Below are 57,021 nucleotides of genomic sequence, written 5' to 3'. Positions count from 1 at the left end.
TGACAATATAATCAATAATGTTGAAATAATATTGTCTCAAGAGAATGAAAGTAATTGGTGGGGTAACAATATTGCCGCTTTAGAACAAAGGCTGCAAGTTAATTCATTAACGAATAACAATAAAAGATTTCAGAACTTGATTTCTAATGACGGAAATTACTTTGATCAGCAAGTTTTTCTAGGTCCTACTTCATCCCAAAAAATACTTAGCGACTGGAAACCTTGGAAGCTTCTCCAGGCAGTAATAGGTCACTCACTCAAGCAAAATATTAAAAGCATAGCCATCTCTATAGGGGCATCAAAAGATGACATAGAACAGACAATTAATTTTCATGCAAAGCTTTTACTAGGTTGATTTATATTTTTTGCATAATGGAATCGCGGTTCCCATAAGAGTATTCTCACATAATCTTAGAATGCCTTTGATAGCAAAGATAATGGTGATAGACAAAATGATGGGGAAATTTAACACCCTGGTATTTCAAGAGATAAGCTTTTTATAAGTCAATAAATTAGGGCTATATGGACAGCAGTATCAGAGTGTCTGAGAAAGCCATCTAGAACTTCGCGAATAAAGTTTATATTTGGAAGTATGTTTATATATAAAGATTCTGGAGGAGCTCAGCCATAGAAAATAGTCAAGAAAGAAACACTATGGTTTTAAGACCTGGGCTTGAGGGAGTCCCTGTCACCCAATCATCCATTTGTCAGATTAATGGGAACGAAGGGCATCTGAGATATCGAGGGTATGCAATTGATGAGCTGGCCGCAAGAAGTAGCTTTCTGGAAACGACTTATCTACTGATTTGGGGGAATCTTCCAAACCCCGATGAATTAAGAAATTTCGAAAAGGAAGTCCAAATGCACCGTCGACTTAGTTTTCGAGTCCGAGACATGATGAAATGTTTCCCGGAGTCTGGACATCCTATGGATGCATTGCAATCCAGTGCCGCTTCATTAGGTCTTTTTTATTCACGACGCGCTATTGATGATCCTCAATATGTATATGACGCAGTAGTGAGATTAATCGCAAAAATACCAACAATGGTTGCAGCTTTTCAATTGATTCGAAAGGGTCAAGACCCAATACAGCCAAGAGATAATTTGCCTTACTCTTCTAATTTCTTATATATGCTTACTGAGCAAGAACCAGACCCTCTTGCTGCCAGAGTATTAGACCGCTGTTTAATCTTGCATGCTGAACATAGTCTTAATGCCAGTACTTTCAGCGCGCGCGTTACGGCAAGCACTCTGACAGATCCCTATGCAGTAATAGCTTCAGCAGTAGGGACACTAGCTGGTCCTTTACATGGAGGCGCTAATGAAGATGTGATAGCGATGCTAGAAGAAATCAAAACTCCTGACCAAGCAGGACCATATTTAGACAATGCGATAAAAAATAAAAGCAAGATAATGGGTTTTGGCCATCGTGAGTACAAAGTAAAAGACCCCCGAGCCACTCTTTTGCAAGAATTCGCAGAAGAATTATTTGCGAGATTTGGTAAAGACGAAATGTACGATGTGGCCAAAGCAGTTGAAGCAGAAGCAACTACTCGTTTAGGTCCCAAAGGTATATTTCCAAACGTTGACTTTTACTCAGGTCTTGTTTACAGAAAATTGGGAATTCCCAAAGATCTTTTTACCCCTATCTTTGCCATCTCAAGAGTTGCAGGATGGTTGGCTCATTGGCGCGAACAACTAAGTGCCAATCGGATATTTAGACCTACTCAAATATATACAGGGGAGGAAAAGCGAACGTGGATCCCTTTAGACGAAAGGTCGAATAATTAATACGACTAAATTAAATCTCAGTACCTACGAGAAATGTTCACTACCCTTGGAATAGTTCTAGGAACTGTATTGAATACAGAATTGGATCTTGAAGTTGGGTTCAACAGCATCCTTCAAGGGTTTGGACTATCCAAAGAACTTGCTCATATCCTGTGGTTACCACTGCCAATGCTTTTGGTATTGACGGCAGCATTGATAGGAGTATTGGTAACGGTTTGGCTAGAAAGAAAGATTTCCGCAGCAGCGCAACAAAGAATTGGTCCAGAATATGCGGGAGCATTGGGCATTCTCCAGCCAATGGCAGATGGCCTGAAACTACTAGTTAAAGAAGATGTAATACCAGCAAAAGCCGATAGTTTATTATTTACATTGGGTCCAATATTAGTATTAGTTCCAGTAATACTTTCTTGGCTGATTATTCCATTTGGGCAAAACTTGCTGATTAGCAATGTTGGGATAGGTATTTTTTTATGGATAGCTCTAAGTAGTATTCAACCAATTGGTTTATTAATGAGCGGATATGCATCAAATAATAAATACTCTTTATTGGGAGGATTAAGAGCTGCCGCTCAATCAATAAGTTATGAGATCCCTCTGGCTCTATCAGTATTAGCAGTTGTAATGATGAGTAATTCCCTAAGCACTATTGACATAGTTAATCAACAAAATAGTTTTGGCTTTCTAAGTTGGAATATATGGAGGCAACCTATCGGATTTTTAATTTTTTGGATATGCGCACTCGCAGAATGTGAAAGATTACCTTTTGATCTACCAGAAGCCGAGGAAGAGCTAGTAGCCGGATATCAAACAGAATATGCGGGTATGAAATTCGCTCTTTTTTATCTTGGCAGTTATATAAATCTCGTATTATCAGCATTGCTAGTATCAGTGCTCTATCTAGGAGGCTGGGGCTTCCCAATCCCTGTCGAATGGGTAGCTAAATTCCTTGGTCAAAATATCGACGCACCTTTAATACAAGTTTTTACAGGTTCCATAGGAATAGTAATGACAATACTAAAGACATATTTATTGGTTTTCTTGGCAATACTTCTTAGATGGACTACTCCTCGAGTACGTATTGATCAATTGTTAGATCTTGGCTGGAAATTCTTACTTCCAATTGGTTTAGTCAATTTGCTTGTGACTGCAGGACTGAAACTTGCATTCCCTATAGCCTTTGGCGGCTAATAATGCTTGTTTAAGCAATAATACCTATGATGAATTTGAAAGAGCTTGTAAAATTTAAACATGCCTTCTTGGTGCAAACATAGTTGAGAATCAAATGGCTGGGTTCTTTCAACAAGTAACTGAATACACCCGCAATGCAATCAGTGCGGGCAAGTACCTCTTACAAGGTCTAGCGGTTACTTTTGACCACATGGGTCGCAGACCGATAACAGTTCAATACCCTTACGAGAAATTAATTCCATCAGAGCGGTACAGAGGAAGAATTCATTATGAATTTGATAAATGCATTGCATGTGAAGTTTGCGTCCGAGTCTGCCCAATCAATCTCCCAGTAGTTGACTGGGTAATGAATAAAGAAACCAAGAAAAAAGAGCTTAGAAATTATTCCATTGACTTTGGAGTATGTATCTTTTGTGGAAATTGTGTTGAATATTGTCCAACAAATTGTCTTTCAATGACTGAAGAGTATGAACTAGCAGCATTTGATAGACATAGCTTGAACTTTGATAACGTTGCATTAGGCAGGTTGCCTACAAGTGTTACTACAGATCCATCAGTTAAGTCTTTGCGAGAATTTGCATATCTACCTGAAAAAGTTTTTGATCCTCATGAAGTTTTGCCCACAGAGCCTCGAGCAGGCAAACTACCCGAAGAGGTCTTAGATTGGATGAAAGCTGAAACAACAGATAAGAAAGTAATGGAATCTAGTTCTAATAATTTCAAGGAAGGAGATAAACCTTAATGTCAATATCAACTAGCACAGAGCAAATATGTTTTCTCATCCTTGGATTAATAGTAATTGGAGGATCCTTAGGGGTTGTATTGCTCAATAACATTGTTTACTCTGCATTCTTACTTGGAGGGGTATTTATGGGCGTAGCTGGATTATATCTTTTATTAAATGCCAGCTTCGTAGCTGCAGCACAAATCCTTGTTTACGTTGGGGCTGTAAATGTTTTAATACTTTTTGCAATCATGTTGGTAAATAAAAAAGAAGAATTAAAACCAATCAAAGCATTAAGAACTAGAAAAATTCTTTCTGCTGGAGTATGCACAGGTTTATTAATACTTTTATTTCGTGTTGATATAACAACTCCATGGATCTTCCCTGGACCAAATTCCATCGGTGAATTATCTACTGAAAGGATAGGGGAACATCTTTTCACTGACTATCTATTACCTTTTGAACTTGCTTCAGTTCTATTATTAATGGCAATGATAGGAGCTATAGTTTTGGCAAGAAGAGATGTTTTAATAAGTGATATAGGCACTGGAGATTCTGTTAATCAAAGCCTCATTGAAAAGTCAAACGAGCAAATCTTACTTGATCAATCATCTGAATAAATGTTTACTTCTGATTCGATTCCATTACAAGATTATCTAATTATTGCCTCAGTACTTTTTTGCATAGGAGTTTGGGGACTTATAAATAGTAGAAATGCAGTCAGAGTTTTAATGAGCATTGAACTAATGCTCAATGCAGTAAATATTAATCTTATGGCTTTCTCAGCATATATCGATGGGAATCTGATAAGAGGCCAAGTTTTTACAGTTTTTGTTATCACTGTTGCAGCCGCAGAAGCCGCAGTTGGTCTTGCAATCCTAATCTCTCTATATCGTAATAGAACCACTGTTGATATGGAGAGTTTTAACTTATTAAAATGGTAATAAATTAAGATTATGAATCTTAATTTAGTTTGGATAATTTATAAGGCAAAAAGTAAGAATGCCTTAGAAGAATCATTGCTTTGCTTTGAAAAGCTTCATTCTAAAGGAATAGAAGTAATTAAGTTTGAAAGTGGCATTGACACAAATCAATTAAAAGCAATATCTACGTCGAAACCCAAGTTGCCTGACTTAGCTATTGTGCTTGGGGGTGATGGAACAGTACTTGGTGCAGCTAGACATCTAGCAATCCATCAAATACCTATCTTAAGTTTTAATGTTGGAGGTAACCTTGGATTCCTTACTCATGATAAATCACTATTAAATAATGACGAAGTATGGGAAAGGGTTAGAGAGGACCAGTTCGCAATTGAAAGAAGAATGATGCTTCAAGCGAACCTTAGCAACTCAGATAAAAGCAATAAATATAAAGGAGGAAAAAATTATTGGGCTTTAAATGATTTTTATTTTCGCTCTTACCATGATGAAACCTCTCCGACATGTTCTCTAGAGCTTCTTATAGACGATGAAGCAGTCGATCGATATAAAGGTGATGGACTAATTATTTCTTCCCCTACAGGGTCCACTGCTTATGCAATGGCAACTGGCGGGCCAATCCTTCATCCTGGAATTGAAGCAATAGTTGTTAGTGCAATATGTCCTATGAGTCTGTCTAGTCGGCCAATAGTTGTACCATCAGGTTCAAAACTAACCATTAAGCCAATAGGAGATCTAAGCCGCCGAGTAAAACTATGGCAAGACGGAGTGAGTAGTGAATTGATTCAACCTGGAGATCAATGCTTAATTCAAAAAGCTAGGCATCACGCACAAATGTTAATACTGGATCAAAGTCCTTCTTATTACAGAACTCTTACTCAAAAGCTTCATTGGGCAGGTAGTTTGTCAAATCAAAATAATTTTTTCTAGACAACAAATAAATGTCCATTGAAACGGAAAGAAGGTTTCTTGTTAAGAATAAAGAATGGCAAGTATTGATAAAAAAATGCATAAAAATTCGCCAAGGCTACCTGTCAACTGATTTTCAAGAGTGGATTACAAGAATCAGGATTATTAACAATCAAAGATCTTATATAACGATAAAAAATTCTAAGGGGGGAATGCAAAGTCATGAATTTGAATACAAGATTCCTATTCACGATGCTGAATCAATTTGGCATTTACTCAACTACAAGCTCATCAAGCAGAGATATCTTCTTGATCTCAATCCAGGCTCTTGGGTAGTTGATTGCTTTAAAAATGAAAACTCGCCTTTAGTTATTGCTGAAGTCGAATTAGAAGCGCCTGAATTGGATGTAATGATTCCAGATTGGTGTGGCAAAGAATTGACCGGGCAAAAGCAATGGAGTAATGCTGCCCTCGCAAAATTTCCTTTATCTAAATGGCCTCAAGAGGATCGCAAAAAATTGGCAGATTTGTAAAAAAGAGCAAAAGTACTTTAGATTGTCTTTATATTTCAAGTCGAGTAATTATCGGCCATCAATCAGCAAAAGCTGAGGAGAGTCGGAATTGTTTGGTTTATATGACATCGACGGTATTCTTCGCGTCTCATGCAATGACATAGAGGCTTGTATTGCATATGCAGAGCTCCTTGATCTTCGAAAAGATGAATATTCCTTAATGGACCTACCAGAATCCAATATTAAAGAAACTTCTAAGAATCGTTGGCTTAGGGATCGTCCTCGTCAGGCAAAGAACAACAATTAAAGCCATCTCGACAAATTTTCCCATGATCCATAGCCCAATTTAAAAGAGCTACCCGATTCTTAGACCCTGTTTTAGTAAACATATTGCTCACATGGTTATCTACCGTTCTTTTACTAATAGTCAGCCTTTGAGCTATCTCTTGATTTGTTAAGCCATCAGCAACTAAGTCAATAATCTCCATCTCTCTAGCTGAGAGTGACATTTGACCTGAATTAGCGAAATCCCCTGAAAACATGCCCTCCCTACAAACTCATTTAATTCATATTACGCAAACTAGGCTGTTTGATAAGCGATAGTAATTATCTCATTAGAAAACAATTGGATTCTGTTCTTCAATATGCCCTCGAATCCGAAGGCGCAGCAATTACAGCTGAGATAATGCCCCCTCGAGGTGGGGACCCATCACATGCCATTGCAATGGCTTCCAAACTTTCCGACAGGGTTCATGCCCTCAACGTGACAGATGGGAGTAGAGCAATTATGCGAATGAGCAGTCTTGCTGTTTGTAAATTACTTTTAGAGGCAAACCTGGAACCAGTACTTCAAATAGCATGTAGAGATAAGAACAGAATCGGTTTACAAGCGGAAATACTTGGAGCGCATGCTCTTGGTATTAAAAACGTGCTTTGTCTTACTGGAGATCCTGTCAAAGCTGGTGATCAACCAAATGCTAGGCCTGTTCATGACTTCGAATCCGTACAACTACTAAAGCAAGTTGCTGCATTAAATAGAGGAGAAGATCCTGTGCAAGGGCAATTACCTAATGGAAGAACTGCATTATTTGCAGGTGCAGCAGCTGACCCCAACTGTAAGAATCTCAATAGCCTGCTCAAAAGACTGGAAAGAAAAAAGCTTGCTGGAGCGCAATTCTTACAGACTCAAATGGTTATGAACTCAAGAGTGTTAGAACGTTTCTCCAAAGAAATTGCAGACCCTCTTGAATTCCCTGTCCTGGCAGGAGTTTTCTTATTGAAATCTGCAAAAAATGCTGCATTTATCAACAAAGTCGTACCAGGTGCATGTATACCCAATTCAATTCTTGCAAGATTAGACAATGCTCATGAGCCAATAAAAGAAGGAATCACAATCGCAGCGGAGCAAGTGAAAAGTTTCTTAGGGATAACGAAAGGAGTTCATATAATGGCTATAAGAGCAGAACATTTGATCCCGCAAATCCTTGATCAAGCCAATGTCAAGAAATTGAACCAATAAGGTCTGTTCCTAGAAGCTCAGCCATAGCCTTTTGCTGCGGAGAGGGCTCTCCTAAGTCTTGCCTTCTAGCATCAGTAATTAGCCAATCTAGCGCTGCTTCTTGCAAATCAAAATGATCGCCATTTTTATCTACGCAATATCGGCCAAAAACTAGTTTTTCTACCAACTGAACTCCTGAGCCAATACGTGAATAATCAAAAATAATTGAATTATCAATAGTAGCTCCTTCGCAAATACAACAACTAGGTCCAATCATTGAAGGTCCAATAATGGTTACACCATCTTCAATTCTTGTCATGCCGCCTACATAAATAGGGCCATCAACTTTTATCTTGTCCCAATTTGCGGCAACATTAAGTCCAGTAAAAACTCCAGGCCTCACTTCCTTACCTGGGATATCCACTTGGCGAACGTCTCCCAAGAGGACACTCCTAATAGCTCTCCAATAATCTGGTACCTTCCCAATATCAACCCACTCAAAGTCCATTGGCAAAGCATAGAAAGGAGCCTCCATTTCAACTAACTTAGGGAAGAGATCCGAACCAATATCAAACGGTTTATTTGAGGGAATATGTTTAAAAATCTCAGGTTCAAAGAGATATATGCCTGTATTAATAGTCTCACTTAATGCATTGTCTAAGGATGGTTTTTCTTGGAATGCTTTAACTCGATCATTTTCATCAGTCACCACTACCCCATAACTGCTGACTTGTTCTTTAGGAACTCTCTTAGTGATCAAAGTTGCTAAGGCTCCTTTCTCCTTATGCCGTCTAACTGCCTGGGTAAGGTCTAAATCAATAAGCGCATCGCCACATAAAACAACAAAAGTATCATCAAAAAATTCCTGGAAATCTTGAATTTTTTTTAACCCGCCAGCAGAGCCTAGAGCATCTCCAATTAACTCTCCATCTTCTATACGTCCTTCAAAGCTATAAGCAATCTCAACTCCAAACCTCTGTCCATCTCTAAAATAATTCTCAATCTCTTCAGCCAAATGTGAAACATTGACCATGACTTCTGTAAAACCATGCTCCTTAAGAAGTTCCAACAGAAATTCCATAACGGGTTTCTGAAGAATTGGAATCATTGGCTTTGGAATCACATGAGTGATTGGCTGTACTCGTGTTCCTTTGCCTGCAGCCAAGATCATCGCCTTCATAGGCGTTTTAGGTCCCTCATTAACTAAGACAAAATAGACTGATATTTACACCTACTACTAAGCCGCGGCCGGAGCAACAGCTGTCACGTCAAATGTTTTCAGAGGTAGTTGAGCAATAGTTCCAGGTGCGAGAATCCTTTTAAGCTTTAGCTTGCCAAATAAAGAATTGTCTTGTTGAAGCTCAACTTTGCCCTGAGAACATAAAAATAACAATGCCCAAAAAACGCCAACGCGATCAGAATCTAATTCCTGACTAGCTATACCTTTCCATAGTTCGACCAAGAATTCAAAATCTACCCAATTAAGAGCTTCTTCACAACTATTCAAAAAAACCCCCAATGCAGCAGTTGTCTCTGGAAGTTTTTCGCGATGTGCCAGTGAGCTGACTTGTTGAATTATTTGTTTATCACTAAATCTCTTTTCCCGTCTTTTCCTTCGAATATTTAATTCATCAGATTCTATTGTTTCTGCAATGGCTTCCAATTGCTCAATTAATTCTGCTAAAGAGATTGATCGTCGCAGTGGAGGGGGCGCAACTGGTCGTCTATATAAATGTCGTTCAGGATATCTGGGAAGATCTAATTTAGGATCAATCCATTCTTGGTCAGCAAAACTACCATCATCCATATCGTCGAAATCAGATTCTGGAGGGAAAGTTTCCGATTCCAGAATTTCAGCTTTCAAGCCAACTAAGACAGAAGCAGCAAGAAATGCCTCACTACTATCTGATAAATCTTTTTCAAAGGTACCCCCCCTATAGGCTATTGAAGAAGAAATATTTCTTGGACTTTGTATCTTCTGCCTTAATTGATCTAAAAAACCATCAATCACTGGAATTACATCAACATCCCAAGGGTCAATTTCACCTTTCTCTACAGCATCTTGTATTAGGCGAATGGCAAGCCTTGCGCCTGACTGTGGTGCTGTTTTTAATCCGTCAATCGGCAAAGACTAGATGACTCTTAGAGAAAGTTAACGAGAGAAGGAAGTATGCGCCATACAAACTTTAAAGAACCAATTATTTATGCGGCATCTTTATCTATCTCTAATTCCTTCTCGCCAGAAAAACTCATAAAGGGCAAAAGATTATTTTGCTTTGCCTTTAGACGGTTGTAGTCCAACTCCAATTCCTTAATTCGATTCTTGGTATCTTCCAACTCACGAATTTCATCACCTCGTAATTTGTCACTCCAACCAGCAAAAAGCCATGCTCCGCAAGCACCTAGGCCAGAAGCAATTAATACCAATGCTGCTATAGGCAGGGACCCTGAAACACCAGGAGCAATATTTACAGTCGCTGCAGAAGTATTTTCAAGGGTGAAATAAACCATCAAAAGAGCCAAAACAAACATCACGGCAAAATTGATTGCTTTCAAGTTGATCTTTTGCATTACAAAGAAATTACACAATAGAAAATTAATAAATGGATTATTGAAATGCAATAAGCAAGGATTAAAAAAATTAGAAGTTTTCTGTCAGCTTTTCCTTACTTTATAAGGAGTCAAACTTGGCGTAGAGCTAGTTATTAATGACAAGTTCTTATTTGAAGAAATAGTTTCTGATGGTTTAAGCATTTGTTCAATAGCAATCTTATCTCTTTCAACCAAACCATCTATAGAAGCTATATAAGTCTCAGTCATAATCCTTGGATATAAACCTATCCCAATGATCGGGACAAGCAGACTACCTATTACATAAATCTCTCTAGGTTCTGCATCAACTAATTCCCTATTAGAAAGAAACTCAACATTCTCTTTGCCAAAAAATATCTCTCGAAGCATTGATAATAAATAAATTGGAGTCAGAATAACTCCAATAGCAGCAAGGCCTGCAATCACAATCCTAAAAGGAAGTGTATAAACTTCATCGGTTACAAAACCTGTAAATACCATTAATTCAGAAACAAAGCCACTCATGCCTGGTAATGCCAAAGAAGCCAATGAACATGTAGTCCAAAGAGCAAACATAATGCGCATTTTTTGGCCAACCCCTCCCATTTCATTGAGTTGCAGAGTTCTTGTTCTGTCATAAGTAGCTCCGACTAAGAAGAACAAGCTTGCACCAATTAAGCCATGGCTAACCATCTGCAACATTGCTCCGCTTGTTCCCAGCGAGCTAAAGCTACCTATGCCTATAAGAACAAATCCCATATGACTAATAGAGCTATAAGCAATTTTTCGTTTCAGGTTCCTTTGCGCAAAAGATGTCAGCGCTGCATAAATAATATTTACCACCCCAAGCACAATTAACAAAGGGGCAAATTGTGCATGTGCTGCAGGGAGCAATTGTGCATTAAACCTTAAAAGGGCATATCCACCCATCTTCAACAAAATACCTGCCAAAAGCATATGAACAGGAGCTGTTGCTTCTCCATGTGCATCAGGCAACCAAGTATGCAAAGGCACTACAGGAAGTTTCACCCCAAAAGCAATTAGTAAGCCCCCATAACACAACAATTGAAATCCTGTACCGAAATCTTGATTGGCGAGATGAGTAAATTCAAAGTTTGGCGTTCCTCCTCCAAAGAAACCCATTGCCAAAGCGGCAAGAAGAATAAAAAGCGAACTACCAGCTGTATAAATAATGAATTTTGTAGCCGCATATTGTCTTTTCTTTCCTCCCCAAATAGCTAGCAAAAGATAAACAGGCAAGAGTTCAAGCTCCCATGCCAAAAAGAAAAGCAGCATATCTTGCACAGCAAATACTGCTATCTGACCTCCATCCATTGCCAAGATGAGGAAGAAAAACAATTTAGGTTTAAAGCTGACAGGCCATGCTGCAAGTACAGCTAATGCAGTAATAAAGCTAGTCAGAAGTATTAGAGGCATGGAGAGTCCATCTGCTCCTACAGCCCATGTGAGACCTAAATCAGGAAGCCAAGACACCCTTTCTGCCAACTGCAAACCTTCCTGGGATGGGTCATATCCTTTTAAGTAAGCACCTACAGTTATTAAAAAAGTTACTAACGCAATCCCTAATGCATACCATCGAACTGTTTTCCCATCTCCTTTATCAGGAATAAATGGAACAACTAATGAACCAAATATTGGGAAAAGAATAGAAAGACTTAACCAAGGAAAATCTGCCTCAATTGGTTCTGGAACAGTTCCAGAAAAAGTTGCCAAAATTGAAATTGGCGTACATTCAAACACTGCTTAAATCTTCACCACTTTTTGGAGTGTAGAAATACTTAGAGACATCGCATCCAATCGATAGGGGATGACACACACAACTAACAAATTTAAGCAAGTTAAGTACCCAATACTCCAAAAAGAGCTACTAGTGCTATTACTCCTCCAAAGACAATGAGTGCATAAAACTGTGCTCTGCCAGTCTCAAAATATTTCAATCCTTCTCCGCTTCCTAAAGTTAAAAGCCCAGTTAAATTAACAACTCCATCAACAACCTTGGCATCCACCTCTAAAACTTCACGAGCTAATTTTCTGCTCCCACGAACAAAAATCCTTTCATTAATATCATCTAAATACCACTTGTTCGATAAAAAAGCATTAATTGCTGGGTATCTCTGTGCAATGTTTGTAGCTAAATCGATTCGCTTCAAGAAATAAGCAAAAACTGCCAAGGAAATCCCAGCGATTGAAATGGCAACAGACCCTAAGGCTAGAGGAAGGAATTCCCCCCAACTAAAATTAGTTGCCATCTCAATTGCCTCTGTTGGATCAAGTAATTTTGCAAAACTGCTATTCCATGGAGTACCTAAAAAGCCAATAATCACAGAAGGCACAGCTAAAACAACTAATGGCACTGTCATTGGCCAAGCGGATTCGTGAATTGAACCAGAATGATGATCTTCTTGCTCTTCATTATCTTTTCCTGCAAGAACTAATAACTCCTCTTGAAGCTCTACATTATCTCCCCTAAAGCTACCCTCAAATGTAAGGAAATACAGCCTAAACATATAAAAGGCTGTCATCCCAGCAGTTAGGAAGCCAATTCCCCAAAGGATTGGGAATGTATTAAACGCCTCTCCAAGTATTTCATCTTTACTCCAGAAACCAGCCAAAGGAGGAATTCCACTAATCGCAACACATCCAATCAAAAAAGTCATTGAAGTAATAGGCATCTTTTTGCGTAAACCACCCATTAGTCTCATATCTTGAGCAAGAATCGGTTCATGCCCTACTACTTCTTCCATTGCATGAATCACCGAACCTGATCCCAAGAAAAGCATTGCCTTAAAGAAAGCATGCGTGACCAAATGGAACATCCCCGCAATGGGCGCACCACAACCCATTGCAAGCATCATGTAACCAAGCTGAGAAACAGTGCTATACGCTAAACCCTTCTTTAAATCCATCTGGGTCAAAGCAATTGAAGCCCCTAAAAAGCATGTAATTGTTCCAAAAATGGCTATTAATAGTCCAATAAAAGGGAATTGGCTATACAGAGGCTCAAGTCTCGCGACAAGAAACACCCCAGCTGCAACCATGGTCGCGGCATGAATTAATGCTGAGATAGGTGTTGGCCCTTCCATGGCATCTGGCAACCAAACATGCAATGGAAATTGAGCAGATTTAGCCATAGGGCCCATAAAGACTAAGAAACAAAGCAATAAGGCCGCCCATACAGGTACATTGCCAGAAGCAGTTGCATCAGCCAGACCTGTAGCTATCCCATCAAAATCAAAACTTCCCGTAGCCCAAAACAGTCCAAGAATCCCAAGTAAAAGTCCAAAATCACCAACTCTATTTACAACAAAAGCTTTTTGAGCCGCATGAGCTGCACCATCTCTGTCATACCAGAACCCAACTAAAAGATATGAGCACATTCCAACTAATTCCCAAAAAACATATATTTCAAGCAAGTTTGGACTAATTATTAAGCCCAGCATTGAGCTACTAAATAATGCCAAATAGGTGAAAAATCTCACATATCCTTTGTCATGAGCCATATACCCATGGGAATAAATCATTACCAAAAGGGCAATTGTGGTAACCAAAGACAGCATTACCGCAGCCAAAGGGTCGACTACATACCCCATTGGCAAACTGAAGTCTCCAGCACTAGCCCATATAAAAAGATGCTCTACTGGAGGGGCCCCAGAAACTTGTTCTAAAAGAACTGCATAACTCAATACAGCTGAAGCCCCTACACATGTCAACAAACTTATTGCGACAGGCTTTCTCAACCGATTGGTTTCTCGGTTGAAACTAATTAATCCCAATCCTGATAACACCGCCCCGATGAGAGGGAGCAAAGGTATTAACCATGCGATTTCAGCGGCCGATAGCATCCTGTATTCTCAGGTCCTTGTGAGTGTAGGCATTTCAGGCAAGTAGTTCTGACAACTTGGAAGAGAGAAATACTTCTGATCCAAAGGAGATAAAACGATGCCCCCACCAAAACGTAGCTACTGCAATGCAAATTCCAAATTGGGAAGGTCTAAGAAATTCTTTAATTTCTAATGTTTGTCGTCCATTGATGACCGCAAGAAAAGGAATGACTGAAGTATTTCTTTTAAGTTCCTCAAAATCTGCGCCGAATTTTTCTCTTAATCTTTTATCTCCATGCCAAACAGCAAATAAATGATGCCCTATCAAACCAAAACAAGTACACATCATAAAGCTGCTTCCAATCCAAAGACCATGAGCAAAACACCAAATAATCTGACCAACTGCCTGCGGGTGTCTTGTAATTCTAATGATCCCTTGTTCATAAAGTCTCATTTGAGGCTTTGCCAAAGCAGGAATCTCAAGAAGGTTGTAGGTAGCAGGGTATAAAAACAAGAAACTCAAAGCAGTCAAGCACCACACAATTTGAACCATTCCAGGAACTCCTTGTAAGTTCCACAGTCGAATACCATCATATCTATGAGCTAAGAAATAAATGATTAATACTCCAGCAGCAGGGATGCTTAGTGAAGCAAATATGAGCCTCCATGCCCTAGGCCCTATAAGGGATTCTGCTTTTACTCTCAACGCAGCTCCTCCACTATGGATCACTGCAAAAGAAACCAAAAGCAATAGCATCACAAAACTGCTGTGATGAATACCTTCTGAAAACATTTGTGGCAGAAGATCACTTTAATAATTATTAGATTCTGAGTCATCGACTGTCCAGCCTAAAGTTTTTACCGTTCTTGAAATTAGACAGCCGTTATGGCTGAACTGCCTTTCACTCTTGATCAGCTCAGAATCCTTCAAGCAATAGTTAAGGAAGGGAGCTTTAAAAAAGCTGCAGAAACCCTTTATGTAACCCAGCCTGCAGTAAGCCTTCAAATTCAAAATCTTGAAAAACAATTAGAAATTGCAATTTTTGATAGAGGGGGAAGAAAAGCTCAATTAACAGAGGCTGGAAAACTTTTACTGAAATATTGTGAAAAAATCCTGAATCAGTGTGATGAAGCTTGTGGTGCGATTGAAGATTTACACAACCTCAAAGGGGGCTCATTAATAATCGGAGCAAGCCAAACAACAGGAACATATTTAATGCCTCGAATGATTGGACTTTTCAGGCAAAAGTTCCCGGACGTATCAGTGGTGCTTCAAGTTCATAGCACTCGAAGAACAGGCTGGAGTGTTGCCAATGGTCAAATTGATTTAGCAATAATTGGGGGACAACTGCCGGCAGAGCTACATGAATTACTTGAGATAATTCCTTACGCAACAGATGAATTGGCATTAGTACTTCCTGTTAAACATCCATTAGCAAGACACCACGAACTAACAAAAGAAGATTTATATCGTCTCAGTTTTGTTACTTTAGACTCTCAATCAACTACAAGAAAAGTTGTTGACCAACTCCTAAAAACTTCTGGATTAGATATTCAGAGATTACGAATTGAGATGGAGCTCAATTCATTAGAAGCAATTAAAAATGCTGTGCAATCTGGCTTAGGAGCAGCATTTCTTCCGGTAGTTTCAATAGAACGAGAATTAGCAGCTGGGACTGTTCACAAACCTAATATTGCAGACCTAGAAGTAAAAAGAGAATTAAAATTAATTAGCAACCCTAGCAGGTATACATCAAGAGCATCAGAAGCATTTACAAAAGATATTTTGCCTGTTTTTGCAAGTTGGGATAGTCCTCTTAGAAATAAAGAAGCTGGTGTTAAGAAGAAACTTTAAAAAATTAGAATTGAATTGCTTCTTGGTTAATGCGAATTCCATCTTCTTCTACTCCCTTTATTATGAATTTATTATCATTCACATCAGCTTGATAGACACAACGAACAGTTGGATTATCTCTAATAGAACCAATATAGGCAAAAGTATTCATTCTCTGCTTGCATTCTCTTACATCTTCATTCGTAATTACTCCTTGTTTTTGAAGAAGAGACCAATTCTCTCTACGAATCACACATCCTGGTTGCAAGGAAGGTTGAGTAACAAAACTAGTTGATGGATTAAGAGTGGTGTACATCTCTATATCTATAACAAAAGCACTAGCACCCCATTGCCTACAAAACTCTGGATCAGGAACCGCCATATCTAACTGCTGTTGACTCGCAATATTTCCTTCACCACCTTGAGTAGTACTCGTAATAGCACTACCAATACCTACGCCCAGAACCAAAACTCCTGCAAGAACGGCTATTGTTCCTGTGTTTAAGCTAATTGTGCTGCCCCCAATTGAAGCTTTTGGTCCTTTGGGGTTTGATGAATATCCATACAAATTTTCATCAAAACTATCTCGCCTAAAAGAAGAACGATCTCTCTGTGAATTCTTATTCGAACGCCCAGAATATGGACCTTTAAAAGGAGGCCGAGTCACAACAGATCCTTTGTTCTGGGTAATCCCATGGAATAGTTAAGGACACGGCAATCAGGGTTATATTTCAATTCTCCTGCTTGAAGGAGTTGCCGAATAGTGCCCTCTAGATCTGAACCAATCTTCCTTAAGTTGTAGTCACTTAAGTCCTTCCCAGAGTATGAGTCCACTAACTCAGAAAAACGTTTATGAACTTTCCCAATAACCAATTCCTCCCAAATGAACTCGTTGTCAGGGTCTAAGTCAAGTGTGAGATGCTCAGAATCTTGCACTAAATCGTTGTTCTCACATCTAGCTGTAAATATTCTGATGTGTCTGGTAGTGCACTTAAGAATGGAATCTGTCATGTAAATAAGTGCTGCAGATAAAAAGTATTGATAACAAAGAATTGAACATAAGGAAAGTTTAGGCACCTTTTCTAACTAAAGTTGCATTCGATATAAAAAAAATGTATGCGTGTTGTTATTGCTGGAGCTGGTTTAGCAGGACTGTCATGCGCGAAATACTTGTGTGACCAAGGCCATAGTCCAGTCGTCTACGAAGCTCGGGAGGTACTTGGCGGCAAAATTGCCGCTTGGAAGGATGAAGAAGGTGATTGGTATGAGACAGGACTTCACATTTTTTTCGGAGCATATCCAAATATGCTTCAGCTATTTAAAGAGCTTGAAATCGAAGATCGACTGCAATGGAAAAGTCATTCGATGATCTTTAATCAACCTGAAGAACCAGGGACCTACAGTCGATTTGATTTTCCAGATCTACCAGCGCCCCTAAATGGAGTGGCTGCCATTTTGAGTAACAATGACATGCTTAGCTGGTCTGAAAAAATTTTATTTGGTGTTGGACTTTTACCAGCAATGCTGCGTGGCCAAGAATATGTAGAAGAATGTGACCTGTTGTCTTGGACTGAATGGCTTAAAAAGCAAAATATACCCTCACGAGTGAATGATGAGGTTTTTATCGCTATGAGTAAAGCCTTGAACTTTATTGGTCCTGATGAAATTTCATCAACTGTCTTGCTAACAGCTTTAAATCGGTTCCTTCAAGAAAAAGATGGATCTAAGATGGCATTCCTTGATGGCGCACCGCCAGAAAGATTATGCAACCCAATTGTTGAATATATAAAATCCCATGGAGGTGCAGTTTACACAAATAGTCCTCTACGAGAAATTAATTTAAATCGAGACTCTAGTGTAAAAAGCTTTACTGTTGGAGGATTAAATGGTGAAGAAAAAAAAGATATCCAAGCAGATGCCTATGTAAGTGCTTTACCTGTAGATTTACTGAAATTACTTATACCAAAAGAATGGAAAAATTTAGAAACTTTTAGAAAATTAGAAGGCTTAGTTGGAGTTCCAGTAATTAACATTCATATATGGTTTGACAGAAAACTTACTAATATTGATCACTTATTATTTAGTCGATCAAAATTACTGAGTGTATATGCTGATATGAGCAACACTTGTAAAGAATATGAAGATCCTAACCGATCAATGCTTGAGTTGGTTTTTGCACCAGCTCAAGAATGGATATCAAAAAGCGATGATGATATTATAGAAGCTACAATGAAAGAGTTAGGAAAACTTTTTCCTAATCATTTCTCAGGTTCTAACCAAGCAAAAATAAGGAAATATAAAGTGGTTAAGACACCCCGTTCTGTATATAAAGCCATCCCAGGATGTCAAGAGCTGAGGCCAGACCAGAAGACTCCTATTAGAAACTTTTTCCTCGCAGGGGACTATACAATGCAGCGCTATCTGGCCTCTATGGAAGGCGCTGTCTTGAGTGGAAAATTATGTGCCAAAAAAGTACACAATGAAGAGGAAAGTCTAAAAATTAATGATAACGAAATTAGCCTAGGTTCCAGCTAATGAATAGTGGATTACGAAACCAAAAGTTAATGAAAAACAATTCTTTTGTAGATCTCGATAAAGCCTATGAAATATGCAGAAAAGAAACAGCCCAATGGGCAAAAACCTTTTATCTAGGGACACTGCTTCTTCCACCAAATAAACGAAAAGCTATTTGGGCAATTTATGTGTGGTGTAGAAGAACTGATGAACTCATGGATAGCCCTGAAGCACAACAAAGACCAATCAATGAATTAGCAGATCGCTTAGATGAATGGGAGGCAAAGACTAGAGGGATATTTGCAGGAGAAGTTAAAGACGAGCTTGATGCAGTGATGGCAGATACATTTGAACATTTTCCCCAATCAATACAACCATATCTAGACATGATTGAAGGCCAAAGAATGGATCTAAATACAAGCAGATACTCTACTTTTAAAGAATTGGAGCTTTATTGCTACAGAGTGGCTGGAACAGTTGGTCTAATGACTCAAAACGTAATGGGTCTTGACCCTGCCTATACCAATGCTCCTTGGAGTGAGAAGCCAGATCCTTCAAAAGCAGCAGTAGCACTAGGCATTGCGAATCAACTAACAAACATACTTAGAGATGTGGGAGAAGATAGAGCAAGAGGTCGAATATATATTCCACAAGAAGACCTTAAAAAATTTGGGTATTCAGAAAGTGATCTAATGGCTGGGAAAATAAATTCACAGTGGAAAGAACTGATGGCATTTCAGTTAAAGCGAGCAAGAGAATGGTTTTCTTCTTCTGAGGCAGGCATTAGATGGCTTTCTTCAGATGCTAGATGGCCTGTATGGACCTCTTTAAGGCTTTATAGAGGTATTTTAAACTCAATAGAAAGACTAGATTATGACGTTTTCAATAATCGAGCTTATGTAAATAAATGGGTAAAAATACTAGAAATTCCAATCTGTTATTTAATAGCCCAAACTAAGTAAAATTTTCCCCAATCAGTGCAATTGCAAGCCTAAGTTTTGCTCAAACAGCAGTTTTCTGATTAGCCAAAAGTTCCTTTAATTTAGAAAGTTCCCCAGCCCATCTTGGATCAGGGGCTTGTTCATTAGGAGCGTCACTATGTACAACTTTCTTAACATCTTTACGTTTTACTGCTTTTGTTTTGGAAGCGCCTGAAGAGTTATTTCGTCTTCCTGAACCATGATTTGATTCCTTACGTTCTGATCGCTCAACCCTCAAGTTATTCCCATTAAATTCATGACCATTCAACTGCTCGATAACTTCATTTGCCAATTTCTCATCATCAACATTTGCAAAGCCAAATCCTCTACAAGCCTTTGTTTCTCTGTCTAAAACGGCTTTAAAGCGAATCCCTTTCCCAATCCCTGCAAATAGTGCTTCAAGCTCTTTGAGCTTCAAGTTTTGCGGCAAGTTACCAATGTAAAGACGAACACTCATGGAACAAAAGGGCTATAGGAGAAGAACCTCATCAGGGGAAAACTGACTTCCGTATGTGTAGTTAATCACAAAAAGGTTGGTTGTGTTCCCACCAGTAACGAGCCAATTGAAATGCTTCTTTTCGATTATGCAACCTTCCAAAGGCTCTTTCCTTACAAAGTAAATTCATTAATTGGCCGATCCAAGGCCCTTTGGGAGATTGAAACATCTCTTGCAAAGTAAATCCATCAATGGGACAAGATGGGTGAAAAAGAGGATCAGCATTATCTCTCCAGCGTTTCAACCAAGCTGACTGGTCTCTCTGAGGTAATTGCAAAATCAATGCAGGTAAAAAAGTTTCTAGATCCTTATGCAACTGAAGGCGCTCAATTTCATCAAGAGTTTCAAAGGCTAGTCCGTCATTTTTATGCTGCCAGAAGCGCAAAAGATGACAATTTTGTAATTTTTTTCTAGAAAAACTTAACTCTTTTAATCCTTGATCACTTAATAAATTTGTTAGTCGAACTATAGGCAAAGCAATTTTTAGCTCATTTTGATGGAAAGCAGAAGTTGTTTCCAAAGATTGATTGTTAAAAGTAAAAAATTGATCAGTAGATTGCCACGGTTCTAAAAGTCCAAGTTTCTTTATTTGCAGAATTACTTGATCAGCCCAGTCCCCATGAACCAATCTCTCCAACTCTCCTTTAATTCGTTCTGGAGCAACATGTTTAAGTAGCTTTGCATTAATTTTTATAAAATTCTTGGTCATTTCATCTAGATCAAATCTCAACTCAGAGCTCAACCTGAACCCTCTCAATAGCCTCAAAGGATCATCTATTAAATTTTGCTGACTAATTGCAACAAGTTTTTTCTTTTCTAAGTCAAGAATGCCTCCAGTAGGATCAATAATTATCGGATCATTCGAAAGAGTCAAAGCAATTGCATTAATTGTGTAATCTCTTCGCCATAAATCCTCTTCCAAAGAATTCCCAACCTGACAAGCAAGGTCAATAGTCCAACCATTTAGAACTAGTCGAGCTATATCTCTTTCTTTATCAAGAACAACACAACTGCCTCCTTCTCTGTCCGAAAACTCTTTAGCAAATTCAACAGCCTTGGATGGGACAATTAAATCAAGATCTGGCTTATGCTGAAGAACATCAAGCAAAGCATCTCTCACTGCGCCTCCTACCAGAGCTGATCCAGCTGGGAGCTGATTAAGACTAATAGGCCACATAGATGGCTTCAGTCTGCTCAAAAGCGATTCTAATAACACTGCTTGATCACCTTTTCATTTTGTGTGACTAGAACCATCTAAGAACATGTGTATCTGTGTGAACTGTCATTGGATAGATAGATGCAAGACATATCACGCTGTGGAGAGGCAGCATGGTGTAGAACACTTAACACAATCTCCAGACTTCCAAGGTAACAATCCTGCTATTCATATCATTGTTAAAGACATTCCAAATCAAAGTAGTTCAATTGAGTGGGATGTAAGAAGTTGCGAGAGTTTTCGTGAAGATGAAGGTAAATGGCTCCGGTTATGTCCAGGGAAAGAAATTCCCACTTAAATGAAGAATGCCATTAATCAATAAAGCCAGATATTTACTAGCTCTGCATAGTAGTTCTGAAAATTTTGGTGTAGCAGTAATAGATTTAAAGGACCCTAATAGAAAGATTAAGCATGCAATTTTCCCAGGTGGTAGAAAGCTATCAAACAATATATTTACTTATATTGAAAGCTTGATCCCCAGTAAATATTGGTCTCAAATAGCAAGAATTTCTGTTGCGAAAGGGCCAGGGGGATTTACAGGAACTCGGCTAACTGTTGCAATAGCAAGAACACTCGCTCAACAACTTGATTGTTCATTAGATGGAATAAGTAGCTTTTCATTGATGGCTCCTAGACTTGCAGAAAACCTAAGCAATTTGCAAAGGAAAAATGCTTTCTGGATTATAAAAAAACTCGAAAGGCGTGGAAAAATAGGTGGCAAATATCAAATTACAACAAATCAAGATGATTTTTTACCTATTGAGTTAAAAGAGCCGTTCTTATTACCTTTAGGAATTGAAGTAGAGCCCGCAGTATATGTCCATGAAGATCTTTCAAAAGATATAGTAAAGCTTATAGAAATCTCATTATTAAACCATCAAAAAGACATAAAAAGTAATTGGGCTGATGTTTTACCAAACTATCCTATTTCACCAGTAAATTCTTAATAGTGAGATTGCATAGATTTCATCTATTTGGATTAATTAGTGGAATCTTCTTAATAATTTTATTTGGGACTATTCAGCCTTTAATTAGAGTTTCATCAAATACAAGAAAACCGCAATTAATACTTGTTTTAGGAGGAGATCTGGATAGAGAGTTTTTAGGTCTGAAGATTGCCAATAGACTTAAGCTTCCTATATTAATTACTGGAGGAAGTAATCCCGAATACTCTCAATGGATGGTTAAAGAAGAGGGGATAGATTCTGCTCTTGTTAGAAGAGACTACCGAGCAAAGGATACACTTAGTAACTTCACCTCAATAGTTGACGATCTTGCTGAAGATGGAATCAACCATATTTTGTTAATCACAAGCGAATATCATATAGATAGAGCGATGTTAATTGGAAGTATTATTGCTGGAAGTAGAGGCATACGCCTATCGAAAGTCTCTGTTCCATGCTCAACATATTGCAAAGAAGAAAGCAATAAAAAGTACTATATAGATTTAATTAGAGCAATTGCTTGGGTAACAACTGGGAAAGATCTTAAAGATATCTTTCCCCACGAAATCAAATTAATTTTGATTGATTAAAAGAACACAGTCAACTCTTTGGCACTATTAAACCCTGTTCAATCATAGTATTAATCGAAATTTGGACCTGCTTTGTTGTTTCTAATAAGTCAATTTTTTTACGAGTTACTGGTGGTGATATCACATTCCCTATTCTCAAATGAATTGGAACAAATCTTGCCAATGCCATACCTTTGCCTAGTGCTCGATGGCTATTGATTATTGCAACAGGAAGTATTTGGGAATTAGTTCTAGCAGCCAGCAAAGCAGCTCCAGCCATAGGGTTATTCACTCGCCCATTCTCTTGTCTGGTCCCGTCCAAAAAAACCCCTGTTGCCCAACCTTGATGAAGTCGTTCTGAAGCTACACGAATCGCTTCGCGATCACTAGCTCCTCTACTAACTGGATAAGCTCCACAAGCACGAATAATCCAACCAAGAATGGGAATACGAAAAAGCTCTTGCTTAGCCATAAAAGCAATTGGACGCCCCAAAGCATGGCCCAATAAAGGGGGATCCAAATGTGAAGCGTGATTGGCAACAATAACTAAAGAACCTTGTAATGGCACATTTTGAATTCCTGAAATACGTCCTCGAAAAAATATTCGAAAGATAGGAAATACTATGCAATAACTAATAAATGCATAAACCAAACTTTGCCTTGGAGGCAGTAGATGAGCCCTAGAATTATTGTTTAATTCTTTAATCAAGTTCCAATACCTAGGTCCCTAGCAGAAGAAATTTGTTTGATTACAACTCCTGGCATCGATCTTTTAGCAAGACCACTCAATACTTTACCGGGTCCAACTTCAATTATTGAATTAATGCCTTGAGTCATCATCAGAGCCATGGTCTCCCGCCATCTAACTCCAGTGATCATTTGTTTCTTTAATTTCTTTTGCAATAAAGCGCCATTTGTTTCTGGCGTGGGGTCAGCATTGCTGACAACAGGAATAATTGCGTTATTAAAAATCAACTTATCAATCTCTTTAGCAAAAGCCTCTGCGGGATCTTTCATCAATGGTGAGTGAAATGCGCCTGAAACATTGAGAGGGACAGATCTCTTGCAGGTTAATTGCGCTACAACCATTTCAACTGCTTCTGGGGTACCTGATAAGACGATTTGATCAGAACTGTTGTCATTTGCCACTACAACCCCTTCAGTATTTTGTACTAGCGAGAGAAGCTGCTTCACATCAAAACCTAAGACTGCAGTCATTGCTCCACCTCCAGCTGCAGCCATTAATTCTGAACGACTTCTCAATAAAGTTAAACCAGTAGAAAAGTCAAAAACTTCAGCTGCATAAAGGGCAACTAGCTCGCCAAGACTATGACCCGCAACTAATTTTGCTTCAGATCCTTGCCTTTTTAATTCGTCAATCAATAATGACTCCACAACAAACATTGCTGGTTGAGTATTGCGAGTGTCATTTAAATCAAAAAGAGGTGTTGACTGATCACTATTGCCATGACAAATATCCAACAAATCTCTACCTAACAAATTGGAAGCCAATTCAAATCTTTCTGATGCTCCATCAAGAGAAAGTAGAGTTTCAGCCATACCAATTTTTTGGGACCCTTGGCCCGGAAAAACCCAAGCTTCAGTCATACAACCTCTGAAGAAAGAAAAGAAATTTTATGAGCAAGGCCCATGCCAACGAAATAAAGCCGCTCCCCAACTTAAACCAGCGCCAAATCCGCTACTAGCTATTAAATTTCCAGGCAAAACCTTGCCATCTCTTACCGCTTCATCAAGCATAAGTGGAATAGTCGCAGCAGAAGTATTGCCATAACTTGCAAGATTACTTAAAACTTTGGAACGAGGAACCTTCAGCCTGTCTGCTACAGCATCTAAGATTCTTTTATTAGCTTGGTGCAGTAATAGCCAATCCAAGGAATCTGAACCTATTTGATGAGTTTTTAATAACTCTTGAAGGATACAAGGAACCTCTCTAACCGCAAATTTATAAACTTCTTGACCATTCATCTGGATATTCAAGAACCCTCCTTGTTGATGCATAGTGCTGCCAATTAAAGGTTGAAAATTTCTTTTTTCGATCAAATTTAAACAATCACCCCTAGTACCATCAGATCTCAGCTTGAACCCAATTAAGTCATCTTCAGCTTCCGAAGACTCTATAGCAATTGCACCAGCACCATCCCCAAAAAGCACACAACTTTTTCTATCGTTCCAATCCACCCAGCTAGATAATTGATCTGCACCTATTACTAGGACTCTCTTCATCGAGCCACTGCGTATAAACTGAGCTGCAGTAACTAAGGCAAAAAGAAATCCACTACAAGCAGCAGTGAGATCAAATGCAACTGCCTTTGTAGCACCTAGTTTGGCCTGGATTTTTGGAGCAGAGCCAAAGAGATCGTCTGGAGTAGATGTTGCAAGAATAATCAAGTCAAGAGTATCTGCCTTCCATTGAGCCATTTGCAAAGCAGAGGAACCTGCCTTTATACAAAGTTGCGAAAAAGATTCGTTAGGCCCAATCACACGTCTTTCACGAATACCAGTCCTAGTACTAATCCACTCATCATTTGTCTCGACCCGTAATGACATCTCGTCATTCGTCACCAACTGCAGAGGTGTTGCACTCCCACTGCCTACAAGAGAGATTCCATAAGTACTTTTTTGCTTGCCAGTCAAATGGATAAAAGTTTCAGTTGAAATTAGTCAATCACACAACTAAGCAATGAGTCATTTAAATGCTTAATGCTTTTGGTCTATGAAGATTGGCTAAATCCTCCATAACCCCATGGCTAGCTGCAGAATGGGCAATTCTCAAAGCACTTACTACAGACAAGGCCTTACTACTTCCATGACCAATCACACAAATTCCATTTACACCTAGGAGCAAAGCTCCTCCATGCTCAGCATGATCTAAGCGTTTTTTAATTCGTTTCAGATTACTTCTGAGAAATGCAGATCCCACCTTTCCTCTTCTCCCTCGAGGTAACTCTGCTCTTAAAACATCTAAAAGAACACTACCTACTGATTCAAGAAACTTCAGCAAAACATTGCCTGTGAAGCCATCACAAACCACAACATCAAACTGACCTGACAAAACATCTCTTCCTTCACAATTGCCCACAAAATTAAATCGGTCTTCATTAATTAACAATTCATATGTATTCAAAGAAAGCTCATTGCCCTTGCATTCTTCCTCTCCAATGTTCAGCAAACCTATCCTGGGCTTGTTTACTTGAAGAACATCACGTGAATAAATATTTCCCAATAATGCAAATTGATGCAAATAATTAGGCTTGCAATCCATATTTGCACCTACATCTAGAACTAAGACTGGTTGCCCTGGATCTTTGGTTGGAAATAATGCTCCTATTGCAGGTCTATCAATGCCTTCTAGTCTACCCAAACGAAAAATTGCAGAAGCCATTAATGCTCCTGAATTGCCAGCAGAATAAACCGCAGATGCCTTACCTTTTTTGACCAAATCCATTGCAATATTGATACTGGCATCCTTTTTTCTTCTAACAACAGTAGCTTCCTCATTCATTTCAACCGATGGACCACTAGGAACCAGCTCAATCAAATCTTTCTTTATGGACTTATTTAATAAGTCCTCAAGATCCATTGCCTTTGCAGCAAGTTTGATCTTTTCAACCTCACCAACAAACTTTATCCTTAAAGGAAGCCTCTCTATTGCTTGAAGACAGCCATCCAAAATAGGACCAGGTGCATGGTCTCCTCCCATACCATCAACTGCGACCCATATCCTCTCAAAATCATTAATAGCAGTCGTTCCCAAACCATTATCGGCAACCCCCTGAAGCCTTCTCAAAGGATCAAAAACAAGTGGCTGAAGAGTGCTCCTTGCCATAGACCCTGCACTTGATACCACTGACCCTGCACTTGATACCACTGAACCTGCAACATTGCCTGCTGCTGAAGCAGAGCTTGCAGCTGTATCAACAAGACTAGTGACCGCAGAATTCCTGCGGTACCAAATGACTAATCGCCTAATAGCCCTGGGGCGATTAACTTTGTTCGGAGAATCATTTTCCACAGATTTTCTAAGATTTTTCAGCGGCCATTGAATCAACAATCCTTTGGAACAAATAACCTGTACCCCTAGCAGTCAGAATTAACTCAGGATTAGCAGGATCATCTTCTAATTTTGACCTCAGTCTAGAAATATGCACATCAACAACTCTAGTATCCACATGTCTTTCAGGTGTATAACCCCATACCTCTTTCAGAATTTCACCTCGACTAAATGGTTCTCCTGAACGACTAACTAACAGTTCCAGCAAACTAAATTCCATACCAGTAAGCCGAATTCGCTCATCTCCTCTAAAGACCTTTCTTTTATTAGTATCAATGCGGAATGAAGCTACCTGAATTACTCCTGAATTTGGTAAACCTGCTATATGCTCCTTTTCAATTCGCCTTAAGACGCATCTAATCCTGGCCTCTAATTCTTTAGGACTAAAAGGCTTAATTACATAATCATCTGCCCCAAGCTCTAAACCAGTAATTCTGTCAGCAACATCTCCTAGTGCCGTTAGCATTACGATTGGAACATCAGATTCCTTGCGCAACTCTTGAATAACGCCATAACCATCCAGTTTTGGCATCATTACATCAAGCACAACTAAATCTGGCTCAAGATTACGGAATTTCTCAAGAGCTTCATTCCCATTAGAGGCTGTAACAACTTGATAGCCGATCATCGATAACCGAGTCTCCAGAATTCGCCGGATGCTCGCTTCATCATCAGCCACGAGAATGATTTCTTTAGATTGACTGGTTGCCGTCATTTGTGTCGTTTGCTTAATACGGCTATAGGAGTGTCGATCTTAGACAAACTTCAAAAAAGAGTCTAAAAATACACTTTATTCGACTACACGCAACTTTATTTACACAACTTCGTGAAACGAACAAGCACTATTTATATCTGCCAGTCATGTGGGGCAGAAACAAGTCAATTTTTTGGAAGATGCCCAAGCTGTGGGGAATGGAATTCAATTATTGAAGAAGCCATATCGCCGTCGGGATTAAAAGCTAGAAAAGGGAGGTCAACTCTCTCAAAAATCTCTTCTGGCAGCCGATCTGAAACAATTTCATCAATCAAAGATACCCCTATCGACAGAATAAAAAGCGGCTATATCGAATTTGACCGAGTTCTCGGGGGAGGATTAGTTCCTGGATCTCTTGTACTAATCGGAGGAGATCCAGGAATTGGGAAAAGCACATTGCTTTTACAAACAGCAACAGAAATTGCTCTAAATAACAGTGTGCTCTACATAACAGCTGAAGAATCAGCAAGTCAAGTTCAACTGCGCTGGCATCGTTTAAATAAAGTTGAATCCAATCTTCATATTCTTGCTGAAACGGATTTAGAACTAATTCTTGATGAATTAGAAAAGCTAAACCCTGAGGTGGCAATTATAGACAGCATTCAAGCTTTACATGATGCAACTATTTCAAGCACTCCAGGATCAATTACCCAAGTAAGAGAATGTGCAGCAGCCTTGCAACAAGTTTCTAAAAAGAAAAACATCGCACTATTAATTGTTGGTCATGTGACAAAAGAAGGGATGCTTGCTGGACCAAAGGTTCTTGAACACCTTGTTGATGCAGTAATGACATTTGAAGGTGATCGTTTCGCAAGTCACAGACTTCTAAGAGCAGTAAAAAATAGATTCGGAGCCACCAATGAACTTGGTGTGTTTGAAATGCAAAGCACGGGTCTTGTAGAAGTGACAAATCCCAGTGAACTATTTCTCAGTTCGGAAGAAACCTCTGGAGTTGCAACAATTGTTGCGTGTGAAGGAACAAGGCCCTTGGCAATAGATATACAAGCACTCATTAACCAAACCACTTACGCATCTCCTAGGCGAACAGTGACTGGTATAGGCAGCAATCGTCTTCATCAAATACTGGCTGTTTTAGAAAAGCACATAAATTTGGCTCTATCCCGTTTTGATTGCTATTTAGCAGTAGCAGGGGGGTTAGAAGTAGACGAACCAGCAGCAGATCTCGGAATTGCAGCCGCAATTGTCTCAAGTTTCAAAAACCTAAAAATTCCTAAAAACACAGTTCTTCTAGGCGAAATTGGACTCGGAGGACAGCTTCGGACTGTTGGCCAAATACCATTGAGGCTAAAAGAGGCAGAAAAATTAGGTTTTAAACAAGCAGTTGTCCCTAGCTCTACTGGCATTGATAAAGAAAACAATGAACTAACACTTGAAATATTTGAAGCTTCAACTATTAGCGAAGCCATACAAATTATTCTTGATCTTAAAAGTCAATAAAATAAGCAAATAAGTCTTAATTACAAGTACACATCAATCTTGCTGCGCCCCGTTGTTTTTAACCAATTCTCAATATCTAAATATCCACCAGGGTAAAGCCTTACAGCTTTAGTCCACACATCCGCGGCTTTATCAAACCAGATATCACTCTCATCTTGTAGACCTCTTTGTTGTGCTGATCTTCCGCGCTTTTCATAAATTAACCCCATATTTTTTAGGCATGAAGGCTGTTTAGGGTTTTGATCTAATGCCTTGACATAAGTTTCTAATGCACGATCTTCATCACCATTACTCATATAGATAATCGCCATATTTTTGAGCGTCTCTCCTCTATCCACAGGATTCTCTTCCAGTTTCAAACTTTCTTCATAATTCTCCAAAGCTTCTGAATAATCGCCATTATTCTGTGCCGCAAAACCTTCACGGTAATAGATATATGCCTGTTTCTCCTTAGCCGCGATAGGCATCATTTTTACAATGCCTTCAGCAATTACAGTAAAGGCCTTGTCAAGAAAATTGTCTTTGTTATTACTGCTTGGCACGAGAGGGTAAACAGAGGTCGCACTACCATAATGCTCTACGAAATCTAAATTTCTCCAAAAGTCGAACAAAATATACTTTTTTAAAAGAGCAAAAAATATTTTTTAGGTATAGCGTATAGGAGTCTTGAGTTGATCCTTGAAACCAATAAAAAATCAAACCAAAGAAGAATCAATTTTATTAGATGTCACAGGAATGAAATGTGGCGGCTGTGTCCAAACTGTAGAAAAAACCCTGCTCAATCACAAAGAAGTTAACAATGCCTTTGTGAACTTAGTAGATAGGACTGCCTTAATAGACATCAACGATAAATCAACTGATCTAAAAGAGATTCTTACTAGCCTTGAGAAACGAGGCTTCCAAGCAAAAGTCCGACAAAACGCCAAGACTAATAATTCATTCGATATCAATGCTAGTCAAGAGTGGTGGAAACAATGGAGACAATTGATGGTCTCTTTGTGTTTATTACTACTTTCAGTTCTTGGACATCTTGCGGAAGCAAAAACAATTGCAATCCCACTTCTGGGCAATTTAATTTTCCATGCATCTCTTGCAACGTTTGCTCTATTTGGTCCAGGACTCAAGATTTTAAAAAGCGGTTGGAATGCAGTGGCTCATTTCAGTCCGAACATGGATAGTTTGGTTGGGATAGGGGTAAGCAGTGCTTATTTAACGAGTCTTAGCGCATTGATATGGCCTCAAATGGGGTGGCCATGTTTTTTCAATGAGCCAGTCATGCTTCTTGGTTTTGTTCTCTTAGGGAGATTTTTAGAAGAAAGAGCACGTTTAAGAACAGGAAAAGCTCTAAAAGAACTAGCCAAGTTACAACCACAAAATGCCCGCCTAATCAATAAAAACAATCAAATCAAAGATGTAAGAGTAGGTGCTTTACAGCCAGGAGAAAGAATTCAATTGCTTGCTGGAGATAGGGTCCCAGTTGATGGAGTTGTTATTGAAGGCAATTCAACTGTGGATGTTTCTAATTTGACCGGTGAGTCTCTACCTCTTGAAACATCTCCTGGAACAGAACTTTCTTCTGGCAGCTTAAATCTTGAAGGGACATTAATTGTTGAAGTGCAACGCGTAGGAGCTGAAACTGCATTGGCACGAATAATTGGGTTAGTCGAAAAAGCTCAGGCTAGAAAAGCTCCTATTCAAAATCTTGCAGATAAAGTGGCTGGCAAATTTTGCTATGGAGTAGTAACTCTTTCATTCTTTACATTTATCTTCTGGTGGCGCATAGGGGCAATTATATGGCCTCAAGTTTTAAACACCTCAGGGCAAGGATTAATGCACATGCATGGACATATGCACAATGCATCTCTAGGTACTAATGCACAAACTCCTTTGGGATTAGCTGTGCAACTGTCAATTGCAGTATTAGTCGTTGCATGCCCTTGTGCGCTTGGCCTAGCAACACCAACTGTAATTACAGTAGCTTCAGGTAAAGCAGCAAAAAGAGGATGGCTATTTAAGGGAGGTGATGTAATTGAAAAAGCTGCTTTAATAAAACAAATTGTCTTTGACAAAACAGGAACCTTAACAGTCGGGAGGCCTGAAGTCATTGGCTATTTGGGAACAGAAGACCCAGATGAATTAATTCAAATAGCGGCTAGCCTTGAAGAAAATAGTAGACATCCAATTGCTTTTGCAATCCTGCAAACAGCACAATCAAAAGGTATTAACTTATTAACATCTTCCAAAGTAAATACAATTCCTGGCAAAGGTATATCTGGATATTTAGATAATATTGATGGAGCCATCATGGTAGGAACAATTGAATGGCTTAAAAGCGAAGGTGTTAATTATAATCTTGATATTGAAAAGTTATTAGAAGAATCTAATTTCAATGAAAAATCTATTGTCGCTGTATCTATTAATAAAAAGTTAAAAGGACTTATAATAATTGATGATCAAATCCGCAATGATGTCAAAGATGCATTAACAGTTTTAAGAAAAAAAGGGTTCTTTTTAAGAATACTTAGTGGCGATAGGCGTGAATCAGTTCAAAGATTAGGCACAAAGCTTGGGTTTAAATCAACTCAAATTGGTTGGCAACTGCTGCCTGAAGATAAGCTGAATTATCTTGAAGAATTAAAAAGATCTGGTCCTGTTGCGATGGTAGGAGATGGAATAAATGATGCGCCTGCCTTAGCAGCATCTAACCTAGGAATCGCAATAGGAACAGGAACTCAAATCGCTCAAGACTCTGCAGATTTAGTTTTAATGGGAGATCGTTTAGAGAGTTTGCCTGATGCGTTAAGTTTATCTAAGGCAACTATGCAAAAAATAAAGCAGAATCTTGTCTGGGCCTTCGGATATAACATTATCGCTTTGCCAATTGCTGCTGGGATACTTTTACCTTCAACAGGGATAGTTCTTTCACCACCAATTGCAGCTTTATTGATGGCATGTAGTTCCATCACAGTGATCATCAATGCCTTATCTCTTAAGAACACATGAAAGGACACTTTATTGTTTTAGAAGGTATCGATGGATGTGGAAAAAGTACTCAAATAAGTCATATTTCCAAATGGCTGCCGCAAAGTGGATTGATGCCAAAAAATGCAAATCTATATATTACGCGTGAACCTGGCGGGACAACTTTGGGAAAGTCATTAAGAGATTTACTACTCCATGAGCATGAAACTAACGTCCCTGCACCATTAACAGAGCTTTTATTATATGCAGCAGACAGAGCCGAACATATTCATAGCTTGATTCAGCCAAAACTGGACAAAGGAGACTGGGTTATCAGTGATCGTTTTAGCGGATCAACCTTGGCATATCAAGGTTTTGGAAGAGGTCTAGATATTAATTTAATCCGAAGACTAGATGCAATAGCAAGACAGGGTTTAGTGCCAGAAATAACAATTTTTTTAAAAATTTCAGTCTTGACAAGTATGAGAAGAAGAGCAAAAAAATCTGCAGATCGCATGGAAGCTGAAGGTGAAGGCTTCCTGAAGAAAGTAGCTTCCGGATTTTCGAGAATAGCCAATGAAGAGCACTGGATCACAATTGAAGGTGAACAAGATCAAGCTTTAGTAAGCGACGAAATAAAGCTCGCTATAACCAATAAGTTGAAAAATTATATCTCTAATAATTAATGAAAAATAATTTATTTGCAGGTATTGAAGATCAAAATTTAGCAATTAATATTTTAACAGAAGTAATACATAAGAATAAAATAGCGCCTGGTTATCTCTTCTCAGGTCCTCAAGGAGTAGGCCAAAGAATTGTTACACTTCGATTTCTTGAAGGACTTATTACTGGTGGGGATGTCGAACCAACAATAAGAAAACGTTTAGAAAGTTTGAATCATCCAGACCTTCTTTGGGTGGAGCCTTCATATATTTCTCAAGGCCGAGTAATAAAACAATCTCTTGCCCAGAAAGACAATATAAATATAAATGCTATTTCAAAAATAAGGCTCGATCAGATTAAGGAATTAAAAACTTTCTTAGGAAAAAGAACTATAGAGGCAAAATTAGCAATGGTAGTCATTGAAGATGCAGAAAAGATGAATGAAGCAGCTTCCAATGCTCTTCTAAAAACGCTCGAAGAAGTCAATAATGGTTTAATAATCCTTATCTCTAGCAGATCTGAAAATCTTTTAAGCACAATAAAATCTAGATGTCATGAAATACCATTCAAACCATTAAAATATCATTCGCTTGAAGAATTATTTATAAACTATGGAGAAGATAATAAGATTAATAATTATACCTTTGACAGCCGTAAAGAGTTAATTAATCTTTCTAATGGATCACCTGAATTATTAATTAGAAATATTAATAAAATACAAGAAATACCTAGTGAAATTTTATTAAGTCTCACAAAACTACCGAATGACTATTTGGAAGCAATCACTATTGCAAAAGATATTATTGAAAATTTAGACATTGAGCAGCAACTATGGATAATTAATTTTCTACAGCAACATTTTTGGTTGCGAGAATCTAATCTATATTGTATGAATGTTTTAAAAGTGCTTAGTAGCCATTTGGTTAGTTCAATTCAACCAAGAATTGCTTGGGAAGTTGCACTAATAGAACTAACTTCACAGAATTACAAAGATTGTTAAAAGTCTATTTGCTCGGACTATTCAATTGATGAATCAGAAATAACATTAGAGTCAAAGAATAAATCTTTAAATTCTTGGATACTTTCCCCTGTTGGAAGCTCTAGGCAATATCCAGCCCCATACACTGTCTTTATAAAGCGGGGTTTACGAGGTTCTGGTTCTAATTTGGTTCTTAAATGTCTTACATGAACACGGATGGTTTCAATGTCATCATCAGGCTCATATCCCCATACCTCCTTAAGTATTAATGAAGGTGCAACTGTCTGACCATGCCTTTGTAGTAAGCAATGAAGCAACTCGAACTCAAGATGAGTCAGGCGAACTGGCCTTTCGAACCATATAACCTCAAACCTCTCAGGAACCAACGTTAATGGCCCAAAATTAAGAATTTCCTGATGGCTGCTACTTCCTACAGGAGCACGATGCGTTCTTCTAAGCAAAGCTTTTACCCTGACCTGTAATTCTTCGAGGTCAAATGGTTTAGTTAGATAATCATCTGCGCCAGAATTAAAGCCAGTCAGTTTATCCTTCAGCCCCCCTAAAGCAGTCAACATAAGGATTGGTATCCCAGCAGTTCTTTCATCCCTCCTCAAGCGCTGACACAAGGTCAGTCCATCAACTTTTGGAAGCATTAAATCAAGAAGGATTAAATCCGGGGTGTATTGCATCGCAAGAGCTTGCCCCCTAATACCATCCTCAGCTCGTTGAACATCAAATCCACAATGTTCCAAATGACCAGCAACTAGTTCCCTCATGTCCTTATCATCTTCAATTAGCAAAATAGAGGGCTTCATTAGATTGGGCGATGGAAGTAAATCGGGAAGGAAGAAATAATCGCTTATGCAAATTTGGACTCTTTACTACAAGCGTTATTTTGTTTGCAGATTCACAGAAGAATAACCTATGAGCGAAAAATCCGCGAAATCTATTGCAGATAAAGAACTTGATACCTAAGAAAACAAAACCGAATCCTGTATTGCTAGAAGGTCTAGTAAAAAAGTATTCGAGCGGGGCTTCTAATAATTAATCTCAAGCTGAACTGGTTGTTGACGACGCATACAATTTCTACTTTTTGCCTTTAAACTTTTAAAGTTATTCCATTTCTTTAGGAGCCTAAAGCAGGAAGATTGATAATTAAACAATATATTCAAAGCATTTTTTTGTGTTAAATAATTATTCCGAAATCTACAAATATTGCTCTCCTAATTTTCTTTTTCTTATAAATCTTGATGGAATTCCATATGCAACAGAATTATCTTCAATATCATCTAAAACCAATGATGAGCTACCAACAACAACATCATTTCCAATTTCAACACCATGCTTAATTGAAGAACCAATCGAGATCACACTTCTAATCACTACACTGACATTACCTCCCATATGAACTCCAGGTGCCAGGGAAGAAAAATCCATTAAAACCGAGTCATGATCTACAGACGATGATGTATTTACTATTACACATTTACCCAAAGTAGTGCTGCTATTAACAACAGATAGTGGCATAATAATACTTCCTTCTCCTATTGAGGTTCTAAAGGATATACAACTCTTGGGATGGATTAGAGAAATACACTTGGCACGTTTGTGAGCAGTTATAAATTGATTATATACTTTCTGTCTTACATAGTTATCACCTATAGCAACAAAAAAATAACCATTATAATTTTCGTTGACTTGCTTAACAATTTGTTTGCCAAAAAAAATTTTTTCTTCCTTAGAAGTATCCATATAAGTTATATAGTTAAATCCAATTGCTTCAGCAACCTCAGTAACAACTTTACTATGGCCGCCACATCCTAAAACCAGTAATTGCTGTTTAAAATCAAATTGATTAGAACTCGACAAGTTAATAGAAGAAGGCATTTGCAAAGTTTTTGGCCACTAATTATTCCTAAGTTCACGTAATCCTAACAAACTCAATTCTAGCGAGATCATTCTGGGAATCAAAACAAGAATAAGCAGGAATGCACTTTTTGGTAGAAGCGGTAAAATCGATATATCCCAATCAAAAAATTACATCTAATAGTTGGTGGTACTTGCTTCAGCTGGTTAGAGACTAACCCCTATTGAAATGATTTCCCCTTAAAATGTCACCTTTTCTGGTGACTTAATAAGGGCTAGCTTGCGGGAGAGATATCTTGAACCATTGTCTGAAAACTAAGATATAGCCTTTAAAAAATAAGCCCCCTGAAATATCAGGAGGCCTTGAAAAGGTTAAATAAAACTCCCCGGGCGGGATTCGAACCTGCGACCAATCGGTTAACAGCCGATCGCTCTACCGCTGAGCTACCGAGGAAAGAACTCAAAGAACTTAGCCTTGTTCTATGCATTACTGCAAGTCATTTTAAATTGTTCATTAATTCATGACCAGGTTGCCAGTTGCCTATTCTTCCATTTTTCATCATTGCTGCACCATCACAATAAGCAAGCTCTTGGATAAGATGGGTTATCCATAAAGCAGAAATTGGATTCTTAGCTCGTCTAGAAAGACTCTTGACTAGTTCCAAAATAGATTTTTGACTTAATGGGTCCAAAAGAGCAGTTGGCTCATCAAGAAGCAATAAATTCGAATTGCTAACCAATGCACTTGCAAGGGCCAAGCGCTGTTTCTGTCCACCGCTCAGCGTATGGATTGGCCTAGGAGCCATGCCTGCCAACCCAACCTGCTGCAATGCAGAATTGATTCTCTCCCTTAATTCCTCCCTAGGTTGGTCTTGAGGCGCACTTAACATCAAATCACTACCGCAACTGGGTAAAAGCAATTGATGGTCTGGATTCTGAAACATTAACGCTGTTTTATATGAACATTGGATTTCCCCTTTTTGAGGTTTAATCATCCCACTAATCAAACGAAATAAAGTACTTTTGCCGCTTCCATTACAACCAACGATCATCCACAAGCCTGGCCTTGGTATCACCAAGTTGCATTGATCTAAAGCTTTAGTACCTGTATTCCAAGAAAAAGACACTTTTACTAATTCTAGTGCAAGATCTTCGTGCTCTAAATCTTGCTTTTCCTTTTCGCTGGATACCCTTAATTCATTCATCAAAGGAAAACCCTGGCCTCTTGATTCCGCCACCAACTGCTGTTTTTTCATAAATCTGTACTGCCAGCAGCTCACTACTCAAAACGGCAATCTTCTTATCTTTAAGTTGTTCGCAATTTAATTCTAAAAGCTTTGGGTGCCCATTCTCTAGGCATTCTCGAACAGTATTATAAAGAGCCTTTGCATCCTCTAATTTCTTTCGCTGAACAGCTAATGGGAGAGGACTGAATTTAAGGGCAAGCTCAATTACGAACACAAGAATCTCCTACTTTTATAAATTTAATTTATTTTGTATTTTAAATGAGACAATTTAGTTATGTATTTAATTAAATATCTTTATACCCAAACTGAACCAAAGCGATAATGCCAATTGCATCTGATATCACCACTTTAGTCGGCAAGACTCCTTTGGTAAGGCTTAATCGCTTACCAAAAGCATTTGGATGCGAAGCAGAATTAATCGCAAAACTAGAAAGCTTTAACCCTACAGCCTCAGTCAAAGACCGTATTGCAGGTGCAATGGTTGCTGCTGCAGAAAAAGATAGAACTATTGTGCCTGGTAAAACCGTCTTAGTAGAACCTACTAGCGGAAATACAGGCATAGCTCTTGCAATGGTTGCGGCTGCTAAAGGTTATCGGTTAATCCTAACGATGCCCGACACAATGAGTATCGAAAGGCGATCAATGCTTAGGGCATATGGTGCAGAGCTACAACTCACGCCAGGAAAAGAAGGAATTCAGGGAGCTATCACTTTGGCTCAAGAAATTGTTTCTTCGCTACCGGATGCTTATTTACTACAACAATTTGATAATCCTTCTAACCCTGAAGTACATGAACAAACAACCGCAGAAGAAATTTGGGTTGATTGTGATGGTCAAATCGACGGGCTGGTTGTTGGTGTAGGAACAGGAGGAACCATCACCGGTTGTGCAAAATTGCTAAAACAAAGGAATCCAAAAATTTTAATTTATGCAGTAGAGCCATCTGCTAGTGCCGTTCTCTCTGGTAAAAGCGCTAATCCACATCACATTCAAGGCATTGGTGCAGGTTTTATTCCAAGTGTTTTAGATACTGCATTAATAGATGAAGTTATTGAAGTTGATGATAATCAAGCAATGGAAATTGGTCGGCAATTAGCTCGTCAAGAAGGATTACTTAGCGGGATTAGTAGTGGAGCAGCTGTTGCAGCAGCACTTAAAGTAGGTTCACGAAAAGAAATGAAAAACAAACGCCTTTTAGTTGTTCTTCCTAGTTTTGGCGAACGCTATTTATCTACATCTATGTTTAATAGTGTTTCATCCATACCACCCCGGCCAGATGGCTACATCTAACAACTCTCTTCCACAAATATTAATTTATGAAAATCAATCCTTATCAAATACTCCAAGTATCAGAGAAAGCCAGTTTTAAAGAAATAAAGTCTGCCTATAGAAAATTAGTCAAAAAATATCATCCAGATAAGGGTGGTGATGAAAAGACAATTCTGAATATTAATGCAGCCTGGGAAATACTAAAGAGCAAAGGAACAAAAGATTCATATGATAAAGAAAAACAAGATATTAGCTTCTACAAAAATAAAGATATTAAGAAAAATTGTGAGACTGTTTATCAAGCTGATTCATCGAAACAAAACCACAAAGAAAGTTCAATAAGGGATTTATCACTAGCTTTATGGATAAAAGAAGTATACATGCCGATAGATAGATTGGTGTATGAGATTATTAGTCCTTTTTCAAAAAAACTAAAAGAGCTATCAGCAGACCCTTATGATGATTATCTTATGAATAGCTTCTGCAATTACATTGATAAAAGCCAAAAAAAAATGAAAAAAATTCATCAAATTTATTCTTCTCGTATAACTCCTAAATCAGTTAAAAGCTTTAGTTTAAACCTTTATCATTGTTTCTCTGAATTAGAAGATGCCTTGCATGAATTTAGCATTTATAGTCAAGGCTATGTAGATGATTATCTTCATGATGGGCAAGAAATGCTTAATCAAGCAAAGAAAAAACGTCTTTTACTTCGAAAAGAAAAGCAACATCTGACTATTGCATAATTTTATAAATTCACTTTCATTCAGCCCAAGCTTTTAGTTGATCAATTCTTAACCATACATCAGGCACAGGTCTTCTCCATCTAACTTGTGCATAGTCACCTTTAACCATCAAAATCTCACCAGGACCTTCAAAAATATATTGAGGGGGCAATGCATCACTAGCCAAAGCTTCCAAGCTTGACTCATATGCTTCACGATTCACTAGTACTAATGAACCCTTTTTCAAGGGTTTTGGCTTTGGAACTGAAAAAGAGCTGTCAGTCATAGAAAAAAGAGATGAGATATAAACTCAGTCATAATTAGTTTCTAGCATCAAGTTTAGTTCTATCAATGCTATGAGGACCTTATGAAATTACTTCTTCTTGGTTGTAGTGGTTTTATTGGCCGAGAACTAGTGCCACAATTAATACAAGCAGGCCATTTTGTTACGGTTGTAAGTAGAAAAAGTCAAAGATCATCCCCTTTCCAAATAAAAAGCGAAAATTACTCTTATATCTCGTTAAATCCAGCATCTGCAATTAGTTGGGAAAGTGCCAACCTTCAAAAGGCAATCATTGAGTCTGAAGGGGTAATTAATCTTGTGGGAGAACCTATAGCAGAAAAGCGTTGGACAAAGAAACATTGTCAATTAATCGCAAATAGTCGATTGGATTCGACCAAGCATTTAATTAATGCGATGGTTAGATCAAAAAACCCCCCAAAAGTTCTAGTTAATGGATCCGCTATTGGTTTTTATGGAACTAGTCAAGATGCAGTGTTCAGTGAAGAAAGCTCATCAGGAAAAGACTTTCTAGCAAATCTATGTAAAGAATGGGAGAGTATTGCTGCTCAAAAGCCAAACAGAACAAGACTAGTAGTCATCAGAATAGGAATAGTTCTTGAAAAAGATGGGGGAGCATTAGGGAAAATGCTACCAATATTTAGATCAGGGTTTGGAGGTCCTTTAGGTAATGGTATGCAATGGATGAGCTGGATTCATAGAAATGATTTATGCAAGATTATTGAAAAGGTTCTTACAACTCAGTCTTTCTCAGGGCCAATTAATTGTGTATCTCCCAATCCTGTTCGCATGAATACATTTACTCAAACGTTAGGAAAAAGTTTAAATCGCCCAAATCTTTTACCAGTGCCAGGTGCAATTCTCAAGTTACTCTTAGGAGATGGAGCTAAAGTTGTTCTTGAGGGACAAAAAGTAAATTCAAAAAAGTTAAAAAGGTTAGGATTTATCTTCAAACACCCTCAACTAGAAAGTGCTATAAATGCTGTATTGAATAATTAAAAAGTATTTAGTCAGTATATTATACATAGTTATTTATCAATAAACAATTATCTTCGATAGAGTCTGTAATTCTTCTTGTTCCACCTTCTTTCCCAAGACGAAGTAAAGCTTGCTTCATGCATTCATCCTTTAATCGATTATCTCTCTTAACCCTCTCATATAATTTCATAATAAGATTCGCAGTATCTTTCGAAGTACTACCTTTTTGACGAATACTTTTCTCAGCACAAAATACTGTTGGACCAAGCAGTCTTCTCTGAGCCTCTGCAAAAGAAGAGGTGAACTGAGGACCTAATCCAGGCAATTGGACCACAGGTTTTGCAAGGCCAACAACCTGCTCAGCTGCGGTCCCAGCCATAGCTAGCAATAAATCGCTACTCTGCACTACTTCTACAAATGAATCCCAATAAACATTAACATTATAATTACCATTAAATAATTGAATTAACTTACTTTTAGTACCTATTGTTCTTATATTCCAGCCACATTTAAGCATTAAAACTTCCAAATCTTCTTTAGTCATAGAGCCTACCAACGCAATGTCTATGCTTCCATTCGGATAAGTAAATATTTCTTCTGGCAGGAAAGTCAGAACTTGCATTATTGCATTTAAATTATTATCTAGTTCAGGTCTTCTACTGCCAGGCAATAGACCTAGTCTGATATTAACTTCAGGCAATACTCGAGCTTTTTTAGTAAATACAGGATCCATAAAAGGGTTACCTAGAAATAATACTTTGCGCTGAAGTTGAATACTTAAATCATCTGCGGTTAATTGATCTCTACAATATATCTCTAAAAATCTTCTGCTTAATAAGCAATTCTTACAGGGCCAAGGCAATCGGAGTTTACCTTCATAATGACTTGAGTAAGCGACTAAATAAACTACAGACGGCCGACGACTAAGCCAAGCAGCAAAAACCGGAACAACATCACCAACTATTACTAAAAGATCGTAATTCTTAGCGAGCCTTAATAACCTTAGGAAATTACGAACTAAATACATTAATTGACCCTCAAATAGTTCAGTTAAGCGCCCCATAAAACTTGTATAGCCAATACCACCAGTACTAAATTCTTGACAAAAACCAAAATTTATTATTCCACGTTTCTTATATTCATTACCTTTACCCACAAAAGAAAAAGAATGTATTGTATGGCCATTCTCTTGCAATTGCATGCCTAATAATGCACCTGATAAATCTTCGCCATGCCCATTACTTATCAATAAAATTTTTGACAAATTAAAAGTCCAGCCAGGTTTTAATTTTCTTTAATGATTGCCACTCAGGTTTTCTGCTTAAACCATCTTCTATAGAAATTTTTAATTCTTTCTCAACTTCAGGAACAAACATCAATGCTTTTTTCACAAACTCAATATGATCTCGAACCCCCTTTGAATTTGTCTCCAGTAAAGCAAGGCTTAAATTCACTCTAGCTTGGGGATCTTGTCCATTTAGCCTCACAGCCATTCTCGCAGAGCGAAGAGCATCTTCTTTCAAGTCGCAGAGCAATTGCAACCAAGCAAGGCATGTCCAACCGGCAGATTGGTTAGGAGAAATAGACGTAATCTTCTCGAACTCTTTTAAAACTTCTTTCACATCTTCTCCAGCTTGATATCGAGACATCGCTTGATCAAAAAGGTTGTCCTGATTACTCTCCATGGTTGGTTTCTGTGTAGATTAAAAAATAATTAAAGCTGATTCAAACAGCAAAAGAACTGCCACATCCACATGTTTGAGTTGCATTTGGGTTGGTGAAGTTAAATCCACCACCAATTAAATCAGTACTGAAATCCAGTTGCATTCCATAAATATATAAAAGACTTTTAGGGTCACAAACAACCTGAAAAGATTTACCTCCAGGCGACTGATATTCATAGGTTTCATCAACTTCTTGAATCTCTTGATTGGAGATAAAATCCATTGTGTAACTCATTCCACTGCAACCACCAGAGCGAACCCCAACACGAAGCACTTTATCTTTGCCTTGTTCACTACATAATCTGGCCAACTGATTCATGGCCGTTTGAGTAATGATGATGCCTTTCCCATCACGAGCGGTATGGGTTTCAACAACTGGCTGTGATGTGCTCATAAATGATCGGAATGCCTTAAGGTCACTTTATTGAGAAACTTAGTGTTTTGTCTTCTGGAAAATGGAACCTCTTATTAATAGAGTTATTAAATTGTTTCTATAAAAACAGGTGAAAGTTGCAATAGTTGGCTCTGGTCTTGCAGGACTGTCTGCAGCAGTAGACCTTTTGGATGCTGGGCATTCAGTAGATCTTTATGAAGCCAGGCCTTTCGTAGGAGGGAAAGTCGGCAGTTGGGAAGATCCCGAAGGCAATCATATAGAAATGGGATTACATGTATTTTTCTTCAATTACACCAATCTTTTTTCATTAATGAAAAAAGTTGGCGCAATTGAAAATTTATTGCCCAAAGATCACACTCATCTATTTGTAAATAAAGGTGGAGACCTTAAATCTCTGGACTTTCGCTTTGCTTTGGGGGCTCCATTTAATGGCCTAAAAGCTTTTTTTACAACCCCTCAACTGAATTGGATAGATAAATTACGTAATGCACTAGCTCTAGGCACTAGTCCAATCGTGCAGGGACTAGTTGATTATGAAGGGGCAATGAAAACCATCAGAGCTCTGGATTCAATAAGTTTTCAAGAATGGTTCTTAAGTCATGGTGGGAGTCTTAATAGCATCGACCGAATGTGGAATCCAATTGCTTATGCTCTAGGTTTTATTGATTGTCAATCAATTTCAGCAAGATGCATGTTGACGATATTTATGATGTTTGCTGCTAAAACTGAGGCTTCGAAGTTAAACCTGCTAAAAGGTTCTCCTCACAAATGGCTTACAAAGCCAATTTTAGAATATATCGAAAAGAAAGGTGGAAAGCTAAATCTCAGACATCGTGTTAAAGAAATATGTTTTGAAAATAATGTTGATACCAAAGTCACTGGAATCATAGTCAATACACCCTCAGGTGAAATCCGTGTTGAAGCCGACCAATATCTTGCAGCTTGCGATGTTCCTGGAATACAAAAAATCATTCCTAAAGAATGGCATAAGTTCCCTCTCTTTTCTGCAATTAATAACCTCGAAGCTGTCCCCGTAGCAACTGTTCAGCTACGTTATGACGGATGGGTAACTGAGCTCAATAATGATTCAGCTAAAGTTGATCTTCAAAATCCTGCAGGTCTAGACAATCTTTTATATACAGCAGATGCAGACTTCAGCTGTTTTGCAGATCTTGCAATAACCAGTCCAACAGATTATCGGAAAGAAGGCCTAGGCTCATTACTACAATGTGTTCTTACACCAGGTGATCCATGGATTTCACAATCCAATGAAAATATTGTTCTTCATACTGATTCTCAAGTAAGAGAGCTTTTCCCATCTTCAAAAGACCTAAATCTAATGTGGAGCAATGTTGTAAAGCTTGCAAAATCTCTATATCGGGAATCACCAGGTATGGAACCCTATAGACCTAAACAATCTACTCCTGTGAGTAATTTCTTTTTAGCAGGAAGTTATACCCGTCAGGATTACATTGATTCTATGGAGGGTGCGACTATGAGCGGTCATCTAGCTGCTACTGAAATCCTAAAAAGCTCAGTAGCTTAAAAATAATCATTCAAATTTCTAATTATGGGACATTGGCTAGAACATACAGTCATCAATGACATAGAAGCTCCTATTGAGAAAGTCTGGAACGTATGGAGTGATTTAGAAGCTATGCCTCTTTGGATGACATGGATTGAATCCGTAAAGACAGTTGATGACGAAACAAAAATACTTCCTGACATTACTGAATGGACATTAGCTGCAAATGGTTTCCGGTTTAAATGGAAAGCAAAGATAAATGAAAGGATTGACAAAGAAAGTTTGAAATGGGAATCTATTGGAGGCTTGCCAACGAAAGGGTGTGTTTACTTTTACCCTGAAAAAGACAACTTAACCAAAGTAAAGTTAATCATTTCATATGAACTACCAAGAATGATAGCCCGATTAATGGAAAAGAATATACTAGGAAATCTAGTCACTAATGAACTACAAACGAATCTGGATAATTTTAAAGAGCTGGTAGAAATACGTTATAAAAATAATGAAGTACTAGATTAATTTTTAGTAGCTGCAATACAAGCACAAACCAAACCTTCTAAATCATGTGGATCAGCTTCTTGATCGATTCTATCAAAATATTTTTTACAGCTAATACTTGTCTGAGGACCTATAGAAACTAATTTAATTCCTAAGAGCTTTTTCTGCCATTTACTTTCAAAATATTTAGACATTAATTGAGCTGTATGCACTACAGTTTTGCTACTTGTGAAAGCAATTACATCTACCTTTCCATTATCTAAAGCATCAACTGTTTCTCCTGGAATCTCCTCTGGACATCGTGATTCATATGCAGATACTTGAACAACTTTTACACCTGCATCTCTAAAGGCTTCCGTCAAAATAGGTCTACCACCACTTTGCACTCTAGGGAATAACATCCTTAATCCCAATCCCGACACTGGAAAATTCTTAATCAAACTGTCTGCCACGAATTTTGGAGGTACAAAGTCAGCTTCCACTCCATATATCTCTAAAGACTTAGCTGTTTTCTGACCCACTGCTGCAATCTTTAATCCGCTTGGTCGTGAAGACAAGGAACGACCAGTGAGAGACAATCTACTCTCAACAGCTTTCACTCCATTGCTACTGGAAAAAATAATCCAATGAAAAGTCTCTAACTCAGACAAAGCATCATCAAGAGGTCGCCAATCATCAGGTGGGCCAATAACTAGAGCAGGAAGCTCTAAGACATTCGCACCCATCATTTCAAATGATCTACGAGCCTCAACTTGTTGATCTTGAGATCTTGTAATAACAATTGTTTTGTCTTTTAGAGAAAAGCTTTTATCAAAATTCATAGCTATGCATATAAATTTGCTGGTAATTAATTTATAAACTCCCATTGAGATGGTGAGATATCAACTTTCATTTTTTTGCTGTCCAATAAACATTGCAATGCTTTTTCCTGAGCCAATGGCATTTGGCCTGGACTAAAAACAAACGGAACTGTAGGTTCCAAAACATTTTGAAGGTCATTCCATAAAAAGGAATCGCCATACAGTATCAAACCCGCTAATCGCTTAGAACGCTGCAATTGCATAATGACTGAGATCCAAGGCTCTTGTAGAGGCTCATCTCCTTGAAATGGATTACCTCTGATAAAAAGCTGGAGAAGAAAAGCGCTATCTGAAAACTTTTCCAAAGCAAGCGGCTCTTTCACATTATTTTGCCAAGGTGAAATCCCTGAAGGGTGAGTAATTACATTTCTAAAGCCATACTGCTCAGGAATCACAAGAGCAGGAGATGAATGATTCAAAATTGGATTAGAGTACAAATTATCTACACGAATTAAATTGATGAGTGATTTATAATTATCAATTATCAAGGTATTTCTAGACTCTATAGAAATGTCAATAAGTTTTTCAGCAAAAAAGGAAACTTTTTGATTTTCAAAAGCATTCTTTTCGCAAGAGGTCGCAGGTTTTTCACTGTTCAACTGTGCAAGTGCAAGTTGACGTCTTTGTAAAGAATCTTCCAATCTTGAAATAGGTAATCTTCCAGAAATTAAAGACTCCACAATTGCATCTATTGCTTCAGAAGGGTTTTGAGGCATCAAAATCAAATCAGCGCCAGCTTCAAATGCCATTACAGCAGCAGAACCACTGCTGAAGGTCTTAGATATAGCTCGCATTACCAAAGCATCGGTGACAATCATGCCTTCGAAACACATTTTCTTTCTTAAAAGATCCGTCAAAATTCTTTTTGAGAAAGTGACTGGGTAATTACAATCAACCCTATTTAAAATCAAGTGAGCGCTCATAATACTGCTCACTCCTTGTTGAATTAAAGCCTGAAAAGGTGGAAGTTCTATTTCAGCTAAGCGAGAAAGATCATTATCTAAAACTGGCAATTCTAAATGTGAATCAACTTTAGTATCGCCATGACCTGGGAAATGTTTAGCGCATCCCAGTACTCCTTGAGAAGTTAGGCCCCTATGAAAAGCACATGCAAGATCTGCAACAGTCTGAGGATTATCACTCCATGCCCTCATATTGATAACAGGGTTGAGAGGGTTACTATTAACATCACAAACTGGAGCTAATACCCAATTCAATCCACAAATAACTGACTCATAACCAATTAAAGCTCCATAGTGCTCAGCTAGTGAAATTGCATATTCAGGCTCTTTAAGATAAATCCTTCCTAAAGCCATTGGAGGGATCAACCAAGTCCCTCCTTGAAATCGTTGTCCTACTCCCTCCTCCACATCAGCACATAAAAAAATCGGCTTTCCTGCCCACATTCGAAGTTGTGCACACCGATTTGTGATTTCCTCAATCGAACCTCCATACAAAATCACACCACCCACCCCTTCTTCGAGAAATTGCTGTAATCGATGATTGGTCAATTCCCAATTGGGATATTCCCTCAATGCATCCAACGAATGTCCACTAGCGCGTATAACAAAGATTTCAGAAACCTTGCGTCGAAGAACCTGGCGATCAAACGAAGGCATCGCTAAAAATTCATTCCTTCAGAAATTTCATCTTTGTTTTTTCTCTCTTCTTCAAGTTTTCCCAAAAGATCTAATACTGAAGAGCCTTTCTCCATCCCCTTATCTAATTTAAAAACAATTTCTGGGGCTCTCCTCATTTGCAATCTTCTACCCAACTCACCCCTCAAAAATCCACTAGCTGCTTGTAAACCAGAAAACGCCTCTTCTCTTTTTGGATCCTGGCCAAAAATACTCACAAAGATTTTGCAGTGCTGTAAATCTCCTGAAACCTCTACTTCAGTAATAGTTACCATACTGGAAGCAACTCTTTCATCCCTTATTCCATCAAGCAATAGTTGACTCATTTCCTTTCGAATGAGAGCAGAAACTTTTTCAACACGACGACCATGTGCCATAACTAAATCATTGATGAAGGGAAAACCATTGCTTTCACTACAAAATAAAGAGTCATAGCAGCACTAATAAAAGCTGCTATGAGTGCTATTGCTGTGAGAGGATTTTTACTTCTGCGAATTAATGGTTGAAGAAACGCCGTAAAGATTCCAAGGATGATCGTAATGAGATATTTGGGATATCTAGAAACATTTGAAAAAAACTCACCCATTGGAGTCACTCTTGCATACATTTAATATCTACTCTGCCCTTCTTTGAGAGCAAAGTTTTATGTTGGAACTATATCAATTTCGCCATTCGTCCTTTTGCTTAAAGGTAAGAATGGCGTTACAGGCAAAAGCAATAAGTTACAGAGTTATTGAAGTGATGCCTGGAATAGGTCAAATGAATGTATTTCGTCTGTCTGGACAAAGGCAAGTGCCAGTCATAGTAGACAACGGAAATATAATCGCTGATTCAAGTGAAATTATTAAATATTTAGAAGGCATTGAGGCTGAACCTAAGCTTTTCCCTAATGACCCCAAAGAAGCAGCTCAGGCTCATATCATTGAAGATTGGGCAGATACCACTTTAGCGAAGGCTGCCAGAAGAGCCCTCTTACAAGCAGCAGCTATTGACGAAGACTTAAGAGTAGCTCTTTTACCAGACGAGCTTCCAGCTTCACTCAAGCAAATCATTGGTGGTATTCCTTGCCAATTCATTAATGAAATTAGTGACTTAGTAAATAATGAACAAGAGGCATCTCTCCTAGAAAGCTTAGAAAAGTTGTCAAGTCTGGTGAATACAAAAAAATGGTTAGTGGGTAATGAACTTAGTATTGCGGACCTTGCAGTAGCAGCGCAGTTATCGCTAATAAAGTTTCCGACTTCTTCAGGGATACGCCTTGCCAACAAAGGCTGTAAAGGTTTTAGTGATAATCCAATACTCAAGAACTTATTTGATTGGCGCGATCAATTAGAAATAGATTTAATGGAATTTTCTTCTGCCGGATCATAAAAAGAAAGAAGCTTACCAACTGTTCAAAAGTGATTGTCATGTCAAATCCTCTAATTCGCGCTTGTGACCACTATGTAGTTCTTGAACCTGGTCAGGAAGAGAGATTTTTAGATAAAGATGAAACCTTGTTTTGGTTAGAGAGTTGGTTAGGTAAATTACAAGAACTACCAAAAGATCTCAAAAGCCAAGGCTCAGTAGAATCTGCTGCTCAAAGATTATTAGATACAGCATGTGATCTTGAAATCAAACCAGGGTTTACTCTTCAATGGTTTGCCGTCCGTCTAGACCCTCATCTTTAAGAAGCAACAATTGCAAGTTAGTGCATATACCAATTGCAACGTCATCTGGAGACTCTTCCCGAACAGAAAGATGTACATCCGATTCCAAATAAATAGGCAAGCGCTCCTTAAATAAACAGTCAAAGTTATCGTCAAGGTTTTTTTGAAGTAATGGTCTCGGTGTTTCATCAGAGCGCAATCTTGACAAAGCAATCTCACGATCTAGATCAATCCAAATAACAACACCTTGATGCAATATTCCCCAATTTTCTGGTCGAGTAACAATACCTCCGCCAGTTGCTACAACTAGAGAATGTCTCTGACCAATCTCTTGCAAAATTTGCGTTTCTATCTCTCTAAAGCCAATTTCACCTTCTTGGTCAAAGATTTCTGAAATGGATTGATTAGTAACTTTTTCTATAACATCATCAACATCAACAAAACCATACGAAAGTTTTTTAGCTAAAACTGGGCCTGTTCGTGACTTCCCAGATCCCATCATCCCTACTAAATAAAGATTACGACCTCCTAACTTTTTACATACTTGATTGAAACGAGATAAATCATCCATAAAGACAGAAAGCAAGAAAGCTACTTAAGATGAATGTTGATGTGAAACTTTTATGACTGAGATCACATCTCATACAAATCATGGCAAAGGACGCTCTTGTGTAATCACACGTAGAGCATGCTTTAGCTCAAGCCATCGTTACTGGCTACCAGAATTGTCAGATGATGATAACGCTTCTTGCTTTGGTAACTGTGCATTAGCTCCAGGCCATGGACATAATTATGAGTTAATTGTCTCTATGGCAGGAGAACTCGATAGTGATGGAATGGTTCTTAATCTTTCAGAAGTGAAGCATGCAATCAGGCAAGAAGTTACCAATCACCTTGACTTTCGTTTTTTAAATGAAACATGGCCTGAATTTGATATCAGCACTTCTGAAGGTTGTTTACCAACTACTGAAGCATTAGTGCGAATCATATGGAATCGACTCCAACCTCACCTTCCCATCGTTTCACTTAGACTTTACGAGCAGAAAAGCCTATGGGCGGACTACAGTGGAGAAGATATGAATGCTTACCTAACTATTCAGAAACATTTTGCAGCAGCTCATCGGCTAGCGAGGGAAGAGCTTTCTCCAAATGAAAATGAAGTAATCTATGGAAAATGTGCTCGACCCCATGGGCATGGTCATAACTACCTAGTTGATATAACTGTCAAAGGTGCGATAGATAGTAGAACCGGAATGATATGTGATTTGTCTGCATTACAAAAACTAGTTGATGATTTAGTTATAGAGCCTTTCGATCACACCTTTTTAAATAAAGATATTCCATTTTTTGCGAAATGTGTTCCAACTGCGGAAAATATTGCTCTTCATATTGCAGACCGGCTAGTCGAGCCAATCAAAGAAATTGGGGCTACTTTGCACAAAGTCCGACTGCAAGAGAGTCCTAACAATGCAGCCGAAATCTATCCAAACGATTCAAGTTGTCAAAATATCTAATAGATTAAAGAGCTAATGGGTAATCATTAAAATTTTGAGTTTGCCTTGGGTGAAGCTTGTATTAGCTATAAGCTTAGATGGAAGGATAGGTTTTAGTGATAAGCCAGGGCAACATATTGGCGGCAAAGGAGACAGAGATGTTTTAGAACAAGCTTTAGCCTGGTCTGATGCAACATTAATGGGTGCTGGTACATTAAGAGCACATAAAAATACCTGTCTAATTAAGAATCCTAAATTAATTAAACAACGTTCTTTTAATAGAAAAGGCGCTCAGCCAATTTGCATAGTAGTTAGTAAAGAAGCAAATTTTATCCCTCAATGGCCTTTTTTTGACCAACCGATTAGGCGTTGGTTGTTAACAAGAAAAAGAATTGAAACATTAGACATATGCTCAGCTTTATTTGAGAATATATTAGAATTTGACAATAATTTGACAGAGACTTTAGCTACACTAAAAAAGAAGGGTTTATCTAAAATAGTTCTTCTAGGTGGTCCAGACTTGGTTGAATCATTTTTAATAGAAGACAAGATTAATGAATTGCAAATTACTATTATTCCTAAAGTATTAGGAGGTGAAAAACTATGGGTAAATTCTAATAACCTTCCTAATAACCTTACTAAATCAAATTCTTGGATATTAAAAAAAACAGAATACTTAGAAGGAAATGAATTAATGCTGCAGTATATAAGAAATTATGCTTAAAGCATTGATTCTATGGGAAACATTTTAGCAACTTGGCATAAATCAATTGAAGAAATACCAAAAGAATATTGGAAAGATCTTCAGGATAAAGATTCGCACCCTTTCTTTGAATGGGATTGGCTTTATTCATTAGAACATTCTGGGAGTATTTCGCCAAAGCTTGGCTGGCAACCTATACATCTAGGAATCTGGAAAGATAATAAGCCTATAGCACTTGCACCTCTATATTTAAAAAATCACAGTTATGGAGAATTTATATTTGATCATTCATTTGTAAAATTATCTGAAGAATTAGGACTTAGGTATTATCCAAAACTTATAGGGATGAGTCCGCTAAGCCCAGTAGAAGGGTATAAATTCTTTATTTCACCAGAAGAGAATGCAGAGGAAATAACAATAAGAATGTTAGAGATTATAGATACATTCGCAATACGAAATGGGATACTAAGTTGTAACTTCCTTTATGTAGATCCTAAATGGAAGAAAATAGCAGAGAAGTCAAAATATTTACCATGGTTGAATCGACAAAGCATATGGCAATCTCAGGGTGAAAAGAACTTCGATGAATATCTTGATAAATTTAATTCTAATCAAAGACGAAATATCAAAAGAGAGCGCAAATCTGTTCAGAAATCTGGTTTAGTAATTTCAACAATAAGTTCAAATGAAATTGACCAGAGCATCTTAAATACTATGTATCATTTATATAAACAACACTGTGCCAAATGGGGAGTATGGGGAAGCAAATATTTAACAAAAGAATTCTTTACAAGTCTAGAATTAGAAAGCCAAAGAGATAAACTTTTATTCTTTAGTGCACATCATGGAAACAAAAAAGAACCAGTCGCTATGTCGCTATGTATAAAAAATAAAAACATGCTATGGGGTCGATATTGGGGAAGTAAGGAAGAAATTGATTGCCTACATTTCGAAGTTTGTTATTACTCTCCAATTACATGGGCAATTAAGCATGGAATCAAAAGCTTTGATCCTGGCGCAGGAGGATCGCACAAAAGTAGACGTGGATTTGTTGCTACTCCTAGAACCAGTCTGCACAAGTGGTATCAAAGAGATATGAATCAGCTGATAAAAGAATGGCTTCCAAAGATCAACAGTTATATTAATGAAGAAATCAATACATCAAACAATGAAGTTCCTTTTAAATCCAATGCTCCAGAACTATAGTTTTTATATAGTTTTTTAATAAGTCTATGGAAGACCAAGGAAATATAAAAAGCGAGAATCAATCTGATCCTGAATCTAAGGGGCTTTTACAGTATGACAATGACGATAAACAAGTTCTATTCAGGTTATTTGGAGTTGAAATGACTGCACCTAAAGGATTAAAGAATCCAAGAATTGTATATATATCATTTATTGTTGTTAATCTAATATTACTACTAGCATTAAAGAGTTTGATCTCTAATTAGACTCAAGTCCATTTCTTAATAGTTAGTTGAGATCCACAATATGTACACTTTTTCTCATCGTTTCTCATCATAGATAAAGGCAGGAATCGATTAAATGAGAACCAATTCAAACATAAATTACAATAGCCAATAAATTTCAACCTCATAATTAAACAGGCAATTTCTTCTTCAAATAGTTACCAGTTTCTTTTTGGTAGGTTTTTTTAATCTTTAATCGATGGTTCTTCTCACTAAGAATAGTGTTGCCAGTGCCAAAGCTATTTTCAGTAGATTTCAAGTTGGCCTTAGAATTTCCAGATAATTCTCTAGTAAGTAAAGCTAGTTCACTTCTAGACCTAATTAGAGGGAAAAGCATTACAAGCCTATATTTCTTGATACTAATCATTCCGCAAAAAAACGAAAGATCAAGTCTTGCTTATCAATATGTACCAAGAAAAATCTATTTTCCCAAAAAACCATCTTTTCATATGAAAATAAAATATCGAATTTGATTGATCATGCGTAAAATATTCATACATCAAAAAGCTTTTTGAATTCCATATTTATGCTGATTGGACACTGAATCTATGATCCAAAAAATGTACTCTGAAGCATTATCGAAAGAAATAGCAAATATTGATGAAAAACATTCCAGGCGATTTATAGCCTTAGATCCAAAGGGTTACTTTATAATTAAACTAGATCAGGACACTAAGGAAATTATTGTAGAGCACTATAAAAACGATATAGATAAGCTTGGTAGAGCAATTGATCCTGATACAGGCAAACCAATTAAATGTGAAAAAGGTGAAAAGCGTTGTCCAAACAAGGTTTATAAAGGTCAAACTGCAAAAGAGCTAGGTATCAAACTCTCAGAAGTAGAAAAAGAGACTATACTTATCAGTCGTTTAGATCATGCGTTATATCTAGGGAGAGAACTCCAAAAGGCTGAATACTGCCTCATTCATGGAATTGCATATGTTCAAGACTAAAAATCAAACCTCCTTTACTCCTGAACAAATCATAGATTAATCTGTTCGAATAGTGTTGGATCATTTTTCTAGAATGGGAATTGTTTTTTACTTCGGCATAGTTGTACTTGGCCTAGGAGCAGCTTTTGCTATACAAAAAATATTAAAAGCAATCAAGTTGATTTAATTTAAATGATTTATTTCACCTGTTAGATCATATAGCTCAGAGCCTGTAATCAATGCAGGAACTATCTTCCCATGAAGATCATTAAACAAAACTTGGGAGGGACGCAATCTAACTTCTCCATCAACCTCAGGAGCAAATCTAGCTGAGCGGCCAATTAACTCTCCTGTCGCAAGATCTTCACGTTCAATCAAAACGTCTACAGTTTGTCCTATTAAGGCTTGGTTTTTGGCAGCTGATATAGGTTGTTGAATAGCAACAAGTTTATCTTTTCTAGCTTGTGCAATTTCAAAAGGCACCTGATTAGGAAGTTTTGCAGCCTCAGTACCCTCTTCTCTGGAGAAAGCAAATACTCCAACATGATCAAATTTCTGGTTTTCTACAAAAGCACAAAGATGGTCAAATTGTGCTTTTGTCTCTCCAGGAAAGCCAACTATTAAGGTTGTGCGCATAACAGCTTCTGGTAATTGCTCTTTAATCCGATTAAGCAGAGCAGAGCTAACATCTGATTGCCAAGGGCGATTCATTGCTCTTAAAACATCTGGATGACTATGTTGCAAAGGCAAGTCAAAATATGGCAATACGTTGGGTACTTCCTTATATGCCAAAACAACTTCTGGAGTTAAACCGGTTGGATAAGCATAATGAATACGAATCCAAGGAATATCTACATGACTAAGTGCTCTTAAAAGGTCTGCAAGATAAGGCCTTCCATATAGGTCCATTCCATAATTAGTTGTGATCTGACTAATTAAAATTAATTCTTGAATACCTTCTTTGGCTAATTGGTTCGCTTCATTAACAATTGATTGAACAGATCTGCTACGTTGATTTCCTCTCAAAGTTGGAATAATGCAAAAAGCGCATCGGTAATTACATCCTTCAGCGACCTTTAAATACGAAACAAATCGACCAGTTGTCCTATAGCGAGGTAGGTTTTCATCGCCAACAAACTTAGGATTTTCACTTACTTGGTTAACTCTTTCCCCCTGACGAACTCTTTGAAGCACTTCAATAATATTTTGATAATCTCCAGTGCCAACAATAGCTTTGGCTTCGGGGATAGATTCAAGCAACTCACTTTTAAAATGTTGAGCCAAGCAACCAGCAATAATTATTTCTTTACCCTGGTCTGCTAGTCCTACTAATGCGCGAACAGATTCTTCACGAGCTTGCTCGATGAAACTGCAAGTATTCACTACAACAACTTCTGCATCATCAGTATTGCTACTAACGCCATAACCTTCACTAGCCAACAACCCCATCATGTGTTCAGTATCTACTAAGTTCTTCTCACAACCAAGATGCAAAAAAGCTACTGAGGCATTGCAATGATTAGAGAGCACAGCATCATTATTTTTAGGTTCCTTGAAAACAGATGTATGCATTAACTCAACTCCAAGCAAAATAAAATTCTTTTAATCAAAATAAAAGCTTCTTGCGCAGAAAGCTGCAAGAATTGAAAAGTCTTTCTGATGAATATGAGCTCATCTCGCCTTAAAAGTCGACGCCGTAATGAACAGGGCTCCAAAGTGGCAAGAATTACCATTGCAATACTTTCAACAATAGGAGTAATAGATACAGGTTCTATCACACTACATAAATGGGGATGGGTTGGCGCACTTACCTGTCCCGGTGGTGCCGCAGGGTGTGACAAAGTTCTAAATAGTCCATGGGGCAATATTTTTCAGGGGAATGGTTATTCAATTCCCCTGTCTTTTATTGGTTTTCTCAGCTATTTGACAGTATTAATTTTAGCAATATTGCCTTTCCTTCCAATACTTGCTGAAAGAAAAAGGGATTTCTCAAGAGCTACATGGTGGAGTCTGTTTTTTCTCTCAACTGGTATGGCTATTTTTAGCCTTCTTCTAATTGGGATAATGCTTTTAAAAATAAAAGCATTTTGTTTTTTTTGTATTCTTTCGGCATTTCTTTCAATATCAATTTTAATTTTAACTATGATTGGAGGAGCATGGGATGATCCAAGAGAAATGATATTCAAAGGTTTCCTAATATCAATTACTGTATTACTAGGTGGTTTAATTTGGTCCTCATCTGTTGACTCAAGTCCATTAAAGGCTGGGCTAAATCCTGAAGCAGGTTCAGCCCCAATAGTACTTTCAAAAAGCACACCTTCTGCTATAGCCCTTGCAGAACATTTAACCTCTATAGGAGCAGTTAAATACTCTGCATATTGGTGCCCTCATTGTCATGAGCAAAACGAAATGTTTGGGAAGGAAGCAAGTTCGAAGCTTTTATTAGTGGAATGTGCTCCAGATGGAATCAATAGCCAAACTAAGCTTTGCCAAGAAAAAGAAATCACAGGATTCCCATCATGGGAGATAAATGGAAAAATTGAAGCTGGAATAAAGTCTCTAAATGAATTAGCAAATATTAGTAATTACAAAGGTCCTAGGGATTTCTAGAAAGTGAATTTTCAATTGGCCTTGTAGCAATTTCTTTGCCTAAAATTTGCCTCGAGTGGCACTTCCAAAAAGGTAATTGGTGAGGTGAATCGCGTCTAAAATGTCCTCCTCTACTTTCCTTTCTGAATAAGCAAGCTTGCAACATTAATAAACTACTAAGTTGTCTATGACTTAAATCCAAAAGAAGATTTAAAGACTTACGGTTACTTTCATTGAAATAATTACATATATCAATATTTTGATTTCTAAGAAATTCTAATAATGGCTCCTTATTTAAACAATCAAGATCCTTTTTAATAGATCTGATTGCATACATCATTCCTTTTTCTGTTCTATCTACACCTGCTTGCTTCCAACATAATTGCCTTAAATCTTCAATAGCATTTGTTAAATAATCAGTACTTAATTTTCCCTGTAGTGGGATTGATGAATCAACTGTAATTAGCTCTTTGGTAATGCGTGGCAACTTACAACTATCTATTAACTCAATTGCTGACATTTTCCTAGCGAATACAAGACATTCCATCAATGAATTACTTGCTAATCTATTTGCTCCATGAACACCAGTACAAGCAACCTCGCCAACTGCATAAAGACCTGATAAGGATGTTGCAGCATTCAAATCCGTGGCAACACCACCCATCCAATAATGTGCTGCCGGTGCAACTGGAATTACAGTTTTCATAGGGTCTACACCAAATTCTCTACATCTTTGAAGAATGGAAGGAAACCGAGTTTCAATTTTCTTTGGAGGAATCCGCGTTAAATCCAGGCCTAAATGATTTACTTTCTGGCTTTGCATAGCTTGAAACAAAGCCCTACTAACTTGATCTCTTGAAGCGAGATCTTTCCTTGCTAGATGAGACACAGGACTATTGCCAAAATGATCAACTAAAACAGCACCTTCACCTCGGACAGCTTCAGAGATTAAAAAGCATGAAGCTCCTTTCAGCTTTAAAGCAGTAGGGTGAAATTGAACAAATTCAAGATCCTCTATAGCTGCGCCTGCGTTCCAAGCCAAGGCCAAGCCTTCTCCACATGCTTGAGCAGGATTAGTAGTGTTTTTAAACAAATGACCACCGCCCCCTGAAGCCAAAACCACTGCTCTTGACAAAACAGAGTGCAAATAAGGTCCATCTAGTAGCTGCACTCCAAAACAATGATTATTGTCAACTAAAAGTTGAGTAACTCGAACGCCTCGTCTATGAAGAATATTAGAACGCTGTTCAACTTGATCCCTAAGCACCTCTACTAATGCTCTTCCTGTGCGATCCTGAACATGCAAAACCCTTCTATGAGAATGAGCAGCCTCTAAGGTTGTAGCAAGGCCATTGTTATCTCTATCAAATTCCATTCCCAAATTCTGTAGACGCTGAACACATTTAGGGGCTTCTTCGACAAGCATTTTTACTGCATCAGAATCGCATAACCCTGCTCCTGCCTTAAAAGTATCTTCTGCATGACTTGCAAAACTATCTTCAAATCGAGTGACTGCCGCTATCCCTCCTTGAGCCCATCGACTAGATGACCTTTTGCTGGTATTTCTATTTAAAAGCAATATTTTCAAATTAGAAGGCATCTCAAGACAAGTCATTAGACCAGCCGCGCCAGCACCTATGACAACTACATCCCAATAAGTAGGAATAAGGGAATTAGAAGTATTACTAAGCCTCATAAATCTTTCATGAGTTCATTAAATCAAGCCACTTAGTTTTGGTTGGATCAAAG

At 38.0% G+C, this 57,021-nt stretch carries 67 protein-coding genes and 1 tRNA gene (2 of these 68 only partly in view); 34 read left to right on the top strand and 34 right to left on the bottom strand.

Going from position 1 to position 57,021, the window contains the following annotated elements; translation table 11 throughout:
- The 9 genes from P9211_RS00875 to P9211_RS09175 form a co-directional block, all read left to right on the top strand.
- On the top strand, nt 1-355 hold the 3' portion of the coding sequence (locus P9211_RS00875; protein ID WP_012194735.1) for a DUF3352 domain-containing protein. Its footprint begins 1,250 nt before the window's first position; the window shows 355 of its 1,605 coding nt (coding positions 1,251-1,605); the start codon falls outside the window, past its left edge; its stop codon occupies nt 353-355.
- Nucleotides 356-654: 299 nt separating this feature from the next.
- Entirely contained in the window at nt 655-1,791 is a 1,137-nt protein-coding gene (locus P9211_RS00870; RefSeq protein WP_012194734.1) for a citrate synthase, read from the top strand.
- Nucleotides 1,792-1,860: 69 nt separating this feature from the next.
- A complete protein-coding gene (gene nuoH / locus P9211_RS00865) occupies nt 1,861-2,979 on the top strand; it encodes an NADH-quinone oxidoreductase subunit NuoH (protein ID WP_193328935.1) in 1,119 nt (372 codons plus the stop codon).
- 94 nt (nt 2,980-3,073) lie between these two features.
- Entirely contained in the window at nt 3,074-3,721 is a 648-nt protein-coding gene (gene ndhI, locus P9211_RS00860) for an NAD(P)H-quinone oxidoreductase subunit I (protein WP_012194732.1), read from the top strand.
- Nucleotides 3,721-4,323, top strand: a complete 603-nt coding sequence (locus P9211_RS00855) for an NADH-quinone oxidoreductase subunit J (protein WP_012194731.1) — start codon at nt 3,721-3,723, stop codon at nt 4,321-4,323. Before ndhI ends, P9211_RS00855 begins: the two co-directional genes overlap by 1 nt.
- Nucleotides 4,324-4,647, top strand: a complete 324-nt coding sequence (gene nuoK, locus P9211_RS00850) for an NADH-quinone oxidoreductase subunit NuoK (protein WP_012194730.1) — start codon at nt 4,324-4,326, stop codon at nt 4,645-4,647.
- Nucleotides 4,648-4,659: 12 nt separating this feature from the next.
- Nucleotides 4,660-5,571, top strand: a complete 912-nt coding sequence (locus P9211_RS00845) for an NAD(+) kinase (RefSeq protein WP_012194729.1) — start codon at nt 4,660-4,662, stop codon at nt 5,569-5,571.
- An 11-nt stretch (nt 5,572-5,582) separates the two neighbouring features.
- Nucleotides 5,583-6,083 carry a CYTH domain-containing protein gene (locus tag P9211_RS00840; protein ID WP_012194728.1) on the top strand — a complete coding sequence of 167 codons (501 nt, stop codon included), beginning with the start codon at nt 5,583-5,585 and terminating at the stop codon, nt 6,081-6,083.
- An 88-nt stretch (nt 6,084-6,171) separates the two neighbouring features.
- Nucleotides 6,172-6,369: a hypothetical protein gene (locus P9211_RS09175; RefSeq protein ID WP_012194727.1), complete on the top strand. Its 198-nt coding sequence runs from the start codon at nt 6,172-6,174 to the stop codon at nt 6,367-6,369.
- On the opposite strand, the gene P9211_RS00835 is transcribed toward P9211_RS09175, so the two are convergent.
- Complete coding sequence (locus tag P9211_RS00835) at nt 6,332-6,604, bottom strand: helix-turn-helix domain-containing protein (RefSeq protein ID WP_012194726.1); 273 nt, start codon at nt 6,602-6,604, stop codon at nt 6,332-6,334. The genes P9211_RS09175 and P9211_RS00835 overlap by 38 nt on opposite strands.
- Before the next feature lie 83 nt (nt 6,605-6,687).
- On the opposite strand from P9211_RS00835, the gene P9211_RS00830 reads away from it, so the two are divergent.
- Nucleotides 6,688-7,581, top strand: a complete 894-nt coding sequence (locus P9211_RS00830; RefSeq protein WP_049750880.1) for a methylenetetrahydrofolate reductase — start codon at nt 6,688-6,690, stop codon at nt 7,579-7,581.
- Here the strand turns inward: P9211_RS00830 and P9211_RS00825 are convergent.
- From P9211_RS00825 to P9211_RS00800, 6 genes are all read right to left on the bottom strand, one after another.
- Nucleotides 7,562-8,740 carry a nucleotidyltransferase family protein gene (locus P9211_RS00825; protein WP_012194724.1) on the bottom strand — a complete coding sequence of 393 codons (1,179 nt, stop codon included), beginning with the start codon at nt 8,738-8,740 and terminating at the stop codon, nt 7,562-7,564. The genes P9211_RS00830 and P9211_RS00825 overlap by 20 nt on opposite strands.
- A gap of 57 nt (nt 8,741-8,797) precedes the next feature.
- Nucleotides 8,798-9,688 carry a segregation/condensation protein A gene (locus P9211_RS00820; RefSeq protein ID WP_012194723.1) on the bottom strand — a complete coding sequence of 297 codons (891 nt, stop codon included), beginning with the start codon at nt 9,686-9,688 and terminating at the stop codon, nt 8,798-8,800.
- 74 nt (nt 9,689-9,762) lie between these two features.
- Entirely contained in the window at nt 9,763-10,131 is a 369-nt protein-coding gene (locus tag P9211_RS00815) for a LapA family protein (protein WP_012194722.1), read from the bottom strand.
- An 84-nt stretch (nt 10,132-10,215) separates the two neighbouring features.
- Nucleotides 10,216-11,874, bottom strand: a complete 1,659-nt coding sequence (locus P9211_RS00810) for an NAD(P)H-quinone oxidoreductase subunit 4 (protein ID WP_430270483.1) — start codon at nt 11,872-11,874, stop codon at nt 10,216-10,218.
- 116 nt (nt 11,875-11,990) lie between these two features.
- Nucleotides 11,991-13,994: an NAD(P)H-quinone oxidoreductase subunit 5 gene (locus P9211_RS00805; protein WP_012194720.1), complete on the bottom strand. Its 2,004-nt coding sequence runs from the start codon at nt 13,992-13,994 to the stop codon at nt 11,991-11,993.
- A gap of 34 nt (nt 13,995-14,028) precedes the next feature.
- Nucleotides 14,029-14,766 carry an NnrU family protein gene (locus P9211_RS00800; RefSeq protein WP_012194719.1) on the bottom strand — a complete coding sequence of 246 codons (738 nt, stop codon included), beginning with the start codon at nt 14,764-14,766 and terminating at the stop codon, nt 14,029-14,031.
- Nucleotides 14,767-14,859: 93 nt separating this feature from the next.
- On the opposite strand from P9211_RS00800, the gene P9211_RS00795 reads away from it, so the two are divergent.
- Entirely contained in the window at nt 14,860-15,828 is a 969-nt protein-coding gene (locus P9211_RS00795) for a LysR family transcriptional regulator (RefSeq protein WP_012194718.1), read from the top strand.
- A 4-nt stretch (nt 15,829-15,832) separates the two neighbouring features.
- Here the strand turns inward: P9211_RS00795 and P9211_RS00790 are convergent, their stop codons facing one another.
- A complete protein-coding gene (locus P9211_RS00790) occupies nt 15,833-16,474 on the bottom strand; it encodes a DUF3172 domain-containing protein (protein ID WP_012194717.1) in 642 nt (213 codons plus the stop codon).
- Nucleotides 16,471-16,818, bottom strand: a complete 348-nt coding sequence (locus tag P9211_RS00785) for an NAD(P)H-quinone oxidoreductase subunit M (RefSeq protein WP_012194716.1) — start codon at nt 16,816-16,818, stop codon at nt 16,471-16,473. Before P9211_RS00785 ends, P9211_RS00790 begins: the two co-directional genes overlap by 4 nt.
- A gap of 105 nt (nt 16,819-16,923) precedes the next feature.
- Between P9211_RS00785 and pds the strand changes: the two genes are divergently transcribed.
- Nucleotides 16,924-18,342: a 15-cis-phytoene desaturase gene (pds, locus tag P9211_RS00780; protein WP_012194715.1), complete on the top strand. Its 1,419-nt coding sequence runs from the start codon at nt 16,924-16,926 to the stop codon at nt 18,340-18,342.
- Nucleotides 18,343-18,371: 29 nt separating this feature from the next.
- Nucleotides 18,372-19,283, top strand: coding sequence for a phytoene synthase (locus P9211_RS00775; protein WP_041391325.1), 912 nt, complete (start codon nt 18,372-18,374; stop codon nt 19,281-19,283).
- Nucleotides 19,284-19,323: 40 nt separating this feature from the next.
- Here the strand turns inward: P9211_RS00775 and P9211_RS00770 are convergent, their stop codons facing one another.
- Together P9211_RS00770 and P9211_RS00765 are read right to left on the bottom strand one after the other, a co-directional pair.
- Nucleotides 19,324-19,758, bottom strand: a complete 435-nt coding sequence (locus P9211_RS00770; protein ID WP_012194713.1) for an RNA recognition motif domain-containing protein — start codon at nt 19,756-19,758, stop codon at nt 19,324-19,326.
- 61 nt (nt 19,759-19,819) lie between these two features.
- Complete coding sequence (locus P9211_RS00765; RefSeq protein ID WP_086934861.1) at nt 19,820-20,974, bottom strand: CCA tRNA nucleotidyltransferase; 1,155 nt, start codon at nt 20,972-20,974, stop codon at nt 19,820-19,822.
- Between the two features lie 85 nt (nt 20,975-21,059).
- On the opposite strand from P9211_RS00765, the gene P9211_RS00760 reads away from it, so the two are divergent.
- From P9211_RS00760 to P9211_RS00750, 3 genes are read left to right on the top strand one after another with little or no spacing between them, the layout of a single operon-like run.
- Nucleotides 21,060-21,311, top strand: coding sequence for a Ycf34 family protein (locus P9211_RS00760; protein WP_012194711.1), 252 nt, complete (start codon nt 21,060-21,062; stop codon nt 21,309-21,311).
- 7 nt (nt 21,312-21,318) lie between these two features.
- Nucleotides 21,319-21,960 carry a tRNA (adenosine(37)-N6)-threonylcarbamoyltransferase complex dimerization subunit type 1 TsaB gene (gene tsaB / locus P9211_RS00755; protein WP_012194710.1) on the top strand — a complete coding sequence of 214 codons (642 nt, stop codon included), beginning with the start codon at nt 21,319-21,321 and terminating at the stop codon, nt 21,958-21,960.
- Between the two features lie 2 nt (nt 21,961-21,962).
- Entirely contained in the window at nt 21,963-22,547 is a 585-nt protein-coding gene (locus tag P9211_RS00750) for a YdcF family protein (protein ID WP_012194709.1), read from the top strand.
- A 10-nt stretch (nt 22,548-22,557) separates the two neighbouring features.
- Here P9211_RS00750 and P9211_RS00745 read toward each other — a convergent pair whose 3' ends face one another.
- From P9211_RS00745 to rpaB, 5 genes are read right to left on the bottom strand one after another with little or no spacing between them, the layout of a single operon-like run.
- On the bottom strand, nt 22,558-23,235 hold the full coding sequence (locus P9211_RS00745; RefSeq protein ID WP_012194708.1) for a lysophospholipid acyltransferase family protein: 678 nt from the start codon (nt 23,233-23,235) through the stop codon (nt 22,558-22,560).
- Complete coding sequence (gene fabD, locus P9211_RS00740; protein WP_012194707.1) at nt 23,232-24,134, bottom strand: ACP S-malonyltransferase; 903 nt, start codon at nt 24,132-24,134, stop codon at nt 23,232-23,234. The genes P9211_RS00745 and fabD overlap by 4 nt, the downstream gene beginning before the upstream one ends.
- Nucleotides 24,135-24,161: 27 nt before the next feature.
- On the bottom strand, nt 24,162-25,181 hold the full coding sequence (locus P9211_RS00735) for a beta-ketoacyl-ACP synthase III (protein WP_041390989.1): 1,020 nt from the start codon (nt 25,179-25,181) through the stop codon (nt 24,162-24,164).
- 55 nt (nt 25,182-25,236) lie between these two features.
- The gene (gene plsX / locus P9211_RS00730) at nt 25,237-26,559 is read right to left on the bottom strand and encodes a phosphate acyltransferase PlsX (protein ID WP_012194705.1); all 1,323 of its coding nucleotides are present in this window, start codon (nt 26,557-26,559) and stop codon (nt 25,237-25,239) included.
- Between the two features lie 7 nt (nt 26,560-26,566).
- Nucleotides 26,567-27,313 (bottom strand): response regulator transcription factor RpaB, encoded by a 747-nt coding sequence (rpaB, locus tag P9211_RS00725; RefSeq protein ID WP_012194704.1) that lies wholly within the window; start codon nt 27,311-27,313, stop codon nt 26,567-26,569.
- 111 nt (nt 27,314-27,424) lie between these two features.
- Here rpaB and radA point away from each other — a divergent pair, with 111 nt between their 5' ends.
- Nucleotides 27,425-28,810: a DNA repair protein RadA gene (radA, locus tag P9211_RS00720; protein ID WP_012194703.1), complete on the top strand. Its 1,386-nt coding sequence runs from the start codon at nt 27,425-27,427 to the stop codon at nt 28,808-28,810.
- A 20-nt stretch (nt 28,811-28,830) separates the two neighbouring features.
- Here the strand turns inward: radA and P9211_RS00715 are convergent, their stop codons facing one another.
- Complete coding sequence (locus P9211_RS00715) at nt 28,831-29,352, bottom strand: photosystem I assembly protein Ycf3 (protein ID WP_012194702.1); 522 nt, start codon at nt 29,350-29,352, stop codon at nt 28,831-28,833.
- Between the two features lie 136 nt (nt 29,353-29,488).
- Here P9211_RS00715 and P9211_RS00710 point away from each other — a divergent pair, with 136 nt between their 5' ends.
- Genes P9211_RS00710 through P9211_RS00700 form a run of 3 tightly spaced genes read left to right on the top strand, consistent with a single transcriptional unit; the run spans nt 29,489 to nt 33,434 of the window.
- Nucleotides 29,489-31,813, top strand: a complete 2,325-nt coding sequence (locus tag P9211_RS00710) for a heavy metal translocating P-type ATPase (RefSeq protein WP_012194701.1) — start codon at nt 29,489-29,491, stop codon at nt 31,811-31,813.
- Complete coding sequence (tmk, locus tag P9211_RS00705; RefSeq protein ID WP_012194700.1) at nt 31,810-32,457, top strand: dTMP kinase; 648 nt, start codon at nt 31,810-31,812, stop codon at nt 32,455-32,457. The genes P9211_RS00710 and tmk overlap by 4 nt, the downstream gene beginning before the upstream one ends.
- A complete protein-coding gene (locus P9211_RS00700) occupies nt 32,457-33,434 on the top strand; it encodes a DNA polymerase III subunit delta' (RefSeq protein WP_012194699.1) in 978 nt (325 codons plus the stop codon). Before tmk ends, P9211_RS00700 begins: the two co-directional genes overlap by 1 nt.
- 17 nt (nt 33,435-33,451) lie before the next feature.
- Here the strand turns inward: P9211_RS00700 and P9211_RS00695 are convergent, their stop codons facing one another.
- From P9211_RS00695 to P9211_RS00675, 5 genes are all read right to left on the bottom strand, one after another.
- Nucleotides 33,452-34,228 (bottom strand): response regulator transcription factor, encoded by a 777-nt coding sequence (locus P9211_RS00695; RefSeq protein ID WP_012194698.1) that lies wholly within the window; start codon nt 34,226-34,228, stop codon nt 33,452-33,454.
- Between the two features lie 391 nt (nt 34,229-34,619).
- Entirely contained in the window at nt 34,620-35,300 is a 681-nt protein-coding gene (locus P9211_RS00690; RefSeq protein ID WP_012194697.1) for an acetyltransferase, read from the bottom strand.
- Nucleotides 35,301-35,661: 361 nt separating this feature from the next.
- Nucleotides 35,662-35,733 (bottom strand) — tRNA-Asn (locus P9211_RS00685).
- Nucleotides 35,734-35,776: 43 nt separating this feature from the next.
- The gene (locus P9211_RS00680; protein ID WP_012194696.1) at nt 35,777-36,484 is read right to left on the bottom strand and encodes an ABC transporter ATP-binding protein; all 708 of its coding nucleotides are present in this window, start codon (nt 36,482-36,484) and stop codon (nt 35,777-35,779) included.
- Nucleotides 36,477-36,740 (bottom strand): hypothetical protein, encoded by a 264-nt coding sequence (locus P9211_RS00675; protein WP_012194695.1) that lies wholly within the window; start codon nt 36,738-36,740, stop codon nt 36,477-36,479. Before P9211_RS00675 ends, P9211_RS00680 begins: the two co-directional genes overlap by 8 nt.
- A 107-nt stretch (nt 36,741-36,847) precedes the next feature.
- Here P9211_RS00675 and cysK point away from each other — a divergent pair, with 107 nt between their 5' ends.
- Both cysK and P9211_RS00665 read left to right on the top strand, forming a co-directional pair.
- Nucleotides 36,848-37,816 (top strand): cysteine synthase A, encoded by a 969-nt coding sequence (cysK, locus tag P9211_RS00670; RefSeq protein ID WP_012194694.1) that lies wholly within the window; start codon nt 36,848-36,850, stop codon nt 37,814-37,816.
- Nucleotides 37,817-37,842: 26 nt separating this feature from the next.
- Complete coding sequence (locus P9211_RS00665) at nt 37,843-38,541, top strand: J domain-containing protein (protein ID WP_012194693.1); 699 nt, start codon at nt 37,843-37,845, stop codon at nt 38,539-38,541.
- A gap of 16 nt (nt 38,542-38,557) precedes the next feature.
- Here the strand turns inward: P9211_RS00665 and ndhO are convergent, their stop codons facing one another.
- Entirely contained in the window at nt 38,558-38,806 is a 249-nt protein-coding gene (ndhO, locus tag P9211_RS00660; RefSeq protein ID WP_012194692.1) for an NAD(P)H-quinone oxidoreductase subunit O, read from the bottom strand.
- An 81-nt stretch (nt 38,807-38,887) separates the two neighbouring features.
- On the opposite strand from ndhO, the gene P9211_RS00655 reads away from it, so the two are divergent.
- Nucleotides 38,888-39,820, top strand: coding sequence for a TIGR01777 family oxidoreductase (locus P9211_RS00655; protein ID WP_012194691.1), 933 nt, complete (start codon nt 38,888-38,890; stop codon nt 39,818-39,820).
- Between the two features lie 19 nt (nt 39,821-39,839).
- Here P9211_RS00655 and P9211_RS00650 read toward each other — a convergent pair whose 3' ends face one another.
- The 3 genes from P9211_RS00650 to P9211_RS00640 are packed head-to-tail and all read right to left on the bottom strand — an operon-like array spanning nt 39,840 to nt 41,917.
- Nucleotides 39,840-41,063, bottom strand: a complete 1,224-nt coding sequence (locus P9211_RS00650; protein WP_012194690.1) for a lipid-A-disaccharide synthase-related protein — start codon at nt 41,061-41,063, stop codon at nt 39,840-39,842.
- 1 nt (nt 41,064) lies between these two features.
- A complete protein-coding gene (locus P9211_RS00645) occupies nt 41,065-41,484 on the bottom strand; it encodes a tetratricopeptide repeat protein (protein ID WP_012194689.1) in 420 nt (139 codons plus the stop codon).
- 40 nt (nt 41,485-41,524) lie between these two features.
- Entirely contained in the window at nt 41,525-41,917 is a 393-nt protein-coding gene (locus tag P9211_RS00640) for a HesB/IscA family protein (RefSeq protein WP_012194688.1), read from the bottom strand.
- A 109-nt stretch (nt 41,918-42,026) separates the two neighbouring features.
- On the opposite strand from P9211_RS00640, the gene zds reads away from it, so the two are divergent.
- Together zds and P9211_RS00630 are read left to right on the top strand one after the other, a co-directional pair.
- Nucleotides 42,027-43,463, top strand: a complete 1,437-nt coding sequence (zds, locus tag P9211_RS00635; RefSeq protein ID WP_012194687.1) for a 9,9'-di-cis-zeta-carotene desaturase — start codon at nt 42,027-42,029, stop codon at nt 43,461-43,463.
- Between the two features lie 24 nt (nt 43,464-43,487).
- Nucleotides 43,488-43,961, top strand: a complete 474-nt coding sequence (locus tag P9211_RS00630; protein ID WP_012194686.1) for an SRPBCC family protein — start codon at nt 43,488-43,490, stop codon at nt 43,959-43,961.
- Here P9211_RS00630 and P9211_RS00625 read toward each other — a convergent pair.
- From P9211_RS00625 to P9211_RS00610, 4 genes are read right to left on the bottom strand one after another with little or no spacing between them, the layout of a single operon-like run.
- Complete coding sequence (locus P9211_RS00625; RefSeq protein ID WP_012194685.1) at nt 43,958-44,806, bottom strand: uroporphyrinogen-III synthase; 849 nt, start codon at nt 44,804-44,806, stop codon at nt 43,958-43,960. The two genes, P9211_RS00630 and P9211_RS00625, sit on opposite strands and share 4 nt — an antisense overlap.
- Nucleotides 44,788-46,419, bottom strand: coding sequence for a glycoside hydrolase family 3 protein (locus P9211_RS00620; RefSeq protein WP_012194684.1), 1,632 nt, complete (start codon nt 46,417-46,419; stop codon nt 44,788-44,790). The genes P9211_RS00625 and P9211_RS00620 overlap by 19 nt, the downstream gene beginning before the upstream one ends.
- Nucleotides 46,420-46,421: 2 nt before the next feature.
- A complete protein-coding gene (gene rbfA / locus P9211_RS00615; RefSeq protein ID WP_012194683.1) occupies nt 46,422-46,814 on the bottom strand; it encodes a 30S ribosome-binding factor RbfA in 393 nt (130 codons plus the stop codon).
- A 2-nt stretch (nt 46,815-46,816) separates the two neighbouring features.
- Nucleotides 46,817-47,023: a DUF751 family protein gene (locus P9211_RS00610; protein WP_012194682.1), complete on the bottom strand. Its 207-nt coding sequence runs from the start codon at nt 47,021-47,023 to the stop codon at nt 46,817-46,819.
- 59 nt (nt 47,024-47,082) lie between these two features.
- On the opposite strand from P9211_RS00610, the gene P9211_RS00605 reads away from it, so the two are divergent.
- Nucleotides 47,083-47,808 carry a glutathione S-transferase family protein gene (locus P9211_RS00605; protein ID WP_012194681.1) on the top strand — a complete coding sequence of 242 codons (726 nt, stop codon included), beginning with the start codon at nt 47,083-47,085 and terminating at the stop codon, nt 47,806-47,808.
- Between the two features lie 38 nt (nt 47,809-47,846).
- Nucleotides 47,847-48,107 carry a chlororespiratory reduction protein 7 gene (locus P9211_RS00600; protein WP_012194680.1) on the top strand — a complete coding sequence of 87 codons (261 nt, stop codon included), beginning with the start codon at nt 47,847-47,849 and terminating at the stop codon, nt 48,105-48,107.
- Here P9211_RS00600 and P9211_RS00595 read toward each other — a convergent pair.
- Complete coding sequence (locus P9211_RS00595; RefSeq protein WP_012194679.1) at nt 48,064-48,657, bottom strand: shikimate kinase; 594 nt, start codon at nt 48,655-48,657, stop codon at nt 48,064-48,066. The two genes, P9211_RS00600 and P9211_RS00595, sit on opposite strands and share 44 nt — an antisense overlap.
- A gap of 52 nt (nt 48,658-48,709) precedes the next feature.
- Between P9211_RS00595 and P9211_RS00590 the strand changes: the two genes are divergently transcribed.
- The 6 genes from P9211_RS00590 to petL all read left to right on the top strand — a co-directional run bounded on the left by P9211_RS00590 (nt 48,710) and on the right by petL (nt 52,870).
- On the top strand, nt 48,710-49,600 hold the full coding sequence (locus tag P9211_RS00590) for a 6-pyruvoyl trahydropterin synthase family protein (RefSeq protein ID WP_012194678.1): 891 nt from the start codon (nt 48,710-48,712) through the stop codon (nt 49,598-49,600).
- Between the two features lie 34 nt (nt 49,601-49,634).
- Nucleotides 49,635-50,303 carry a RibD family protein gene (locus P9211_RS00585; protein WP_041390985.1) on the top strand — a complete coding sequence of 223 codons (669 nt, stop codon included), beginning with the start codon at nt 49,635-49,637 and terminating at the stop codon, nt 50,301-50,303.
- Between the two features lie 12 nt (nt 50,304-50,315).
- Complete coding sequence (locus tag P9211_RS00580; protein WP_012194676.1) at nt 50,316-51,488, top strand: GNAT family N-acetyltransferase; 1,173 nt, start codon at nt 50,316-50,318, stop codon at nt 51,486-51,488.
- Nucleotides 51,489-51,514: 26 nt separating this feature from the next.
- Complete coding sequence (locus tag P9211_RS00575) at nt 51,515-51,733, top strand: hypothetical protein (protein ID WP_012194675.1); 219 nt, start codon at nt 51,515-51,517, stop codon at nt 51,731-51,733.
- A 566-nt stretch (nt 51,734-52,299) separates the two neighbouring features.
- Nucleotides 52,300-52,704 (top strand): DUF4346 domain-containing protein, encoded by a 405-nt coding sequence (locus P9211_RS00565; protein ID WP_012194673.1) that lies wholly within the window; start codon nt 52,300-52,302, stop codon nt 52,702-52,704.
- Between the two features lie 73 nt (nt 52,705-52,777).
- Nucleotides 52,778-52,870 (top strand): cytochrome b6-f complex subunit PetL, encoded by a 93-nt coding sequence (petL, locus tag P9211_RS10040; RefSeq protein ID WP_041390976.1) that lies wholly within the window; start codon nt 52,778-52,780, stop codon nt 52,868-52,870.
- On the opposite strand, the gene rimO is transcribed toward petL, so the two are convergent.
- A complete protein-coding gene (rimO, locus tag P9211_RS00555) occupies nt 52,867-54,255 on the bottom strand; it encodes a 30S ribosomal protein S12 methylthiotransferase RimO (protein ID WP_012194672.1) in 1,389 nt (462 codons plus the stop codon). The two genes, petL and rimO, sit on opposite strands and share 4 nt — an antisense overlap.
- Nucleotides 54,256-54,348: 93 nt before the next feature.
- Between rimO and P9211_RS00550 the strand changes: the two genes are divergently transcribed.
- Nucleotides 54,349-55,293: a vitamin K epoxide reductase family protein gene (locus P9211_RS00550; RefSeq protein WP_041390974.1), complete on the top strand. Its 945-nt coding sequence runs from the start codon at nt 54,349-54,351 to the stop codon at nt 55,291-55,293.
- Here the strand turns inward: P9211_RS00550 and nadB are convergent.
- Both nadB and P9211_RS00540 read right to left on the bottom strand, forming a co-directional pair.
- On the bottom strand, nt 55,280-56,968 hold the full coding sequence (gene nadB, locus P9211_RS00545; RefSeq protein WP_012194669.1) for an L-aspartate oxidase: 1,689 nt from the start codon (nt 56,966-56,968) through the stop codon (nt 55,280-55,282). The genes P9211_RS00550 and nadB overlap by 14 nt on opposite strands.
- Before the next feature lie 18 nt (nt 56,969-56,986).
- Nucleotides 56,987-57,021, bottom strand: partial view of a DUF3120 domain-containing protein gene (locus P9211_RS00540; RefSeq protein ID WP_012194668.1) — the 3' end only. The gene runs 652 nt beyond the window's last position; 35 of the gene's 687 nt are visible here — the last part of the coding sequence; its start codon lies off the right edge, out of view; it ends in the stop codon at nt 56,987-56,989.

It is taken from the genome of Prochlorococcus marinus str. MIT 9211 (genome assembly GCF_000018585.1).
In the GTDB taxonomy this organism is placed as follows: Bacteria; Cyanobacteriota; Cyanobacteriia; order PCC-6307; family Cyanobiaceae; genus Prochlorococcus_D; species Prochlorococcus_D marinus_B.
This window is presented reverse-complemented; position numbering and strand designations above follow the sequence as displayed.

Coding starts and splice junctions, on each gene's coding strand:
- P9211_RS00870 (WP_012194734.1), top strand. CDS start 655: ATGGTTTTAAGACCTGGGCTTGAGGGAGTCCCTGTCACCCAATCATCC.
- ndhI (WP_012194732.1), top strand. CDS start 3,074: ATGGCTGGGTTCTTTCAACAAGTAACTGAATACACCCGCAATGCAATC.
- P9211_RS00855 (WP_012194731.1), top strand. CDS start 3,721: ATGTCAATATCAACTAGCACAGAGCAAATATGTTTTCTCATCCTTGGA.
- nuoK (WP_012194730.1), top strand. CDS start 4,324: ATGTTTACTTCTGATTCGATTCCATTACAAGATTATCTAATTATTGCC.
- P9211_RS00845 (WP_012194729.1), top strand. CDS start 4,660: ATGAATCTTAATTTAGTTTGGATAATTTATAAGGCAAAAAGTAAGAAT.
- P9211_RS00840 (WP_012194728.1), top strand. CDS start 5,583: ATGTCCATTGAAACGGAAAGAAGGTTTCTTGTTAAGAATAAAGAATGG.
- P9211_RS00835 (WP_012194726.1), bottom strand. CDS start 6,604: ATGTTTTCAGGGGATTTCGCTAATTCAGGTCAAATGTCACTCTCAGCT.
- P9211_RS00825 (WP_012194724.1), bottom strand. CDS start 8,740: ATGAAGGCGATGATCTTGGCTGCAGGCAAAGGAACACGAGTACAGCCA.
- P9211_RS00815 (WP_012194722.1), bottom strand. CDS start 10,131: ATGCAAAAGATCAACTTGAAAGCAATCAATTTTGCCGTGATGTTTGTT.
- P9211_RS00805 (WP_012194720.1), bottom strand. CDS start 13,994: ATGCTATCGGCCGCTGAAATCGCATGGTTAATACCTTTGCTCCCTCTC.
- P9211_RS00800 (WP_012194719.1), bottom strand. CDS start 14,766: ATGTTTTCAGAAGGTATTCATCACAGCAGTTTTGTGATGCTATTGCTT.
- P9211_RS00795 (WP_012194718.1), top strand. CDS start 14,860: ATGGCTGAACTGCCTTTCACTCTTGATCAGCTCAGAATCCTTCAAGCA.
- P9211_RS00785 (WP_012194716.1), bottom strand. CDS start 16,818: ATGACAGATTCCATTCTTAAGTGCACTACCAGACACATCAGAATATTT.
- pds (WP_012194715.1), top strand. CDS start 16,924: ATGCGTGTTGTTATTGCTGGAGCTGGTTTAGCAGGACTGTCATGCGCG.
- P9211_RS00775 (WP_041391325.1), top strand. CDS start 18,372: ATGAAAAACAATTCTTTTGTAGATCTCGATAAAGCCTATGAAATATGC.
- P9211_RS00770 (WP_012194713.1), bottom strand. CDS start 19,758: ATGAGTGTTCGTCTTTACATTGGTAACTTGCCGCAAAACTTGAAGCTC.
- P9211_RS00765 (WP_086934861.1), bottom strand. CDS start 20,974: ATGTGGCCTATTAGTCTTAATCAGCTCCCAGCTGGATCAGCTCTGGTA.
- P9211_RS00760 (WP_012194711.1), top strand. CDS start 21,060: ATGTGTATCTGTGTGAACTGTCATTGGATAGATAGATGCAAGACATAT.
- tsaB (WP_012194710.1), top strand. CDS start 21,319: ATGCCATTAATCAATAAAGCCAGATATTTACTAGCTCTGCATAGTAGT.
- fabD (WP_012194707.1), bottom strand. CDS start 24,134: ATGACTGAAGCTTGGGTTTTTCCGGGCCAAGGGTCCCAAAAAATTGGT.
- rpaB (WP_012194704.1), bottom strand. CDS start 27,313: ATGACGGCAACCAGTCAATCTAAAGAAATCATTCTCGTGGCTGATGAT.
- tmk (WP_012194700.1), top strand. CDS start 31,810: ATGAAAGGACACTTTATTGTTTTAGAAGGTATCGATGGATGTGGAAAA.
- P9211_RS00700 (WP_012194699.1), top strand. CDS start 32,457: ATGAAAAATAATTTATTTGCAGGTATTGAAGATCAAAATTTAGCAATT.
- P9211_RS00695 (WP_012194698.1), bottom strand. CDS start 34,228: ATGAAGCCCTCTATTTTGCTAATTGAAGATGATAAGGACATGAGGGAA.
- P9211_RS00690 (WP_012194697.1), bottom strand. CDS start 35,300: ATGCCTTCTTCTATTAACTTGTCGAGTTCTAATCAATTTGATTTTAAA.
- P9211_RS00680 (WP_012194696.1), bottom strand. CDS start 36,484: ATGAATGAATTAAGGGTATCCAGCGAAAAGGAAAAGCAAGATTTAGAG.
- cysK (WP_012194694.1), top strand. CDS start 36,848: ATGCCAATTGCATCTGATATCACCACTTTAGTCGGCAAGACTCCTTTG.
- P9211_RS00665 (WP_012194693.1), top strand. CDS start 37,843: ATGAAAATCAATCCTTATCAAATACTCCAAGTATCAGAGAAAGCCAGT.
- ndhO (WP_012194692.1), bottom strand. CDS start 38,806: ATGACTGACAGCTCTTTTTCAGTTCCAAAGCCAAAACCCTTGAAAAAG.
- P9211_RS00655 (WP_012194691.1), top strand. CDS start 38,888: ATGAAATTACTTCTTCTTGGTTGTAGTGGTTTTATTGGCCGAGAACTA.
- P9211_RS00645 (WP_012194689.1), bottom strand. CDS start 41,484: ATGGAGAGTAATCAGGACAACCTTTTTGATCAAGCGATGTCTCGATAT.
- P9211_RS00640 (WP_012194688.1), bottom strand. CDS start 41,917: ATGAGCACATCACAGCCAGTTGTTGAAACCCATACCGCTCGTGATGGG.
- P9211_RS00630 (WP_012194686.1), top strand. CDS start 43,488: ATGGGACATTGGCTAGAACATACAGTCATCAATGACATAGAAGCTCCT.
- P9211_RS00625 (WP_012194685.1), bottom strand. CDS start 44,806: ATGGGAGTTTATAAATTAATTACCAGCAAATTTATATGCATAGCTATG.
- P9211_RS00620 (WP_012194684.1), bottom strand. CDS start 46,419: ATGCCTTCGTTTGATCGCCAGGTTCTTCGACGCAAGGTTTCTGAAATC.
- rbfA (WP_012194683.1), bottom strand. CDS start 46,814: ATGGCACATGGTCGTCGTGTTGAAAAAGTTTCTGCTCTCATTCGAAAG.
- P9211_RS00610 (WP_012194682.1), bottom strand. CDS start 47,023: ATGGGTGAGTTTTTTTCAAATGTTTCTAGATATCCCAAATATCTCATT.
- P9211_RS00605 (WP_012194681.1), top strand. CDS start 47,083: ATGTTGGAACTATATCAATTTCGCCATTCGTCCTTTTGCTTAAAGGTA.
- P9211_RS00600 (WP_012194680.1), top strand. CDS start 47,847: ATGTCAAATCCTCTAATTCGCGCTTGTGACCACTATGTAGTTCTTGAA.
- P9211_RS00595 (WP_012194679.1), bottom strand. CDS start 48,657: ATGGATGATTTATCTCGTTTCAATCAAGTATGTAAAAAGTTAGGAGGT.
- P9211_RS00590 (WP_012194678.1), top strand. CDS start 48,710: ATGACTGAGATCACATCTCATACAAATCATGGCAAAGGACGCTCTTGT.
- P9211_RS00580 (WP_012194676.1), top strand. CDS start 50,316: ATGGGAAACATTTTAGCAACTTGGCATAAATCAATTGAAGAAATACCA.
- P9211_RS00575 (WP_012194675.1), top strand. CDS start 51,515: ATGGAAGACCAAGGAAATATAAAAAGCGAGAATCAATCTGATCCTGAA.
- P9211_RS00565 (WP_012194673.1), top strand. CDS start 52,300: ATGATCCAAAAAATGTACTCTGAAGCATTATCGAAAGAAATAGCAAAT.
- petL (WP_041390976.1), top strand. CDS start 52,778: ATGGGAATTGTTTTTTACTTCGGCATAGTTGTACTTGGCCTAGGAGCA.
- rimO (WP_012194672.1), bottom strand. CDS start 54,255: ATGCATACATCTGTTTTCAAGGAACCTAAAAATAATGATGCTGTGCTC.
- P9211_RS00550 (WP_041390974.1), top strand. CDS start 54,349: ATGAGCTCATCTCGCCTTAAAAGTCGACGCCGTAATGAACAGGGCTCC.
- nadB (WP_012194669.1), bottom strand. CDS start 56,968: ATGAGGCTTAGTAATACTTCTAATTCCCTTATTCCTACTTATTGGGAT.